This window comes from Pseudoalteromonas sp. PAR1, from assembly GCF_947311895.1.
GTDB lineage: Bacteria > Pseudomonadota > Gammaproteobacteria > Enterobacterales > Alteromonadaceae > Pseudoalteromonas > Pseudoalteromonas lipolytica_C.
Map to the genome: position 1 here is coordinate 115,344 of NZ_CAMZMY010000004.1, position 57,671 is coordinate 173,014.

General features: G+C 40.8%; 55 protein-coding genes, 8 tRNA genes and 1 pseudogene (2 of these 64 cut by a window edge). 17 read left to right on the forward strand and 47 right to left on the reverse strand.

The features are described from left to right. From recC to QL229_RS04500, 5 genes are all read right to left on the reverse strand, one after another. Window positions 1–1,755, reverse strand: partial view of an exodeoxyribonuclease V subunit gamma gene (gene recC / locus QL229_RS04480; protein WP_281546504.1) — the 5' portion only. The gene continues 1,590 nt to the left of window position 1, outside the view; the window shows 1,755 of its 3,345 coding nt (coding positions 1–1,755); the start codon lies at window positions 1,753–1,755; its stop codon lies beyond the left edge, outside the window. Window positions 1,756–1,906: 151 nt separating this feature from the next. Further along, window positions 1,907–2,923, reverse strand: a complete 1,017-nt coding sequence (locus tag QL229_RS04485) for an alkaline phosphatase D family protein (RefSeq protein ID WP_249930194.1) — start codon at window positions 2,921–2,923, stop codon at window positions 1,907–1,909. Between the two features lie 41 nt (window positions 2,924–2,964). Further along, a complete protein-coding gene (locus QL229_RS04490; protein ID WP_138557144.1) occupies window positions 2,965–4,092 on the reverse strand; it encodes an alkaline phosphatase family protein in 1,128 nt (375 codons plus the stop codon). Window positions 4,093–4,149: 57 nt separating this feature from the next. Next, complete coding sequence (locus QL229_RS04495) at window positions 4,150–6,507, reverse strand: TonB-dependent receptor (RefSeq protein WP_281546505.1); 2,358 nt, start codon at window positions 6,505–6,507, stop codon at window positions 4,150–4,152. A gap of 212 nt (window positions 6,508–6,719) precedes the next feature. Next, window positions 6,720–7,763 (reverse strand): alkene reductase, encoded by a 1,044-nt coding sequence (locus QL229_RS04500; protein WP_138557142.1) that lies wholly within the window; start codon window positions 7,761–7,763, stop codon window positions 6,720–6,722. Between the two features lie 284 nt (window positions 7,764–8,047). On the opposite strand from QL229_RS04500, the gene QL229_RS04505 reads away from it, so the two are divergent. Together QL229_RS04505 and QL229_RS04510 are read left to right on the forward strand one after the other, a co-directional pair. Further along, on the forward strand, window positions 8,048–8,629 hold the full coding sequence (locus QL229_RS04505) for a TetR/AcrR family transcriptional regulator (protein ID WP_138557141.1): 582 nt from the start codon (window positions 8,048–8,050) through the stop codon (window positions 8,627–8,629). An 85-nt stretch (window positions 8,630–8,714) separates the two neighbouring features. Continuing rightward, window positions 8,715–9,113, forward strand: coding sequence for a DUF2750 domain-containing protein (locus QL229_RS04510; protein ID WP_138557140.1), 399 nt, complete (start codon window positions 8,715–8,717; stop codon window positions 9,111–9,113). A 27-nt stretch (window positions 9,114–9,140) separates the two neighbouring features. Here QL229_RS04510 and QL229_RS04515 read toward each other — a convergent pair whose 3' ends face one another. After that, window positions 9,141–10,025: an AraC family transcriptional regulator gene (locus QL229_RS04515; protein WP_138557139.1), complete on the reverse strand. Its 885-nt coding sequence runs from the start codon at window positions 10,023–10,025 to the stop codon at window positions 9,141–9,143. A gap of 229 nt (window positions 10,026–10,254) precedes the next feature. Between QL229_RS04515 and QL229_RS04520 the strand changes: the two genes are divergently transcribed. Continuing rightward, a complete protein-coding gene (locus tag QL229_RS04520; RefSeq protein WP_138557138.1) occupies window positions 10,255–10,779 on the forward strand; it encodes a hypothetical protein in 525 nt (174 codons plus the stop codon). A gap of 163 nt (window positions 10,780–10,942) precedes the next feature. On the opposite strand, the gene QL229_RS04525 is transcribed toward QL229_RS04520, so the two are convergent. The 24 genes from QL229_RS04525 to QL229_RS04640 form a co-directional block, all read right to left on the reverse strand. After that, complete coding sequence (locus QL229_RS04525) at window positions 10,943–11,515, reverse strand: uracil phosphoribosyltransferase (protein ID WP_138557137.1); 573 nt, start codon at window positions 11,513–11,515, stop codon at window positions 10,943–10,945. A gap of 1 nt (window position 11,516) precedes the next feature. After that, window positions 11,517–12,782, reverse strand: a complete 1,266-nt coding sequence (locus tag QL229_RS04530; RefSeq protein WP_138557136.1) for an AAA family ATPase — start codon at window positions 12,780–12,782, stop codon at window positions 11,517–11,519. Further along, complete coding sequence (locus tag QL229_RS04535; protein WP_138557135.1) at window positions 12,745–13,692, reverse strand: radical SAM protein; 948 nt, start codon at window positions 13,690–13,692, stop codon at window positions 12,745–12,747. The genes QL229_RS04530 and QL229_RS04535 overlap by 38 nt, the downstream gene beginning before the upstream one ends. Then, the gene (locus QL229_RS04540; RefSeq protein WP_138557134.1) at window positions 13,689–14,915 is read right to left on the reverse strand and encodes an ankyrin repeat domain-containing protein; all 1,227 of its coding nucleotides are present in this window, start codon (window positions 14,913–14,915) and stop codon (window positions 13,689–13,691) included. The genes QL229_RS04535 and QL229_RS04540 overlap by 4 nt, the downstream gene beginning before the upstream one ends. Window positions 14,916–15,672: 757 nt before the next feature. Continuing rightward, window positions 15,673–15,760: transfer RNA gene (locus tag QL229_RS04545), tRNA-Ser, on the reverse strand. A 148-nt stretch (window positions 15,761–15,908) separates the two neighbouring features. Next, window positions 15,909–16,949 (reverse strand): quinolinate synthase NadA, encoded by a 1,041-nt coding sequence (gene nadA / locus QL229_RS04550; RefSeq protein WP_135925056.1) that lies wholly within the window; start codon window positions 16,947–16,949, stop codon window positions 15,909–15,911. A 129-nt stretch (window positions 16,950–17,078) separates the two neighbouring features. Next, window positions 17,079–17,154: transfer RNA gene (locus QL229_RS04555), tRNA-Lys, on the reverse strand. 54 nt (window positions 17,155–17,208) lie between these two features. After that, window positions 17,209–17,284, reverse strand: a tRNA-Lys gene (locus tag QL229_RS04560). 54 nt (window positions 17,285–17,338) lie between these two features. Beyond that, window positions 17,339–17,414 (reverse strand) — tRNA-Lys (locus QL229_RS04565). Window positions 17,415–17,468: 54 nt separating this feature from the next. Next, window positions 17,469–17,544 (reverse strand) — tRNA-Lys (locus tag QL229_RS04570). Between the two features lie 54 nt (window positions 17,545–17,598). Further along, window positions 17,599–17,674 (reverse strand) — tRNA-Lys (locus QL229_RS04575). Window positions 17,675–17,728: 54 nt separating this feature from the next. Beyond that, window positions 17,729–17,804, reverse strand: a tRNA-Lys gene (locus QL229_RS04580). Window positions 17,805–17,972: 168 nt separating this feature from the next. Beyond that, window positions 17,973–18,731 carry a tol-pal system protein YbgF gene (ybgF, locus tag QL229_RS04585; protein WP_281546506.1) on the reverse strand — a complete coding sequence of 253 codons (759 nt, stop codon included), beginning with the start codon at window positions 18,729–18,731 and terminating at the stop codon, window positions 17,973–17,975. 12 nt (window positions 18,732–18,743) lie between these two features. Next, complete coding sequence (gene pal, locus QL229_RS04590; RefSeq protein WP_135925061.1) at window positions 18,744–19,286, reverse strand: peptidoglycan-associated lipoprotein Pal; 543 nt, start codon at window positions 19,284–19,286, stop codon at window positions 18,744–18,746. Window positions 19,287–19,320: 34 nt separating this feature from the next. Next, entirely contained in the window at window positions 19,321–20,679 is a 1,359-nt protein-coding gene (gene tolB / locus QL229_RS04595) for a Tol-Pal system beta propeller repeat protein TolB (RefSeq protein WP_135925063.1), read from the reverse strand. Window positions 20,680–20,688: 9 nt separating this feature from the next. Then, window positions 20,689–21,627, reverse strand: a complete 939-nt coding sequence (gene tolA / locus QL229_RS04600; protein WP_135925066.1) for a cell envelope integrity protein TolA — start codon at window positions 21,625–21,627, stop codon at window positions 20,689–20,691. Window position 21,628: 1 nt separating this feature from the next. Further along, the gene (gene tolR, locus QL229_RS04605) at window positions 21,629–22,054 is read right to left on the reverse strand and encodes a protein TolR (protein WP_135925068.1); all 426 of its coding nucleotides are present in this window, start codon (window positions 22,052–22,054) and stop codon (window positions 21,629–21,631) included. Then, entirely contained in the window at window positions 22,041–22,745 is a 705-nt protein-coding gene (gene tolQ, locus QL229_RS04610; protein WP_135925071.1) for a protein TolQ, read from the reverse strand. The genes tolR and tolQ overlap by 14 nt, the downstream gene beginning before the upstream one ends. A gap of 739 nt (window positions 22,746–23,484) precedes the next feature. Further along, complete coding sequence (locus tag QL229_RS04615; protein WP_281546507.1) at window positions 23,485–23,661, reverse strand: hypothetical protein; 177 nt, start codon at window positions 23,659–23,661, stop codon at window positions 23,485–23,487. Window positions 23,662–23,742: 81 nt separating this feature from the next. After that, entirely contained in the window at window positions 23,743–24,747 is a 1,005-nt protein-coding gene (gene ruvB / locus QL229_RS04620) for a Holliday junction branch migration DNA helicase RuvB (RefSeq protein WP_135925074.1), read from the reverse strand. 7 nt (window positions 24,748–24,754) lie between these two features. Next, window positions 24,755–25,375 (reverse strand): Holliday junction branch migration protein RuvA, encoded by a 621-nt coding sequence (ruvA, locus tag QL229_RS04625; RefSeq protein ID WP_135925076.1) that lies wholly within the window; start codon window positions 25,373–25,375, stop codon window positions 24,755–24,757. A gap of 1 nt (window position 25,376) precedes the next feature. Further along, a complete protein-coding gene (ruvC, locus tag QL229_RS04630) occupies window positions 25,377–25,901 on the reverse strand; it encodes a crossover junction endodeoxyribonuclease RuvC (protein WP_054561285.1) in 525 nt (174 codons plus the stop codon). Between the two features lie 129 nt (window positions 25,902–26,030). Then, complete coding sequence (locus QL229_RS04635; RefSeq protein WP_281546508.1) at window positions 26,031–28,532, reverse strand: FtsX-like permease family protein; 2,502 nt, start codon at window positions 28,530–28,532, stop codon at window positions 26,031–26,033. Continuing rightward, window positions 28,522–29,241 (reverse strand): ABC transporter ATP-binding protein, encoded by a 720-nt coding sequence (locus QL229_RS04640; protein ID WP_135925082.1) that lies wholly within the window; start codon window positions 29,239–29,241, stop codon window positions 28,522–28,524. The genes QL229_RS04635 and QL229_RS04640 overlap by 11 nt, the downstream gene beginning before the upstream one ends. Here QL229_RS04640 and QL229_RS04645 point away from each other — a divergent pair, their 5' ends adjacent. The 3 genes from QL229_RS04645 (at window position 29,242) to QL229_RS04655 (ending at window position 30,828) form a co-directional block, all read left to right on the forward strand. Then, entirely contained in the window at window positions 29,242–29,859 is a 618-nt protein-coding gene (locus QL229_RS04645) for an arylesterase (protein WP_135925084.1), read from the forward strand. It abuts the gene before it with no gap. A gap of 104 nt (window positions 29,860–29,963) precedes the next feature. After that, a tRNA-Pro gene (locus QL229_RS04650) sits at window positions 29,964–30,040 on the forward strand. 188 nt (window positions 30,041–30,228) lie between these two features. Then, the gene (locus QL229_RS04655; protein ID WP_138558926.1) at window positions 30,229–30,828 is read left to right on the forward strand and encodes a hypothetical protein; all 600 of its coding nucleotides are present in this window, start codon (window positions 30,229–30,231) and stop codon (window positions 30,826–30,828) included. A 104-nt stretch (window positions 30,829–30,932) separates the two neighbouring features. Here QL229_RS04655 and QL229_RS04660 read toward each other — a convergent pair whose 3' ends face one another. The 11 genes and pseudogenes from QL229_RS04660 to lrp all read right to left on the reverse strand — a co-directional run bounded on the left by QL229_RS04660 (window position 30,933) and on the right by lrp (window position 43,377). Then, a complete protein-coding gene (locus QL229_RS04660) occupies window positions 30,933–31,661 on the reverse strand; it encodes a retron Ec48 family effector membrane protein (protein ID WP_063704689.1) in 729 nt (242 codons plus the stop codon). Beyond that, complete coding sequence (locus QL229_RS04665; RefSeq protein ID WP_138557376.1) at window positions 31,661–32,866, reverse strand: reverse transcriptase family protein; 1,206 nt, start codon at window positions 32,864–32,866, stop codon at window positions 31,661–31,663. The genes QL229_RS04660 and QL229_RS04665 overlap by 1 nt, the downstream gene beginning before the upstream one ends. 529 nt (window positions 32,867–33,395) lie before the next feature. Continuing rightward, on the reverse strand, window positions 33,396–34,718 hold the full coding sequence (locus QL229_RS04670; RefSeq protein ID WP_138557375.1) for an AarF/ABC1/UbiB kinase family protein: 1,323 nt from the start codon (window positions 34,716–34,718) through the stop codon (window positions 33,396–33,398). Window positions 34,719–34,888: 170 nt separating this feature from the next. Next, entirely contained in the window at window positions 34,889–35,356 is a 468-nt protein-coding gene (locus QL229_RS04675; RefSeq protein WP_249930205.1) for a hypothetical protein, read from the reverse strand. After that, a pseudogene (locus tag QL229_RS04680) lies at window positions 35,333–36,433 on the reverse strand (sulfatase-like hydrolase/transferase); the annotation flags it as partial. The pseudogene QL229_RS04680 and the gene QL229_RS04675, both read right to left, overlap by 24 nt. 173 nt (window positions 36,434–36,606) lie before the next feature. Then, window positions 36,607–37,911: a serine--tRNA ligase gene (serS, locus tag QL229_RS04685; RefSeq protein ID WP_135925091.1), complete on the reverse strand. Its 1,305-nt coding sequence runs from the start codon at window positions 37,909–37,911 to the stop codon at window positions 36,607–36,609. A 9-nt stretch (window positions 37,912–37,920) separates the two neighbouring features. Then, window positions 37,921–38,307, reverse strand: coding sequence for a fluoride efflux transporter CrcB (gene crcB, locus QL229_RS04690; protein ID WP_082389253.1), 387 nt, complete (start codon window positions 38,305–38,307; stop codon window positions 37,921–37,923). Then, a complete protein-coding gene (locus tag QL229_RS04695) occupies window positions 38,300–39,637 on the reverse strand; it encodes a replication-associated recombination protein A (RefSeq protein WP_138557373.1) in 1,338 nt (445 codons plus the stop codon). Before QL229_RS04695 ends, crcB begins: the two co-directional genes overlap by 8 nt. A gap of 3 nt (window positions 39,638–39,640) precedes the next feature. After that, window positions 39,641–40,267, reverse strand: a complete 627-nt coding sequence (gene lolA / locus QL229_RS04700) for an outer membrane lipoprotein chaperone LolA (RefSeq protein WP_138557372.1) — start codon at window positions 40,265–40,267, stop codon at window positions 39,641–39,643. Next, entirely contained in the window at window positions 40,267–42,756 is a 2,490-nt protein-coding gene (locus QL229_RS04705; RefSeq protein ID WP_135925098.1) for a DNA translocase FtsK 4TM domain-containing protein, read from the reverse strand. The genes lolA and QL229_RS04705 overlap by 1 nt, the downstream gene beginning before the upstream one ends. Window positions 42,757–42,897: 141 nt before the next feature. Further along, entirely contained in the window at window positions 42,898–43,377 is a 480-nt protein-coding gene (gene lrp / locus QL229_RS04710; RefSeq protein WP_063704651.1) for a leucine-responsive transcriptional regulator Lrp, read from the reverse strand. 142 nt (window positions 43,378–43,519) lie between these two features. On the opposite strand from lrp, the gene ald reads away from it, so the two are divergent. Next, complete coding sequence (ald, locus tag QL229_RS04715) at window positions 43,520–44,641, forward strand: alanine dehydrogenase (RefSeq protein WP_135925100.1); 1,122 nt, start codon at window positions 43,520–43,522, stop codon at window positions 44,639–44,641. Between the two features lie 95 nt (window positions 44,642–44,736). Here ald and rluB read toward each other — a convergent pair whose 3' ends face one another. The 4 genes from rluB to QL229_RS04735 all read right to left on the reverse strand — a co-directional run bounded on the left by rluB (window position 44,737) and on the right by QL229_RS04735 (window position 47,489). Further along, complete coding sequence (gene rluB / locus QL229_RS04720) at window positions 44,737–45,609, reverse strand: 23S rRNA pseudouridine(2605) synthase RluB (protein WP_135925103.1); 873 nt, start codon at window positions 45,607–45,609, stop codon at window positions 44,737–44,739. Next, window positions 45,606–46,196, reverse strand: a complete 591-nt coding sequence (scpB, locus tag QL229_RS04725) for an SMC-Scp complex subunit ScpB (RefSeq protein WP_135925105.1) — start codon at window positions 46,194–46,196, stop codon at window positions 45,606–45,608. Before scpB ends, rluB begins: the two co-directional genes overlap by 4 nt. 130 nt (window positions 46,197–46,326) lie before the next feature. Continuing rightward, window positions 46,327–46,848, reverse strand: coding sequence for an EF-hand domain-containing protein (locus QL229_RS04730; protein ID WP_135925107.1), 522 nt, complete (start codon window positions 46,846–46,848; stop codon window positions 46,327–46,329). A gap of 206 nt (window positions 46,849–47,054) precedes the next feature. Next, the gene (locus QL229_RS04735; RefSeq protein WP_135925109.1) at window positions 47,055–47,489 is read right to left on the reverse strand and encodes an exonuclease III; all 435 of its coding nucleotides are present in this window, start codon (window positions 47,487–47,489) and stop codon (window positions 47,055–47,057) included. Window positions 47,490–47,735: 246 nt separating this feature from the next. Between QL229_RS04735 and xthA the strand changes: the two genes are divergently transcribed. Genes xthA through QL229_RS04750 form a run of 3 tightly spaced genes read left to right on the forward strand, consistent with a single transcriptional unit; the run spans window position 47,736 to window position 49,986 of the window. Continuing rightward, the gene (gene xthA / locus QL229_RS04740) at window positions 47,736–48,545 is read left to right on the forward strand and encodes an exodeoxyribonuclease III (protein ID WP_054552965.1); all 810 of its coding nucleotides are present in this window, start codon (window positions 47,736–47,738) and stop codon (window positions 48,543–48,545) included. Beyond that, window positions 48,542–49,192, forward strand: coding sequence for an energy-coupling factor ABC transporter permease (locus QL229_RS04745; RefSeq protein WP_135925113.1), 651 nt, complete (start codon window positions 48,542–48,544; stop codon window positions 49,190–49,192). The genes xthA and QL229_RS04745 overlap by 4 nt, the downstream gene beginning before the upstream one ends. Further along, window positions 49,189–49,986 (forward strand): putative RNA methyltransferase, encoded by a 798-nt coding sequence (locus QL229_RS04750; RefSeq protein ID WP_138557371.1) that lies wholly within the window; start codon window positions 49,189–49,191, stop codon window positions 49,984–49,986. Before QL229_RS04745 ends, QL229_RS04750 begins: the two co-directional genes overlap by 4 nt. Here the strand turns inward: QL229_RS04750 and yfbV are convergent. Then, window positions 49,983–50,429, reverse strand: a complete 447-nt coding sequence (gene yfbV / locus QL229_RS04755; protein ID WP_138557370.1) for a terminus macrodomain insulation protein YfbV — start codon at window positions 50,427–50,429, stop codon at window positions 49,983–49,985. The genes QL229_RS04750 and yfbV overlap by 4 nt on opposite strands. Before the next feature lie 289 nt (window positions 50,430–50,718). On the opposite strand from yfbV, the gene QL229_RS04760 reads away from it, so the two are divergent. The 7 genes from QL229_RS04760 to QL229_RS04790 all read left to right on the forward strand — a co-directional run bounded on the left by QL229_RS04760 (window position 50,719) and on the right by QL229_RS04790 (window position 57,376). Next, window positions 50,719–51,933, forward strand: coding sequence for an acetate kinase (locus QL229_RS04760; protein ID WP_138557369.1), 1,215 nt, complete (start codon window positions 50,719–50,721; stop codon window positions 51,931–51,933). A gap of 4 nt (window positions 51,934–51,937) precedes the next feature. Further along, the gene (gene pta, locus QL229_RS04765; protein ID WP_135925130.1) at window positions 51,938–54,094 is read left to right on the forward strand and encodes a phosphate acetyltransferase; all 2,157 of its coding nucleotides are present in this window, start codon (window positions 51,938–51,940) and stop codon (window positions 54,092–54,094) included. 210 nt (window positions 54,095–54,304) lie between these two features. Continuing rightward, window positions 54,305–54,697 (forward strand): ACT domain-containing protein, encoded by a 393-nt coding sequence (locus QL229_RS04770; protein WP_135925133.1) that lies wholly within the window; start codon window positions 54,305–54,307, stop codon window positions 54,695–54,697. 57 nt (window positions 54,698–54,754) lie between these two features. Further along, window positions 54,755–55,198 (forward strand): PTS glucose transporter subunit IIA, encoded by a 444-nt coding sequence (locus QL229_RS04775; protein ID WP_235382508.1) that lies wholly within the window; start codon window positions 54,755–54,757, stop codon window positions 55,196–55,198. Window positions 55,199–55,203: 5 nt separating this feature from the next. Further along, window positions 55,204–55,548 (forward strand): ArsC family reductase, encoded by a 345-nt coding sequence (locus QL229_RS04780; RefSeq protein WP_135925138.1) that lies wholly within the window; start codon window positions 55,204–55,206, stop codon window positions 55,546–55,548. After that, on the forward strand, window positions 55,548–56,678 hold the full coding sequence (gene dapE / locus QL229_RS04785; protein WP_138557367.1) for a succinyl-diaminopimelate desuccinylase: 1,131 nt from the start codon (window positions 55,548–55,550) through the stop codon (window positions 56,676–56,678). Before QL229_RS04780 ends, dapE begins: the two co-directional genes overlap by 1 nt. Further along, complete coding sequence (locus QL229_RS04790; protein WP_138557366.1) at window positions 56,675–57,376, forward strand: M15 family metallopeptidase; 702 nt, start codon at window positions 56,675–56,677, stop codon at window positions 57,374–57,376. The genes dapE and QL229_RS04790 overlap by 4 nt, the downstream gene beginning before the upstream one ends. Here QL229_RS04790 and QL229_RS04795 read toward each other — a convergent pair. After that, on the reverse strand, window positions 57,357–57,671 hold the final stretch of the coding sequence (locus QL229_RS04795) for a DMT family transporter (RefSeq protein WP_249930204.1). It continues 543 nt past the right edge of the window; the window shows 315 of its 858 coding nt (coding positions 544–858); its start codon lies beyond the right edge, outside the window — the gene reads right to left on this strand; its stop codon occupies window positions 57,357–57,359. The genes QL229_RS04790 and QL229_RS04795 overlap by 20 nt on opposite strands.

Sequence of the window (57,671 nt, forward strand, 5' to 3'; positions counted from 1 at the left end):
TTCTTTTAGAATTGCTGCTTTTTCGTTAAGCGGTGCATCAGCTTGCAGCTTGGCTTTATAACGGGCCAGTACATCAATAAATTCAATGAGTTTATTTAAGGTATTCAGTGCCATACCTTCAACTTCATCGGCACTGTAAATCCCCGAAAACGGCAGTTGTTCATCCCGTTGTGCAACACCTAATAACAAACGGTTTAAGCCATGTTGCCAGGTATTTAAATCTATTGCGGGTAAGCCAAAACTGTCTTTGTGAGCGGCATCTAAGCCCCATTTAACGCCAACGCGTTCAAGCCAAAAACCTATTTGCTCATACTCATGAGCTTCGAGGTTAAATTTTTCGGCAATTTGCGTGACTTGCAGTAAATCAAGGATGTCAGACACACCAAAGCGTGAATAAGGTAAATCGGCTAAACTAGCAAACGAGCTAAGCACGGGCTTTTCTTGCTCTATGGCTAAATCGGCTAACGCATAAGGAATAAAGCGTCGTCCTTCGGCACCACCAAACACCGCCTCAATGTACGGGCTGTATGTGCCAACATCTGGCATCATTACAATAATATCTTTGGGTGTTAGCGCTTTATTTTCATTGAATAGATTGAGCAAGTAATCATGTAGTCTTTCTACTTCACGAAGTGGCGTGTGGCAATCACTCAGCACAATACTGGTGTCATCTGCCTGAATTGGCAGTTTGCCCTCATCATTAATAAACCATTCTTTATCAGGCGTAAGTGATTCGCCCTTAAAGGCTAATTGGTAAATTTCAGACTGAATTTGCGATAGCAAGCTTTGATCAAAATCGTTATCGAATCCGTCAAGCCACTGCGCATCCAGTTGTAGTAACTGCTCAAAATAGTCTCGGCCTAATTTACCCCACGACGAGAGTAGCGGATTACCAATAAAAAAGTACTCGTGATCAGGGTTTTTAGCGCTGTCTTCAAGTGCTTGTAACTGAGGGCGTTTGGCATATTTAGCAGCAATTTTGGCTGCTGTTTTTTCATCCAGTGTGTCGCCCCAGTAATGCTCACTGGGGTTGAAGAAAAACAAAAATACCTGCGTTTTTTTCGCAATGGCCTGAAACACTTCAAGCTGGCTGCTCGCAATTGCAGAAATACCAAATAAACTAATACGCTCAGGTAATAGGCTTGCGTCCATTTTTTCAAGGGCTGCAAGGAGTTTGTCTTGCATGTTGGCGCGGTGATATTGGCTTTGCCCAAGTTCTTTACTGTGCGCCACCAGCTTGCGCCAAAGATCTGGCTGCCATGGCGCAATGCCCACATCAACATCATCAAGCTCATCAATGCCCTGCTCCCAAGTGGTAATCCAATTGGGGCGATACATTAAGTATTGGTCATAAACGTCGGCAATTTTCTCGCACAAGGCAAAGGTTTTTTGCCCCTCACTGTCACCATCTAAATAGGTTTTCAGTGGTAAATACAGCGGCTCATCAATGCAGTTTGGTAAAATCGCAAACAGCTTCCAAGCAAGGTTAGCTTTGTTATACGGTGATTCACTGGGTACATCTGGCAATAATTGTTGGTAAAGCTGCCATATAAAACTCGAAGGCAGCGGAAAGTCGACCTGAGCTGCAATCCCTAAGTGTTCACTTAAACCTATTTTTAGCCACTGCGACATACCCGGTGACTGCACAAGCACAATTTCTTTTTTAAAGGGGCTCGTTAATGGATTAACTTTAAGAAGAGCGTGAAACCGCGCTTGCAGTGCTTCCATGCGATTTGATTGAATTATATTCAGCACTTTACACTGTCCTTGCTTGAAACTAACTAATTGACACAGTGTAAGATATTTTAATTAGATGGGATAGAGAGAAATACCCGCAAACAAGGCTTAATTCCATGTTTGCCATGAGCTGCGGGTACGTATTACGGGTATGCGCTACAGGCAATATTTACTGGTATGGACTTATCGTCGATAACGCAAACTCGGTGTGCATTATCTCATCTCCCTTAATACCTTTAAGCGCAATACGAATGGTAGGATCTGCTTTTTGCCAATCGATTGTTAAATCGCCGTAGTTAACCTCATGAGTGTAATCACCCACACGGTGTTTATTAGGGCTAACATCTTTCCACTTTTCTGTTAGTCCAGAGCTGGTCATCTCATAAAGTGGGTAATCTAGGTTTTGTTGATACTTAGACAACTCCCCCCAGTGGGTATCGCCACTGACAATAATTACACCGTTTACTTTATGCTTTTTAATAAGCGTAAATAAACGCTCACGATCAGCAGGATAATTAGCCCATGACTCCCAGCCTGTAAAATCAGCCAATAGCTGTAAGCTTGAGGCAATGATTTTTATCTTTTCGTCTGACTTAAGCTCTTGCTCGAGCCATTGCCATTGTCTTTCACCAAGCATAGAGGCGTTTTTATCGGTTGTTGGGCTATAAGGCCCTTGTTTTGCAGGTTTTCGTTCAAGCTGATAGGTCATCGCCGATACGTGATTCAACGGTGCGCGATTAAAACGCAGATCAGGCATGATCACCTTTACTGTTTGTTCACCTTCACCGTAAGTGTACGAAGTGTAAATACCATCTTCACGAGTCCTGCGAGCAGAATCCGCAGGCTCTTGCCAAAAATCGAGCATGATTTTTCGTGACTGCTGTTTTTTGGGGTATTCGCTACCAGCGTCATTTTCGCCATAATCATGGTCATCCCACATGGCTATTATCGGGGTATTTGCACGTAATGTTTTAAAGCCCGGCTTTTGCCCTAAACGTTGATATTTATCGGCAAGTACCGACATATCTTCGGTATCTCCATAAATGTTATCGCCAAGGAACATAAATAAATCGGCTTGCTCTTTGTTGATGGCATCAAAAATGGGAATAGCTTTGTCTTGATGACCACATGAGCCAAACAAAATTTTACTCGGTGCGGCAATCGCACTCGCACAACTAACCAGCATTAATCCAGATAAGGCGCTTCTAAAAAAACTAAGCGTTAAACTCATTTTAAAATCTCCTTAATCGGCGCCGCCATTTTCGGATTAACTTGCTGACTGTTTACACCTAAAATGCTCAGCACAGTTGCCGCTACTTGCGCTTGTTTAAGCTCATTGCTTGGCTTTATTAAGCCCTTTGCTTTTATATCTGGGCCGATGGCTGCTAGCCAAATGTGTTCAGAGCCAACAATACCATTTGGAAAGTGCTTAATAGCTTGCTCTGAACGTGCCAGAGCACGCTTCGAACTATGATGCTGCCAATCATCAGCATGGCTGCCACGGCCATGATCAGTGGTAATGATCAATGTGGTATTGTCTTTATAGCCCGGTGTTTGTTGAATTGTTTGCCAAAGGTCACGAATAAACGCATCACTTTGTTTAGCCGATTTTAAGTAGGCATCATATTTACCGTTATGAGCAAAGTCATCGGTTTCACCCAAGCTAATAACAAGCAAACGCGGCTGTTTATTTAATAAATATTGTTTGGCAAATCGGTAGGTAAAGCTGTCGAGGCGAACATTGTGCCAAGGACTTGGGATCTCGCTTTGCATTTGGTTTAGCAGAGTCACTTCGGCTGACTTCACTGCATCAAAAGCTTCAAAGCCAGCATTAACATAAACCCCACTGCGCTCACGATTTACAATATAGGGAAACACATCCCAGCTACCAAAAAGTGCGGTTTTATCTTTAAACTCTGGCTGAGTATTTAAACTCTCTAAAATGGTTTTATTGGGGTTCGGCACTTTATCGTTACTATCGATATTTTCATCTACCATACCGGTTAAAATTTCACTGTAACCTGGGTATGAGAAATACCACGGGTTGCTTACCGACATCAATGAGCCTTGCGTTCTATCGCCAATCAAAACGCCTTGCTTTGCCAATGTTTCACTAAAAAATGGCATTAACGCTTGAGTTCGCTGTGCTTGGTCATCTCGCCAAAAAAGCGCCTTTAGTTCATCTGTATCTGCAACAAAATCAGTGTTATCGATTAGGTTTTTATCTGCACCAGAGAACACTTCTTGCCAGCGAAGGCCATCAAGAGTAACGAGCACAACATTGTCAGCAGCTTTACTGTTTGAGCTTAATAGTGATGCCGCTACCACCGCCGTGGCTAAAATTAATTTTTTCATATTTCACCTGCAAAAAAGCCCATCAACGATGGGCTATTTAAAACGTTAGCTTATTACTTAAAACTGCGCTGTAAGTGTTAAAGCTGCGGTACGTGGTGCACCAATAAAGTAGGTAGAGCCATTACCTGTGCCACCTGCGAGATATGATTTATCAAACAGGTTATTCACCACAAATGCAAGGTCGATTGATTTAAACACACCTGAATCAAGACTGGTGTTATAACCAATGTTTAAATCAACCAAGGTGTAACCATCAACCTCGTTACGCGAACGGGTTTGTTCATCAGTCCATGCACCTAAACGCTCACCTGTGTATTTAGCCGATAAACCAAAGCGGAAATCACCACTGTAGTAGTCTGCCGATACCACAAATAAATCTTGTGCTGAGTCAATCACTTCATCACCCGCTTTAAAGCTGGCTGATGCATCCTCAAGTAGCTCACCCTCGCTGTTGTAAGCACTTGGATCGTTCGATTGATACTCAGAGTTATTGTACGTATACGATGTGTAAAGGTTCCATTTGTCAGTCAGCATATAGCTTGCAGAAAGCTCCACACCCGTTGACTCTATACCACCAACGTTGATGTAAGAACCGTTCGTGCCAATCGTGTAGTCAATACCATCGGTATCACTGCCCGGAGCAATAAAGGTAATACGGTTATCAAATTCGATGCTGTAAGCGGTTGCCGTTAAACGTAAACGGTCATCACTGTAACGCACACCTAGGTCGATGTTTTCAGCTGTTTCAGGTTCAATTTCGGTCAATGTTGATGAATCGCGTTCAAGTACGCCGTCTTTAATTGCCGCAAAGTTTTCGCTGTAGCTGGTAAATAACTCTGTGCTTGCAGATAGCTGATACAACACACCGCCGCTGAATAGTACGTCTGAATCACTGTCGATTTTATCTGAATATTCATCTTCAAAATGGTTATAACGCTGCAGTTCAACAAGATACTGTTTAGCACCTAAATTAAGTGTGAAATCGCCTAAACTGATTGAGTCTTGCACGTACCATTTGAATGTATCTGTTTCAAACGTGTTCTTGTACTGTGTCCAATAAGGTGATTGGTCAAAATGATGATAGACACGGGCATCAATAACTTTATGCCAGTCACGTGATTCATCACGGTCTGTTTGTTCAAACCAAAAGCCGGCTTCAATATCATGATTGCCAAGCGTTACTTGGTACTCACCGGTCATACCTAAGCGGTCTTTTTTGTAGTGAGTATGACGATACGACATAACCGGAATGGCATCATCTGGGTAACAGGCTGGGTTTAAGCCGGGGCCAGATGACCATGGCCACTCTAAACTTGCCGTACAACCTGCAGCTGGTGCAAGTGGATTACCGTCGCTATCTGTAAAGCCATAGCTGCCTGCGTTTTCACCACCAATTGTTGTTGGGTTACCATCGCCATCAACCGGTGACGTTAAATAAGGCGGGATCCAATCACCACGACCCGAGTTTTTATGGTAGTAAGGCGACAAGCTTAAGTTTGAAGTGGCACCTAATGCGTAATCAAACTTTACATACGCAAGGGTATTTTCACGCAGTGTACCCCAGCCCTCAGCAAACATTTGATCAAAATGCGGCACGCCAGTCCAATTCCAAGTTAAACGATCCCAATCAGGGTTTTGTTCAAACTCACTAATGCTGATGCTGTTATAGTTAATTTCGTGAACATCATCATACGAAACACGACCCGTTACGGTTAAATCGCTAAAATCTGACACAAACTTAGCTTCGATGTGCTGGTTGTCTTTACCACCATTGCTGCCATCGCCAATCCAGCGGCTAGTGTCTGTTTGCGAATAGCTAATATAGGCTTGCGTGTTATCAAACACTGTGCCGGTTTCATGTTTAACAAAGTAACGGCTAGCATTGTGATCGCCCGTTGTATAAGCAAACGTGGTGCTTTGCTCAGTACTCGGTTGTACACTCACAAAATTAAATGTACCGCCTAGCGCTTCGAGTGATGCAGAGGCAATATCAGACGTACCTTGCCCTACTTCAACCGTTGCTAAGTTTTCGCTGTCAAGATAACGGTTTGCTTTTGCGCCGCCACCATAGTTAGAACCGCCATTAGGAATACCATCAATCGTCATACCTAATTGCTGTTGATTACCATCGATACTAAAGCCACGCATAGTAATGGTGGTTGACCAATCGTCACCACCAAATGCATCACCTTCGTTGATGCTAATACCCGGTAAGTTATCAATCACGGCTAACACACTTGATACTGAACTTTGTTGCTCAAGCATGGCAGGTTCAATGACGTTATTTGCATAACTGGTTGGCTTTGCAACAACGGTAATTTCTTCAATTTCGTTATTGGTGTTTGCATTTGCCGATGTTGCTAAAAGCGTTGCGATTACAAGGCTTAGTTTTGTTTTTTTAGTTACTGTGCTCATTGTTTTTCCAAGGTTACGTATATAAAAGCGGGCACAGTATGCAGAGCGTGTATTACATTTAGGGTCAAAATTTTTGACACAACAGTTAAACAATTAATGCATTTTCATGGCAGATTTAAGACTTAACTGTTTAATATATAAGAAAGTATTAGAAAAAACGCCCAGTTAAATTAACTGGGCGCTTGTTGGTTGGACAATATTATTAGATTTGCTTAAATCAACTCAGCCAGCATTTCTTCGCTATATGGTGTTAACGCTTCACCATTTTTAACTTTACTGATGTAATCTGGGTTCGCAATGAATGGGCGACCAATCGCAATTAAATCAAATTGGTTGTTATCGATAGCTTGATTTGCTGTTTCAAAGCTATAGCTACCTACCCCTACCAAGGTACCTTTATAAGCACCACGCATATATTCAGACGCCGACTTATTACCTAAACTTGCAAAGCGCATGCTGTCATCAAAGATACCAACATGTAGGTACGCAAGGTTACGTGTTTCAAGTGCTGGTAATAGATAATCAAATACTGCTTTATCACCGTCGCTTTCAGTCATATTAAAATACGCACCTGGCGATAAGCGTAATGCTGTTTTATCTGCACCAATGGCTGCCACTACAGCATCAACAACTTCAAGAGCAAAACGTGACATGTTTTCTGGTGTTTGACCGTATTGGTCTTCACGTTGATTGGCAGCAAAGTGTAAGAATTGATCAATCAAGTAACCATTCGCACCATGAATTTCAACGCCGTCAAAACCCGCTTCAATTGCATTTTCAGCCGCTTTTGCGTAGTCAGCAATTAAACCTTGGATGTCTTCGATGGTTGCAGCTTTTGGTGTCACGTAAGTTAACTCGCGCATTCTTGGTACCGAACCCTCTACACCAATTGCTGATGGTGCCAGTACATCACCACCAAAAAAGTGAGGATGAGCAACACGACCTACGTGCCAAAGCTGAGCAAACATTTTGCCGCCTTTCGCGTGCACAGCATCGGTCACTTTCTTCCAACCTTGAATTTGTTCACTGGTAAATAGACCCGGTGTATTTGGGTAACCTTGAGCATCTGGGCGAATAATCGTTGCTTCGCTAATAATTAAACCGGCATCGGCACGGCGCGCATAATAATCAACCATCGCTTGGGTTGGAACGAGGTTATCGTCGCTCATACAGCGTGTAAGTGGGGCCATTAGTACACGGTTTTGCAGCTCAATACTGTCGTTTAGTTTAAATGGAGAAAGTAAATCGGTTGTCATAGTTTTATCCTTATCTTGAACATACATTCAAGATAAGGGCGAAACATACACACTTCAAGGTTTATTTTGAATATTCGTTCAAGATTACGTAAACTTCGTTTATACCAATTCGCTTAATTAAGTGGTCTATTTTGAGGCAAGAAAACCTCGTTGATAACAAGGCAAAAATTTCGTTATTTAGTTGTTCTAAATCAGAAATTTTTAACGCGGGTAGCGACAGGTTTAATCCCTCAAAATGACTAAGTATTATTGCGGATTGGTATTATATACCGTGAGGAGCTTTAATGAGAACTGCTGAATTTGATACTGAATTTGTACTACGCCAAGCCATGCATGCCTTTATGCAATATGGCTATGCGAAGACCAGTATGCAAAAATTAAAAGAAGTGACTCATCTTCATCCGGGCTCTATTTACGCGGCTTATGGCAACAAAAAAGGCTTATTTTTAGCCGCTACTGAGCAGTATCAAAAAGACAGAAACCAACAATTTACTGCCCTTTTTAATGACCAACAATCAATTTTATCGACCCTCAAGCATTACTTAACTGTGATTGTTGATGAATGTATTGAAGGTGAAGTTGCCAAGGTATGTTTGCTTACAAAAAGTATTTCTGAGGTTGAAGGCAACGACCCACAAATTTGCAGTGTGCTGCGTGGTAACCTTAATGCCTACGAGAATGCACTCGCCGAACAAATTCAAAAAGCCCTTGATAACAACGAATTTAAAAGTAGCAAGCCAGCTCAACAGTTGGCGCGCTTTTTAGTAATGGGTATATACGGTATTCGTACCTATGCACTAACAAATCAAGATCCAAAATCTCTGCAACAACTTGCTGACGATCTATTCGCTGCATTAGTAAATTAATTTAGCTATTAACTTTACTTGTCATATTTATTTATCACCTTATGATTAAGGTGTAGCTGTGTATAACTAAAAGAGTGAGCCTGTCATGAATAATGCAACTGCTAAACGTGTTGAAACTGAGTTTGATGCTGTACTCGCCTTAGGCGCAAAGAAACGACTCGCTTATATGTTTGAAACGGTTCAAGAGTTTAAACAAGTGTGGATCCTCAATGATGAACATGGCTGTGTCATGCTCTCTAACGAAGACGACGACTGTGTTCCTGTATGGCCTAGCCGCGAGTTTGCACAAAGCTGGGCAACCGGTGAATGGCAAGATTGCGAGCCCAAAGCGATTCCAGTAAAAGATTGGTTAAGCCGCTGGACGCCCGGCCTTGAACAAGATGACTTACTGATTGCTGTATTCCCAACTGACGAGGATGATGGCACGATTTTATTCCCCGATGAGTTTGACTCGCAACTAAGAGTGCCGAAAAAACGATTTTAAATACAAGGGAGCCATGCGCTCCCTTTTTTATGCTATTTGTTGTAAGCGCAGTGCTGAAATATCTTTTATCGGTGGCTTACCAAAAAAGCGAGTGTACTCGCGGCTAAACTGGGATGGACTCTCGTAACCCACTTTTAAAGCAGCAGAGCCTACATCTATTCGCTCATTTAGCATTAATTGCCTTGCCGCCTGCAATCGTAAGTTTTTTACGTATTGCAATGGGCTCATTTTTACTACATCACGAAAATGCAGCCTGAATGTTGACGGGCTCATGTGTGCATCACGAGCCAAATCATCGATTGAAAATTGACTGGTAAAGTTTTCTTTTAACCAACATAAGGTTTTGGCGATTTTTTGATGGGCAGAGCCAGACATCACAATCTGTCTTAAATAAGGGCTATGCGGACTATTTAATAAACGCAATATGATTTCTTTTTTAATTAGTGGCGCAAGATTAGCTTTTAAATGTGGCTCATTGTCGAGTTGAATAAGCCTAAGTAAAGCATCAAGTAAGCCGTTATCAGTATCAACCACCGACATAGCTTGATGTTTAGGGAACTTATCTTGCCCTGCAAACTCCATTTCAGCAACAATATGGCTTATTTCATGAGCATCTAAGCGTAGATATAAGCCGTAAAATGGCTGCTCTTTACTAGCACGAGTAATATTTGAGGCAACAGGCACATCGACTGAGGTCACGAGTGATTGGCCGTCAGTGTAATCATAACTATGCTCACCTAGTACCACTCGCTTTGCGCCTTGCAAGCTAATGCCCAGTCCTAATTCATACACGCAGGCCATCGGCAATGAAACTTCGCTTCGTCTGAACACCAATAACTCTGGAATAGCTGTTTCAAAACTACCATCTGCAACCGCTATCGCTTTCACTGCTTCTAATAATGCCTGACGCATTTAGATTACCTCTAATAAATACTCCATTAAGTGTATCACCGTAATTTGAAGTTAGGACCATTTAAGGTAACAGTTCGTTGCTTTAGGCAAAAATTACATCATTTATGGCAAGCAGAAACCGCCATCATCGACCATAATGTATTTTCAATTTTTCGATTACATACTCTATGTAATCAGCCACTGCTACAAAACTTCAATATATTCAATACCTAAAATCAAAAGAGAAATTATGAACCCAAATAACACGGATCTATTTGTGTTTGTCGCGATCGCTGCTTTGGTAACCGTTCATGACAAGCCTTTGTTAAAACGAGCATGTCAGCACGCATTGAATGATGGCATATCAATGCAAGAGTTGTGTGATATTTTACCGCATATTAGTGTGTATTCTGGGATGCCAAAAGCATTGTTGGCGCTAGATATTTTAAACTCGCTTGATGATATTCAAGGTTCAAATTCGCTGCTTATCAAACGCACAGAACAGCAACTAAAAACCGCACTGACATTGGGTCAGCTGCCTTTTGACAAAGAGCAGCAAAACAACGCCGTGTTTGAGCTTGCCTCTTTAGGTGCATTATTTGCGTTAGACGATGCCAGCAGCTTAGTTAGTGAGCAACTTAAGCGCTGTGTAATACTTGGCTGTAGCCGTGAACAACTTGAATTATTAGTAATAGAACTTGCCAGAAAGGTCAGTAGCCACATAGCCATGCGCGCTAAATGTTATCTCGAAAAGCACTTTGCTAAGGTGGGTTAATTTTTTTTGGTTGCTTGCAAAAAATGAACACAGCTAATGCTGTGTCATTTTTTGACTCTTTGGAAAAATCGTCTCGTACGGTTAACTACAAAGTCTCAAAAACCGAAAGCTAGTAGAAACTTCAACTATCGACAAGAATATCAAATATGGCATGTAATAGTCGTTATAACGTTCCGAATAACCTATCTCCAGTATCAGGCCCGATATTCCCCTGTATTTTAGATACCTTTGCGCCAGTGTATTTATTATCTGACAACCTTACAGTAAATATTTTCAAGCCAGGTAATAACTCGACTGAGCTAGAGGGCATCACCGTTGTAAAGACCATACTTTTTTTCCTTTCAACTTCAGGCAATTGGTTAGTAACACTGAGAATACTTTTACCTGAGTTTATAACCGCATCAACGATCAGAACTTGTTTTCCTTTGATTGACGTTAAAATATCATCAGTAACAAGATCATTATTTAGGAAATGAATATCCACCAATTTGCCCATTTTCTCTAACATATCACTGATACCTAGAGCAAAGTTTAAGCCTGCTCTCATCATGACAAGAACAGAAAAGTGTTTTTGATTCAAATAATCAGTTTTTACTAAATTTTCTGCTGAAGCTTGTCCAAGATTAAAATGAGCCTCTCTTAATTTATAGCCAGTAGTTTTTGAGCGACTTTTACAATGCTCAATTAACGCTTTATTTTCTGGAGAAAATTTAGTTTCTAGTACAGTTACACTCATTCTAACTAACTCCAGAAATTTGTTTTACGGGGTAATGCCAGTCTTTCGCAAACAACTGGGCAATACTAGATTGATTATTTTGTTTCAAGTATTCCATTACAGCCTTATTTATTTTTCTGTGAGCTACTATAAGTCCAATATCAGAGCTTTCGAGCATTGGGACATCAATGATAGAGTCTCCAATCGAAGTGACTTTGATATTATGATTTCTTATTTCTTCAACAAAAAATTTCTTAAAAAGAGGTGTGACAAAATAAGGCGATTGAATATTAGATGTATTTCCATAGAGAATTTTTATCGAACCAAGCTCTTCGATTTTAGGTTGCCAAATTTCAGTTAATCCTGAAGTTAAAGCAATAACAAATGAATATCTCTGGTTTTCAACAACCCGCTCTATGTCAGCGCTAATTTTGATTTTTTCCTTTGCAAATAAAGACGCCTCCGCTCTCTGCTGCTTATTAAATTGAGTATACAATTTGTTAGCTTTAAAGAATTGATAACTTGAATAACGATCACCCACAAATATTTGTTTCAATATTTTTGCATCTATCTCTAGATAACTACAATAGTCATAAGTCGTATCATTAGTAGCAAAAGTATTATCGCAATCAATGGCTAAAACCTCAGATATATCTGTGATTTCAACTTCTGATAATAGCTTTCTTACTAGGTCTTTGGCTATGCTTTGATAGTCATAATTCTGTCTAAAGCATTTAACCCAAGATAACACGAACTCAACACAACTTTGAGTATCTTCATCCAATATAACCAACTCTTTGTTTAAGCTTGAACACATAGTTTGCATAGCGCTTATTTCAAAAGCCTTCCATGCTTCTATGTCTTGAGTTTGGATGTCTGTATTTTTTTTATCACCGACACTTTGTCTTGAGTTTTCAATAATTAACTCTGAATCCGTATCCAAATAAAAGAAGTGGTCATAACAATTTTTATCTGACTCAGTAAAAACAATCTCAAAACCACCTTGCTTAACATCACTAGGAAAAGCAAAGTGACCATCAACGAAAACTACTTCGTATTCAGCATCGAAATCGCTGATCAAATTAATAAACTCTTCACGCAAGTGATGCTTTTTATCATCGGACAGCTCTTTAAACTTACTTCCATATATCTCATCAGCAAGTTCATTTAATTTTGTCGAACCCGGAATATGAATTGCACTTACATCATTCTCATTAAGATAAGAAATGATATGACTGATTTGGTAATCTTTACCGGATCTCGACGTGCCATATATTGCTATTTTCATCAGCTTTTAATCCTACATACTTATCAAAGTAACACTCGCCATCTTTCAAAGGTTTCATTTTTCTCATCAATGCCTCTAACTCAGATAACTCCATATCAAATGGCCCATAATTGTAATCTTCATTACCATAAAATCTGCCACATGGATAAATCCCTCTTTTAGTGATAAAAATATTCGTTCGACCTACTCCACAAAGACTCCCATACATAGTGCAGTCATATTTTTTCTTCTTATTTTCATCCAGTTGCCTAACTTCAAACTGGCTTCCTTTAAAAAATTCAAGTAAGTCTTTATATTCTGGTTCAGTAACCACTAAACTTTGATCGTGAGAATCAAAAAGGCGAGAGAAAGTCACATCTTTAAAGTTTTCATCAGTTAAAAACTCAAAAAGTTTCACCTGATTTTTGAGCGTCTCTTGATGGACGGTGCAATTAATGGGCGGTTTCTCTTTAAATTTTTCTTCATATTTTTTTACTCCTTTATAGACCTCATCGAACTTTTCTCGACCAACATTATGCAGTTCTTCATAACCGTCTACCGAAAAGCAAAGCTTGATCAAGCTCTGATTTCTATAGAAAAAATCAAGAATGTCTTTATTCAAAATTGTGCCATTCGTTATCGTATAAAACTGTAAGTTCTCAATTCCCTGTTGTAGTACATATTGAATAAGGTCTTTTATCTTACGGTACTGTAAAAGTGGTTCTCCTGATCCAACGATGCCTATTTTAAAAGTATCAATGCCACTTATTTTTGCATAACGATGAATAGCATCAATAATACTTTTCAACTCACCAGTATTAAACTCTTGAGGTAAACCACTTAACTTTCCATTATCTTCGTTGTGGAAGTGGCAATATGCACACTTTAAATTGCACCTTTCACCTAATGAAATGCATGCTCTATCAATCATTTTCTATCCTTAAAAAGTAATGTAACTGTTTGATGATTTATCTTCTTTGGATTAAGGTAATCTGCGGCTTGTTTATTTTTCCTACAACGAATAGTTAAATCAGTTAAGGGAACTAGCTTACTGATAATTTTCTCGTAATTTTTAATACATGCTTTAAATAAGGCGGTATAGCCATTGCTATCTTGTTGATTAACGCAAGCACCATTATCTAAGAAAAAATCAACGCCTAAATTAAACCCGCTCCATGCTGAGATCATCAAAGGTGTATTGCCCGCATTTTTTGCGCCACTCCCTAGGTCAATATCAGCACCATGTTCAGCTAAGAGTTTTATCATGGATAGATTTTTTAACTGGGTAGCATGATGAACAGGAGAAAAATTGTATTTATACTTATCCTGCTTATCAACATCGATATTAGGTAATGATAAAATGTATTTCAGAATCTCCTGGTTTCGACTTCTTACTGCTGTAATCAATGGAGTAAAACCATCATCTGGATTATGAAAATTAACATCGACACCTTCTAAGTCGTAAGTTTTTATGTCTTCTAACTTGCAGCTTTTAATGAGAGAAACAAACTCTATCGTTTTTACTGGATCAAATTCGGTATCAATATTTGCAAACTGCTGGGCATAAGTCTGAGGGGTTATTGACGATAAGTTTTTCACTCCCTTACACAAAAATTGAAAATATATATCATCCGATAGTAAATATACTTCATTGTTGGGCTTAGCTCTTGCTCGCCTTATCGCCACATCTGCAATTTTTTCATCATTATTACCATCGTTCTTGTGGTTTTTAGAAATTGTTAGGCGATCTTTAATGTTATTAACCGAACTCATAACCAACCAGGCTTTCTGCTTTACTGCTGGTTTACCACGATCTTTCAAGTTATTTAGTTCTGAGATAACGATATCAGGCACGATTACTTCATCAAACGTTGTCAACAAATCCGATAAAAAATTTGGCCGTTTAATAAGAGCAGAAGTATCAACCACAACCAATTTCTGTGAATCTGTAGCGATTCCTAGTATTTCATCCGTGGACCTTTCGAACGTCTGTGCCAATTTTATTAATTGACTTGACGATGGTTCATTTTTACCATTTTCCCAATTTGATATTACGGGGCGTGCGACATTTATTTTATTGGCCAAATCCTTCTGGGACATTTTTCTTCCCTCTCTAAGTGATTTTATGTTCTTCCCTATTTGATCTGTAATCATTAGTTACAACTCCATTTAATTTTCAGTAGGTTGGCAGAAAGCCTGTATCGAATCATAGCCAACCAACAATAATCACTCAATGAAATAAACCGAGATGTATAAATCTATTACACAATGTATAAAATCATGACAATAATAAGCCACTGGTAATTCGTAATGGACAAATTAACTAGAGACTTTTGGGGCTAGTAGCTTGAAAAAGCTTTTGCTTGAATAAAAAAGCAAACCAATATGTTAAAGTAAGAATTCTATCCCTAGTATTTCCCCACTCGCCGAAACTTCATCAGTTAATCACCATCTACTGGAAAGTGAAACTAAACATTCGATTAAATATTTGTGTGACTCTTTAAATCTTGGATTCCCAAAACATCCAGTTATGTTCTGGATGGTGCATCTTAGTAGGTAAGATTGAAACGCGAAAAGCTCTACAAATTATTGTGAAAGCTTTCGTGTAGTGTTATCGCTTAAACTAAATTTTTAATAAAAAGTAAAAGGAAGTCTGCAATGAAAATTGGTTATGCCCGAGTTCACAGCAACGACCAAGATCTGCAAATCGTGGTGCAGTTTTTCAGTACAAGTTAGAAGGTGCTGCTAAAAAACAGTTATAAATCTGGGTGAGCTAAAACTAATAATGTTATTTCCTTGCAGAATGCCTTGGCCTTTTCTACTTAGAACATACACCTCATCCAATGATATGGTAAGCAATTGATTTTATAATTAACAAGTGATTTTAAAGCGTAAATGCTTTGAGCTAGGATGGCGGTGACGGAGAGATTCGAACTCTCGATACGTTGCCGTATACACACTTTCCAGGCGTGCTCCTTCAGCCACTCGGACACGTCACCTAAGGCGCTTAGAGTTTAGCGCGGCGTTATAGTATGAAAACAACCCTACAGACGCAAGGGCTTTTTAAAATAGTGTAGTTAAGTGATTAGTAATCAAACAAAAAAGGCAAGGTAAACACCTTGCCTTTTATATATAGACGGTTAGTTGTTAACGCTGAAGCGTTGCTGAGAACTCTAACATACGATTAAGCGACTTTAATGCGCCTTCGCGTAAGTCCATATCAACAAACACTTCTTTACCTTCTGGGTCTGTCAGTGCTTCTTCAATCGCTTTTAAGCCATTCATTGCCATCCACGGGCAATGCGCACAGCTTTTACATGTTGCGCCTTCACCTGCTGTTGGTGCTTCAAAGAATTCTTTCTCTGGGCATAACTGCTGCATTTTGTAGAAAATGCCACGGTCAGTCGCGACGATGAACTTTTTGTTGTCCATGGTTTGCGCTGCTTTGATAAGTTGGCTTGTTGAACCAACTGCATCTGCTAAGGCTACAATCTCCGCAGGTGACTCTGGGTGAACCAATACAGCCGCATCTGGGTGTAAGGCTTTCATATCCTTAAGTGCTTTGGTTTTAAACTCGTCATGAACGATACAGGCGCCATTCCACATGATCATGTCAGCACCTGTGTTCTTTTGAATATAAGAACCTAAGTGTTTGTCAGGACCCCAAATGATTTTTTCGCCTTGCTCATCTAAGTGCTCTACGATCTCTAGGGCACATGAAGAAGTCACTATCCAATCAGCACGCGCCTTAACTGCAGTTGATGTATTTGCATACACTACTACTTTGCGATCTGGATGCTGATCACAAAACGCAGAGAACTCTTCGATTGGGCAACCTACGTCTAATGAACAGGTTGCAGCAAGTGTTGGCATAACAACTGTTTTATTTGGCGTAAGGATTTTTGCTGTTTCGCCCATGAAGCGAACACCCGCAACCACAATTACATCTGCGTCGTGCTTAGCGCCAAAACGCGCCATTTCTAGCGAGTCAGCAACACAACCACCTGTTTCTTCAGCAAGCGCTTGAATTTCAGGATCAGTGTAATAATGGGCAACAAGAACGGCGTTCTTATCTTTCAATAATTGTTTGATACGTGCCTTGTACTCGGCTTGCTCGTCTTTAGATAACGGAGCTGGCTTTGGAGGGAAGATATAATCTTCAGGCATAATTTGTTCAGCTAGACTCATTTCTCGACCACTTAGTCCACAGTGCATTCATGGCGCGAATTATACGAGAATCTTAAGCTAAAGAACAGTATTGCTGTGCGCTGTTAAGATAAATAAAGGATAACTTAGATAGAAAAGGTAAGTAAGAGATGGTGGGTCATGATGGACTTGAACCATCGACCAATGGATTAAAAGTCCACTGCTCTACCAACTGAGCTAATGACCCGCTCTGAATATTTAGATGCGTAAATCCGCCGATGTGAGATACCATTTTTAGAAATGGTGGGTCATGATGGACTTGAACCATCGACCAATGGATTAAAAGTCCACTGCTCTACCAACTGAGCTAATGACCCGCTCTGGATATTTAGATACGTAAATCCGCCGATGTAAAATACCATTTTTAGAAATGGTGGGTCATGATGGACTTGAACCATCGACCAATGGATTAAAAGTCCACTGCTCTACCAACTGAGCTAATGACCCGCTCTGAATATTTAGATGCGTAAATCCGCCGATGTGAGATACCATTTTTAGAAATGGTGGGTCATGATGGACTTGAACCATCGACCAATGGATTAAAAGTCCACTGCTCTACCAACTGAGCTAATGACCCGCTCTGAATATTTAGATGCGTAAATCCGCCGATGTGAGATACCATTTTTAGAAATGGTGGGTCATGATGGACTTGAACCATCGACCAATGGATTAAAAGTCCACTGCTCTACCAACTGAGCTAATGACCCGCTCTGAATATTTAGATACGTAAATCCGCCGATGTAAGATACCATTTTTAGAAATGGTGGGTCATGATGGACTTGAACCATCGACCAATGGATTAAAAGTCCACTGCTCTACCAACTGAGCTAATGACCCGCTCTTTTTTCCGCAATTCGGCTGTTGTTACCAATCGCCTGCTGCGGGCGCTTATAATACTTATTTAAATGCTGAGTGCAACAGAAAATATCTCTTTTTTTAAGTTTTTATGTCTAGATGCCTAATTTTAGACCGCTTAAGTCAAAAAGCAGTCTAATCAGGTCAAATCTACATTTGCGACAGACGTTCTGTGGCTAATTTTGCAGCAGTCGTACTTGGGTACTGATTAATTAAATCATTAAAGGTTTTAAGTGCTTGCTCGCTTAAACCTTGATCAGCTAATAAGTTTCCTAACTTTAGCATCGCATCTGGGCGCTTGTTAGAATTAGGATACTCATTGACTACTTTTTTAAAGTGTTCAGTCGCACCCGCTTGATCATTTTGTATTGTTAACAACTGACCTAACCAATAATGTACATTAGATGCATATACTGAATTAGGATAAGTCGTTAAGAATGTTTGAAACTCAGGAATCGCTTGCTCATAACGTTTATCTTTCATGATTAACGCTACAGCGCGCTCATAAGCCTCGTTTTCTGATAAGTCTGAACTAATCGCTTGCGTAGCCCCTACATCGGTATAGCTGTTTGTAGGTTGAGCTGGCGTAGCAGGTTGGCTATATGCTTGGCTTACACGATTCTCGATTTCTTGGTACAACTCGCGTTGGCGCTGAAGTACTTTTTCAAGCTTATAGCTTTGCTCTTCCGTAATACCACGAACTTGGCTTACTTCGTCTTGTAATATATTAAGCTGCTGCTGAAGCTCAGCTTGTAATAAATTACGTGACTTCATCATGTTTTCTAACGCGACTAAACGCTTCTCAATGCTCGATTGTGAGCTTGCAGCTTCTGAAACAGGAGCGGGAGCAGCCCATAACTGGGTGCTCCCGCTTAAGATCATTGCTGCCAAAATAATTTTCGGCTTCATAATGACTCTTTATTAGTAAACTAATACTGCGCGACGGTTTTTCGCGAACGCTTCTTCAGTGCGAGACTTAACCATTGGCTTTTCTTCACCATAGCTCACTACTGACATTTGGCTAGCAGAAACACCTAAGCTTTGTAAATATTTTTCTACTGCTTGACCACGGTGCTCACCTAACGCGATGTTGTACTCAGGTGTACCGCGCTCATCTGCGTGACCTTCGATTAGTACTTTAACTGATGGGTTTTGTACTAAGAATTCAGCGTGTGCTTGTAAAAGCTCAGCATATTTGCTTTGAATTTTTGCATTATCAAAACCGAAGTAAATGATTTGCTCTTGACGTAACGCTTCGTATTTTTGACGAAGTGCTTCTTCAGCTTGCTGCTCTGGAGTAAGTGTTGCAACTTCAACTGTATCATTGTTGTTTGATTGCTCAACCATACCTTGGTTAGATTGGTTTGCAGCACCTTCATCAAGATCAGAAGAAGAGCTACATGCTGCTAATGTCATCACTGGCACAGCAATTAGCAGGCCTTTTAAAGTTTTATTAAGTTGCATTTAATTGATTCCTATATTGAGTAAACCAGTAAAATTACTGTAAATAAGGCGACCAAGCCGGTGCCTTAACTTGTCCGTCTAGTACAGGCAAACGTGCTTTAAAGCGACCATCCATAGAAACTAACGCTAATACCTGTTTATTATTATGAAGCGTGCTATAGATAATCATCGAACCGTTTGGCGCGATACTTGGCGATTCATCTAGGCGTGTTCTCGTTAACACTTGGAACGCACCAGTAGCTAGCTCTTTTTTAGCAAGATGGTATCGACCGTTTGTTCGATTCACCATCACTAATTCTTTTCCGTCAGGTGAAATAGAACCTGCTAAATTCATATCACCATCAAACGTCATTCTTTTAGCTCTGCCTGTTTTTAAATTTAACTTATAAATCTGGGCATTACCACCCCTTTCAGACGTAAACACAATATCTTCACCATTTGGGAACCAAGAAGGCTCTGTATCGATACTGCGGTGATTTGTTAGGCGTGTTTCTTTACGCGTAGCAAGGTCTAAAAGGTATACTTCGGTTGCACCATTGCGGTCTTTCGAAAGTACTAAAAGTAGCTTTTTACCATCTGGTGAAAACTGTGGTGCACCATTGATACCTTGATGGCTTGTGATTAACTCGCGCTTACCAGTGTAAAGATCTTGGATGTAAATTTGGCTTTGACGATTCTCAAAAGTTACATACGCAAGCTTAGTCCCATCTGGTGACCACGCTGGTGACATAAGAGGTTCTTTAGAGCGAAGTAGAACTTGTTCATTATAACCGTCGTAATCTGCAACAACGAGCTGATAAGGTTTTGGCTCATCATCACGCACGATAACGTAAGCAATTTTTGTTAAAAATGCGCCTTTTTCGCCAGTTAGCGCTTCGTAAACCACATCACTAATGCGATGTGCATAACGGCGAAAACCGGTTTCAGAAATCACACTTTCACGGGCGTCTAAAATATGATCTTGGCTTTGCATTAATTTGCCATTAGCCATCATTTTTGTTTGTCCGCCAGTGATTTGCCCACGAATAACATCAATAAGTTCATATTTTACAAGGTAGCGACCGCCTGGCTGTTGCTCTACTTGACCAACAAGCACAGCCTCAACGCCTTGGTTAACCCATGCGCCATAGTCAACATCAGCATCTTTGCCCGGTAACTGCGGCATGTTTGCTACATCGATTGGCTTAAACTTACCACTGCGCATTAAATCAGCTGCAATCACTTTATTTAATTCTTCAGGGATAGGACCAACACCTTGATATTTAAAAGGCACAACCGCAATTGGGCGAGCGCCATCGATACCATCGGTAATTACAATTTCTAAGGCAGCACTGGCAATGCCATGAAAGCCCAGTAATACAATAAAAAACGCAGTTTTTATCTGGTTAAACATATCATTCCTTTAAAATTTAGGTGCTATGGTTAAGTTTATATTTTTTAGTTGCTCAAATACGTCACGATCAGGTGATACTGGTAATGTATCTGCCATACGCACTGCACGCATTGCAGCTTCACACACTAAGGTATCACCACCAAGCGATTTTACTTGAGTCACAAGGCCATTAAAACCAAGACGTATATTAAGGCGACACTCTTTGCCTTTCATCTTCTCATCTTTTAAGAAGTTTTGCTGAATGCGTGCCATTATTAACGCTTTGTATTTTTCAACTTCGCCTAGAACTTGTTGTTGACGTACCTTGTTACGTGCAGCTTGCTCTGCTGCTAACTGTTCTTGCAGCATTTGTTCTTGTAAAGCTTGTTGACGCTTACGTTCAGCTTCTTCAGCTTTACGTTTACGCTCAGCTTCTGCTTCAGCTGCTTTACGCTTACGCTCTTCTTCCGCTTTCTTTAACGCTTCTTCTTCAGCTTTACGTTTATCAGCGGCTGCTTTTGCTGCAGCTTCAGCCTCTTGCTTTTGCTTTTCAGCTTGTTTGGCTTTTGCACGTTCTTTCTCTTGAATTTCACGTGCTTTTTTCGCTTGTGCTTCAGCTTCTGCTTTTTCTTTTTCCTTAGCACGGCGCTGTTGCTCTAGCTTTTTAAGACGACGGTCTTCAGCTTCTCTTTGCTTACGCGCTTCATTAGCTCGACGCTCTAGCTCTTGAATACGTTTCGCTTCGGCTTGTTTTTTTGCTTCTTCTTGCTTTTTAAGCTCTGCAATTTTCTGCTCAACCTGTTGTTGATCAACGGTAACAGCAGACACAGCTTTTTCTGGTGCAGGTAACGCTGGATTAAGGTTTACTTCCATGACTTTAGGAGCTGGCATATGAAAGTTTGCACTCGCTACTAAAAAACCAACGATAGCAAGGTGCAAAATAACCGATTTTATTATTGATGCACGCATACTACTCCTCGAATGATTCAGTCATTAAACCAACAGACGGAACACCCGCGTTTTTCAAAAAGTCCATTAATAGTAATACTTCTTGATAAGAAACACGGCCAGAGCCTTTAATCATAACCGGAGTATCTGGATTTTTCTGCAGCTGTAGCTTTATAACCGCCGCCACATCAAGGGCCTCCATCGGCGCTTCAGGGTCAGTACCAATACTGACATAATATTTACCTTCGGCATCAATTGAAGCAATGATCGGTGGTGTATCTTTGGTATCAACAAGATCAGACTCTTCCATTTTCGGTAAGTCGACTTTTACACCATGGGTGATAAGTGGTGCTGTTGCCATAAATATGATTAGCAGTACTAACATTACATCAATGTAAGGTACTACGTTTATCTCCCCTACAGGGCGACGTTTCTTACGCTGATACATTCGCTTTAGCCTCTATTTGTGTAGCTGCTTGGCGGTGTAAAATATTAGCAAACTCTTCCATGAAGTTAATGTAATTACCTTCAAGCTTTTCTACTTTGTTTGCAAAACGGTTGTACGCGATAACAGCTGGGATTGCCGCAAATAAGCCCATCGCTGTAGCGATGAGTGCTTCTGCAATACCCGGTGCAACCATTTGTAACGTAGCTTGCTTAACTTCGCCTAACGCGATAAACGCATTCATGATACCCCACACCGTACCAAATAGGCCGATATATGGGCTAATTGAACCTACTGTTGCTAAAAATGAAAGACTTGATTCTAGTTTTTCTACTTCGCGAGACAAAGCAACGCGCATAGAACGATGCGTTCCTTCCATCACAATACTTGCGCTTTGAATTGAATTTTTCTTATGGCGAGCAAATTCTTTAAAACCTGCGACGAAAAGTGCCTCAACACCAGAAGCGCCTCCAGGACGGGCTGACACTTCATTATATAGTTTACTTAAATCAACGCCTGACCAAAACTTTTGCTCAAAACGCTTTGCGCCATTAAGTGCATCAGAAATCGCTTTTTTACGTTGAAAAATAATTGCCCATGACATTACCGACATACCGACTAATGCCAACATTACTAGCTGGACAAGTACACTGGCTTCTAGAATAAGATCTAAAAAATTAAGCCCTGATCCCACGTTAAACTCCTAAAATAGATTTCTATATAATTTGTTATATTTTTTACATGCGCACTGTTTGACCATAAATGAGGCCAAAAGTTGTGCCTAGTGTATATAGTCAGTTATAAACTGACAACGCTCTTGCTGTGAATTAGCGGCAATTAACGGTAAAAAGCAAATTGCTTAGCTATTTTTTAGTCATATTAAGTTTCACTCGTCTTTTTGTGCATATTTTTACCTTAATAAAAAGTCATTGCAAAAATCCTAAAAAGCTAATAAAACCTCAAAAAATAGCGCTTTTATTCAAAAAACACGCATAAACACCCAAAAGCAGTTTTGCAAATCTACTACAGAATACTTAAACTAATCCTGAATGAAGTTCATAAAATTTTTAAAACCCACTTTATTCATGAGCTTAGATATAAAAACACCAAAAAGTGAACAAAAAGCACACAACTTAAATTTTCACTCACATTAGTTTTTTTTATCTGAAAATAAAATTTTTCTAGTTTGAAGAAAAATCCTTCATTGCGTATTATTTACCTATACCGAGCTAGCAACCTCATGAAAGAGTCTTTCATTAAGCTCAGTTTTTTGCATTATGATGTTTCGTATTGCTCCAGGTTAATTTGCACAGGATAAAACCTCGTTCAAATTGGCCATAGTTTCCAAGATTACTTCCTTCAACTTGTTGTTTGCCCGCATCCTTATGCGGGCTTTTTTTTGCCTGAGCAAACGTCAACGAGAATACCTACAGCTAACTTAACAGCATGTGAATTACAGATGTTAAAATGATACTAAGCGGTAAGCGGTAAGCGGTAAGCGGTAAGCGGTAAGCGGTAAGCGGTAAGCGGTAAGCGGTAAGCGGTAAGCGGTAAGCGGTAAGCGGTAAGCGGTAAGCGGTAAATCCTATCTTGCTAATAAATAAAACCAAGTTACCTAAATTAAAAAAGCAGCCCTTTTGAGCTGCTCGAAACTTATAAATAAAAAGCTTGTAACTAAGCTTTAGGTTTGATTATTTATCGGGTGTTAAACCAAAGTGAAGGTAGGCAATATCCGAGACAAGTCGTCCGCGTGGCGTGCGTTGAATAAAACCTTGCTGTATTAAAAAAGGCTCTATTACATCTTCTATGGTTTCTTTTTCTTCGCCTATGGCAGCAGCGAGGTTATCAAGACCAACTGGGCCACCCATAAATTTTTCGATAATAGCAAGCAAGTATTTACGGTCCATATAATCAAAGCCACTTTTATCAACATCAATCATATCGAGTGCTTGCTCAGCCACCGAAGCATTTACTTTACCGTCTGAGCGTACTTGGGTGTAATCACGCACACGGCGCAACAAACGATTTGCAATTCGAGGTGTACCACGCGAGCGCTTGGCTATTTCGGCCGCGCCTTCATCACACATGGTTAAATTTAAAAAGCTGGCAGAACGAGCAACAATTTTTGATAAGTCTTCAACAGAATAAAACTCTAAGCGCTGTACAATACCAAAGCGGTCTCTAAGTGGTGAGGTGAGTGAGCCAGCACGAGTTGTTGCACCAATTAAAGTAAATGGCGGCAAATCAAGCTTGATAGAGCGTGCTGCGGGGCCCTCACCTATCATTATATCCAGCTGATAATCTTCCATTGCGGGATATAAAATCTCTTCAACTTGCGGGCTCAAGCGATGTATTTCGTCAATAAACAGTACGTCGCCTTCTTCAAGGTTTGTTAAAAGTGCAGCAAGGTCCCCTGCCTTTTCGAGTACAGGGCCAGACGTCGTTTTAATATTTACGTTAAGCTCGTTAGCAACAATGTTAGCAAGAGTCGTTTTACCAAGACCCGGTGGACCGAATATTAATAAGTGATCGAGTGCTTCACCACGGTGCCGTGCGGCCTCAATAAAAATTTCCATTTGTTGCTTAACATGCGGCTGGCCTGTGTAATCGTTAAGAAGCTTTGGCCGTATAGCACGGTCAACACTGTCTTCGTTACTTTGCTCAGATGCATCAATTAAGCGATCTGCTTCAATCATGGTTTACTCACAACATTGATTTTAGAGCTTCTTTAATTAGAACCTCGGTCGTCATATCTGGTTTATTAACTGCTTTAACCGCTTTTTGTGCTTGCGGTAATTTGTAACCTAACGCTTCAAGTGCTGAAACAGCATCATCGGCAGCGTTATTTGCCACAAGTGTATTATTACTTGCAGGCTCAATAACCGCATTATCGCTAAATGGCGTAAATAAGTCATTACCCCAATTTTTAAGTCTGTCTTTCATTTCAAGCACTAAACGCTCAGCGGTTTTTTTACCAACTCCCGGTAGTTTAACCAAAGTGGTCGCATCTTCATTATTTACACACGTTACAAATTGCTGCGCCGACATTCCCGATAAAATGGCAAGGCCAAGTTTAGGGCCAACACCATTGGCTTTTAAAAGCTCTCTAAATAAAGCGCGTTCGGTTTTATTGTTAAAACCAAATAATAGCTGGGCATCTTCACGTACTACAAAGTGGGTATAAATAATCGCTTGCTCACCCACTGCCGGTAAATCATAAAAACAGGTCATTGGCATTTGTACTTCGTAGCCTACACCACTTACTTCAATAAGAATTTCTGGTGGCTGTTTTTCAACTAGTAAGCCATTTAATCGACCAATCATATTACTTCCTTAATCGTCCTCTTACGGTTTTGCTAGCGCTACCCGCAAGTTTTATTAAATTTTGTTCTGAGTGAGCATGACAAATAGCAATAGCCAAGGCATCAGCAGCGTCGGCTTGCGGAGTGCCCGGTAATTTTAATATATTTTTAACCATATGCTGTACTTGCGACTTATCGGCACCACCATTACCTACAACTGCTTGCTTAATTTGTCGTGCCGAATACTCATAAACTGGCAGCTCAGCCATTGAAGCACCAACAATTGCTGCACCTCGGGCTTGGCCTAGTTTAAGTGCCGAGTCTGGATTATGTGCCATAAACACTTTTTCGATAGCAAAGCTATCTGGAGAGAATTGTTCTACCAACTGGCTAATACCTTGGTAAATCATTTTTAAGCGCACCGGAAAATCGTGATCGGCTAATTTAATGCAACCACTTCCTAAATAGGTAAACTTTGCACCTTGATGGGCAATCACACCATACCCTGTTAATCGTGAACCAGGATCAATTCCTAAAATAATCGCCAACTAACTGACCCGTCTATTATCATTATTATCTGCAGTTAATAATGCCAGAGCACTGTATAAATTACCAGTAACCAATTGCAATTCATAAAAAATGCCCGCAATTGCGAGCATTTTTCACACAGCTTTCTCTTATGCCAACGAGCGCAATAAGCCTTGAGTATTTTTGCGCATTGTTCTGGCTATCATTAAATAACCCAAACATGCCACAAATAAGCCCCCTACCGCAGGGCCAATTAACCAAATATGCGGATGCAGTTTACCTGCTAATTCAAACATCTGCCTTTGTACTATTAATAATGCAACATCACTAACAATGGCTGCGACTAAGCCTGCTGTGACCCCTAATAGTAAAAACTCATATAAGGTGGCATTTTTAATTAAGCGCCCTTTCGCGCCTAAGGTTCGCAAAATAACTATCTCTTGCATACGCTCGCCTAAACTTGCTTGTACTTGTGAAATAAGCACTAGAGCACCACAGGCAACAACAATTGCCAACACAAACCCTATCGCTAACGATACTTGCTCTATGGTTGAGCGGATTTGCTTTATAAAGCTTTCAACATCAATCACATTAACCGTTGGGTACTGGCGCATTAGCTCATTAAACTCGCGCTTTTTATCTGCCTTCACATTTACCGATGAAATATAAGTAGCAGGGAAACTCGCCAATACATCAGGACTTAGAATAATAAAGAAGTTCGGCTTTAATGTTGTCCAATTAACCTTGCGCACACTGGTGATTTTGGCATCAAACGATTGTGCACCAATCAAAAAGGTTAATGTGTCGCCTAATTTAACATCGAGGCGTTCAAGCATAGACTCTTCAACTGAAGCTTCAGCGACAGAATCTTTTGTGAACCATGTGCCGTCAATAAGCTCATTTTGACTTGGTAAATCTTCACGCCAAGTTAGGTTTAGTTCACGACCAATACCGGAACGAGCTTCTTCATCTTTCTTTTCATTGTCTTCTTGTGAGACTTCACGAGCTACCAACTCGCCATTAACGGCGTTTACGCGGCCACGGACAACCGGGTAAAAGTCAGAGGTTGGCATATTTCGCTCTGCTAAAAAGCTCGTAATTGGCTCTAGTTCTTGCTCTGTTATATTCACTAAAAATGAATTGGGCGCATCAACCGGTAATTGCGATTGCCAGTCAGAGATCATGTCATTTTTAAGTACAATTAAAAACAGCAACAGTTTGATAGCCAAAGCAAAACTAATCAATTGCACAGCATTCACATTGGCGCGCTTTTGGATAGACGCAATCGCCAAAGACCAGCTATTACCAGGGCTTAAACCGAGCTTTCGACCGCCACCAAATATAACCTTTGATAAACCAAACAACACAGCAATTAAAAACGCTGTAGAGAGAAACAAAATAGCGCTTATTTTAATATTATTACTAAATAACCACATCAGTAAAAACACGGTAAGTGCCGACATAGCAAGGTGTATTTTACTGACCAATAAACGATCGCCTAAGTTACGACGCAGTACGCGCAGCGGCGGAATATCAAATAAATCGAGTAATGGTTTAATCGAGAACATAATTGCACAAATTAAACCTGTGCTAATTGCAATAATCCACGGTTTAGCCGATGCACTAGGAAGTACTGAGCCCATGCTTTGTGCTAGATAATCTGTTGCAATGGCTTGCAATCCATAACCAATCAGCAAGCCAACGATCACCGACATTGAACAAACAAGGCTCAAATGAAGTAGATATATTTTACGGATCATAGCGCGGCTACCGCCGAGTGTTTTCATCATTGCAACAGGGTCGTATTGGCGTTCACAATAGCGCTTTGCCGATACCGCAATAGCCACAGCTGCTAATATAATGCCAAGTAAGCCTGCTAATAATAAGTAGCTTTCGGCGCGGTTTAAGCTATTAGAAATAGGCGATTGGCGGTCTTTAACGCCATACCAACGCTGGTTTTCTTTCATTTGAGGTTTTAACCAGCTATAAAAATTTTCGATATCGCTTTCGTCCCCAGCATAGAGCTGGCGGTAAAACACTCGACTACCCGGCTGAATAACCTGAGTTTTTGCAATATCGTCTTCGTTAATTAAAATACGTTGGCTACTAGAAAACACATTAAACGGTGCATCTGGCTCTTCAGCTACAACATGACTGGCAACAAAAGTGGCGGCTCCTAACTCTACTTTATCGCCAACTTTAATATTAAGCGCATAGAACACCGACTCACTGAGCCAAACTTCACCGCGAGTTGGAATGTCTTCAGTTACCTGAGGCTCAGCAGTTAAGCTAGATTTTATCTTTAGCTCGCCTTTTAATGGATAAGTGTTTGATACCGCTTTAACCGAACCCAACTGCATTTCGTCACCAGCAAATAGCATGGTGTCGAAATAGGTTATTTTTGCGGTGCGAATGTTATCTTGGGCGGCTTTATCTAAAAACTCAGCAGGTAAAGCATGGTTACTTGCTAAGACACGATCTGCAGCAATAAAGGCACTGCTTTTTTGCTCAATACTTTGACCGATACGGTCAGTAACCATAGATAAAGTTAAAACAGTCAGTACAGCTAAAGCTATGGCTGCACTGATCACTGTTAACTCACCGCGCTTAAACTCACGTGAAAACAGTTTTAGTGCTAATTTAGCCCACATTCGCTTGCACTCCTTCGCTTTCTTTTACTGTTACTAATTGCCCTGCTTCAATATGTAATATTTGCTGGCATTTTTGCGCAAGCTGCTCATCATGAGTTACCAAAATAAGTGTCGTACCGTGTTCTTGATTAAGTTCAAATAATAACGACTCAATGAGCTTACCGTTTTTACTATCAAGGTTGGCTGAAGGTTCATCGGCAAATAAAATTTTAGGTGTACCAATAAATGCACGAGCAATCGCTACACGTTGCTGCTCACCGCCCGACAATTGCGACGGGTAATGGCCAACACGATGACTTAGCCCTACTTTTTCAAGTAGCTCAAGTGCTTGTTGTTTAGCATTTTTGCTTCCAGCAAGTTCTGCCGGTAGCATCACGTTTTCTAGAGCTGTTAAACTTTGCACGAGCATGAAAGATTGAAATACAAAACCTACTTTCTCAGCGCGAAGTGCAGCACGTGCTTCCTCATCTAATTCGTGTAATGCAGCACCATCTAAATGAATACTGCCATTGGTTGATTGGTCAAGGCCGGCTAATAAACTTAATAAAGTAGACTTACCCGAACCAGATGTGCCCACTACCGCAACCGAATCTCCTGACTTGACATTAAAGCTGATGTCACTGAGGATGGTGAGGTCGCCCTCAACTGTGGTGACCGTTTTAGAAAGTCCTTTAACTTGAATAATGTTTAATTGAGAAAGCGCTGACATATGATGCATCCAATCCTACGTTTTATATTCGTTTTACTGTTAGTAATCAAACCACTTACGGCAGCAGCTGACAACACAATTTTAATTTTAGGTGACAGTTTAAGCGCCGCTTATGGCCTTAAACAAGAGCAAGGCTGGGTTAAATTGTTACAAGATAAGTACGATGAAAAAGACCAATCAGTATACCTAGTAAACGCCAGTATTAGCGGTGAAACCACAGGCGGTGCATTAAGACGACTCGATGCATTACTAACCGAGTTCGAACCTACGCACGTGCTTATAGAGCTTGGCGGAAATGACGGTTTACGCGGTTTTCCAATCAAGCGCTTACAAGCTAACCTACGTGATTTAATAGCAAAAAGCCAACAAACTGGGGCGAAAACCGCCGTAATGGAGGTACAAATTCCGCCAAATTACGGCCCGCGTTATACCAAGCTTTTTACCGACAGCTTTAAAACTATTGCCAATGAAACAAACTCAGAATTAATGCCATTTTTTATGATCGATATTGCTGGCCGACCAGAGCTTATGCAAAACGATAACTTACACCCTAACGCCGATGCTCAACCATTAATACGCGACTTTATGTACAAAACGATCAACGATTGGCTAGATTAACCGCCAGCCTAATCACTTTATAATTAGAGCTGGACAATAAACAGCCAAACAAACCGCAGGTGTATTGATTTTTATAAAAAAAGCCGTACTATGGCTTGCAACGTCGGCATATAGCGCAGCTTGGTAGCGCACTGTCATGGGGTGTCAGGGGTCGCAGGTTCAAATCCTGCTATGCCGACCATCTTTTCTACACTCTATTCAATAAGTTACTTGAATTTACTTTCCTGTAAGTTTACTTTTAAAGTACGTTCTCTTCTACCTTGATGAAATTAAAGATCAAAGGTATTTTTCGAGTTAAAGAATTAACATTAAAGAGACATGTAACCTGTCATCGATAAGTGGAGCAATTAGCCTAAAAGGCTAATTTGAATGGAATCAATGAAACAAAATCTACATTGGCGTTATTATCTCTCGCTAGAATCAGATGTATATGCAATGTCACGTTACATTCACTTCTCCAGTGATAACTTTAAAACATATTCCATTGAGCTAGCGAAGCTCTATCTAGCTATTTGTGCAGAGGTAGAAGTCGTTCTCAAAGAAATATGTAGTATTTGCCCCTCTAAAAAATCTAAAGAAGCAAACATAGCGATTTATCGTGATTATGTAGTTGAAAATCAAAAAGGGCTGATAGCTGAAAAAGTACAGTCTTTCGAATTCGAATTGCAATTTATCCCATGGGAAGATTTTAACGTAGGCAAGTCTCCTTCATGGTGGATTGACTATAACTGCTTAAAACATGAACGCAGAGAGCATTTTAATAAAGCGAATTTAGGTAACGTGTTACAAGCACTAGCAGGTCTGTATATAGCAAATTTATACTTAGGAAAGGTTTTATCAAGCAGAGAACAGGATATTCATTTTATATTAGATATTGGAGAAGTTTACGCTACTTACCCTAAAGGTAAAAAGCTTTTCCAGCCAATTGGAATTCAATCTAGTGTTGAAAATCACCATTACACATTTTGAATGTGTAATGGAGAAATGTTGAGCTTAAAAGATTATGGCTTAGCTATGAAACGGCCTTGGAAACCACTTCACAAGAGATAGGGTAGGCCTGAGATTACTACTCATTATCTGTAGTGAATATCAACTTTATGCATCAGAAAACGCGCTCTCTGAACCTCTCGCTCATTTGTAAATGTTGTGGTTATCACGTCTAGCAATTTAAAGAAATCACTCTCAACGGAAAAAAAGTCTCCTTTGGGTAAATTAGCAACATCAATACCAAATTTTTTAGCGAGCTTTATTATTTTCTTTTTATGATTAAAAAAAGAAACTTCTGAGTTCGGCATCTTTTTAATCCCACCCTTATACCCATTTGAATAGCTAATTACATAGTCTCTCAGTTCTTTAACTCTTCTTTTGTACTCATCAAAGTTAGACATTTTACCTTCAGATGAATTTGGGTAAATCAACTGATATAAAATATTGAAATCAACGCTTGATTGAGAGAGGTAATCTAGTCGATCAATTTCAGATTTTATGAATGATACGAAAAACTCTAAATTGCGAAGGTGGTTGTTAAAAGCCCTATCCTTTGATTGCTCAATAAAAGCTACATAACCATAAGCTACGCCAAAAATAGCCGTAAGCCCCGCTAAAAATTTATTTATTACAATCACCAACTCGATAAAATATTGGTGCCTATCATATATGTATTTTAGGCAACGATCTTGAATGCAAAAATCAAGTGAAAACGTTCCTGCTCCATTCATTTGCACCAACAGCAGGACTAAGAAAATGAAGTTTATGAAAGCATAAATACATGCCAGCTTTGTTATTTTGCTCTTCACTAGCATTAATATTCCTTGATCTTAAATTCTGGCTCATAACGTAATAATTTATCAAGCTTATCTTGTGCAAACTTTTTATAGTCAGAGCCACCCTCTCCTTTTATAAAAAATAAAAGATGCTTTAAATAATGATATCTTTTATAAAAGTTGTATTGAGATTTTTTTCTGCTGTAGTCAATCACTATTTTATCAAATCGCTTTTCCGCAGAAATTTTGTCTGATTGCGATGGTTTGGGTCTTAAACCATCACTTCTAAGTATTTTTATAAGCTTTGCATGCTTGTCATTTTTAACACGACTAAGCTTATTAACTCTTCCTAAAATCCTTTGGTAATCGTTCCTGTATGATTTCGATTTTTGATCTTCTTGTTTTTCAGCTCTATGTTTCAGTTGATGAACAGCCGCCCTAATATTCTTTACTTCATCTTTAGAATATATAGGGTTTGGGAATGACACTACTAAGCCATGGACTTTAAGAGGCTCACTAGAAAGACGGTATACTCTAGTTTTATCAATGTTTTGTGGTAAGCCTTTTTCATTTAGCATTTCTTCTATCAGCTTAGATGTCCCGTTAAAGTCAAAATTGTGACTAGTAGAAGAAACAGTAATATCATCAACTAACCGCGTATAAGTTAGATTCAAACGCTTCAACTTTCTCACTAAGTATAATTCAACATCCCACAAAATAAGTGAAGCTATATAACTAGAGGTTAATGCTCCTTGCACAACTCTGTCACCATAACAGCATATATTGGTTATAATCTCAGAAACTTCATCAGAATACCGGAAGAGATTTTTAAACATATTCTTCACATGAAATTCTTGTATATTGTCAAAGAAATTAGAAATATCGACTTTCAAAATACTCTTTGCCCCACAGTGTTTATGAGCGCATTCAACATAATCCCGATTACCATTTTCAATGCTTTTAGGGATAGAACCATAAATGTAGGAGGGCCATCTTATACACTGTTTATTAATTCTATTATTAATGCGTCGCTGCAAAAACCTTACTTTTCGATGAGGGTTAAATATTTTCCTAATTGTTCCATCAGATTTCAAAATGGGGTTCTTAGGAGGCCTATATCTCTTATCTAGTGGCATGTTTAAGACATCATCGATATCAGATATGTCAATATTTAACACTTTTGCTAAATGAGCTTTCGAATTTATTGGACCGGCTTTAAACAGAGGAATATCTGGAGTGGTCATTTGACTAATAATTCCCTTTACAATTTTTGGAACAACCGACCCAGCACAAAAGTGCTAACAGGCTTCCGCCACACTATGAGACTCAAACCGCCTCTGAAAAAGAAAAACCAGTACAAGTCTCATAGCCTGGGTCGGTATCCTAAAGTGCCGAAGGCACGCAGCGGATTCGCCCCAGAGGGGGTTGCGAAGCAACTCTACTCTGGTCAGGGTGAATCACGCGACTGCGTCGGGGGTCCAGCACTAGGCCTAAAGGCCACCTTATATATCAAGGCAAAAGGGTTTTCTTTTTATCAATCAGAACAAGTTTGCGGACGAAACGTCCGTGAAGTTTTAACAATAACTCTAAATTCATCTTATGTAAATATTACTACAATTTATAATTAGAAACTCTAGGACTATTTAAACCATATTAAACCTAAGAATTCAGTGTCGTTTATTTTAGTAATTTCTCAAGGAATGTTATTTAGTACTGACTCCGGTAATTTTGCTCTGATTGACCCCATTTTTCTTCACACAAACTCCCTTTCAATTATTTATCACTCTGTACTTCAAACTCCTTAAAAATACTGTTCACATTCACTTTTGCGCCTAGCTTTGCAGCGATTAAAAACAGGCCTGCTAGTTTTCTGTGTACGAACAGAGCACCTACGGGTGGTGCGTGCCAATGCTCTGAGGCGGTGCTCATTTTAAGGCCGAGCTCTTTAATTCGTTTTGGTAAGTCGCTATTTGCAAAGTCATACTCACCTTGGTGACGCAGTGGCTCGCAGGCGAGTAGAAATATATCAACGACATTATCTATATATTCTTGCGCAAGCCCTTGTTGAAAATAGCCAATTTGCTGTGCTGCTGTTGCAACACCTGCTCTGTCGTTACTATTCGCGGCAGATAATAACTGTAAGTAGCCATCACTAATATGCTGAGGTAGTTCGCGGGTGGCGCCAAAGTCTAAAAGTACTAAGCGTTGATTGTCGATTTGATATTGATAATTAGCAAAGTTTGGATCTGTTTGAACTAATTTAAAGCTAAATAGCTCCTGTAAAAACAAGCTTAGTAACTGCTGAGCAGCTTTATTACGTATCGTTTGCTCTGCACTTGCAAGTGCTTCTAGCTCTTGTCCCTCAACAAAGTTCATGACTAAAACTTGAGAAGAACTAAGCGAATCTACTACATTAGGAATAAGATAATTGTCGTCACCTTTTAAACACTCGCTGTAGCGCTTTAAATAATTAGCTTCTAATTCGTAGTCAGCTTCGTTTATAAGTTGTTGTTTGGCTTCGTCTATTAGAGGTTGTAGCTCTACCTCTTTGGGTAATAAGCCACTGAGCTTGAGAAGGTAAGCTAAGTTATCAACATCACTGGCAATGCCTTTTGCAATACCTGGGTATTGCACTTTAACTGCTAACTTTTCGCCCGATTCTCGGTAAGCAATATGCACTTGCCCTATTGATGCCGCAGCAAATGGCCTAAGTTCAAAGTGTGATAATTGTTCTAGCCATGCATCGCCCCAGTGCTCTCGCATCACTTTAACTAGTTGCTTTTGCGGCATAGGTGTCGCTTCTGCACGCAGCCTTGCTAAAATTGCAGATAGCTCAGGAGTGAGTAATTCACCGCTATCCATAGATAACAGCTGGCCCAATTTCATTGCAGCCCCACGCAGATTTGCAAGCTGTTCGGCAAAGCGCTGAATATTTTTAGGCTGTAACAATAACTCTTGTCGTGATGTTTGCTTGCCAGCCGCCCATGCTTTTGTGCCTTCAAACAACATATTACCCGCCACTTTACCAGCTAAAGAGCCAAGCCGAACAGCTCGTGAAAACCGTGATGTTGGCACAGACTTTTGTTTATTACTCATAATGTTTCACACTATTAACTTAATGCTTTGAATACGTTGATTGCTCGGTTTTAGATCCACTTTAGCTTTTACAATCTTTTGCCCATTAACATAAAACTAAAAAAGCCGCATGGTTTCCCGATGCGGCTATTTATTTAGATTAACAACTTAATAAATCGTTTTATTGAGTGTTACTGCTTACCAGACATCAACTGTTCCATCAGTTGGCTAAAGTCAAAGCTCGCTGCTTTTTGCAGTGGTGGATATTCAGTCAATGACTTAATGTGTTCACCAAGTAGATGTTGCACAGGCTCATTTAGCCATTGCTTAGCTTGCACAATGTCTGAACGGTCTGTTAAGCCATCAAAGCTTTCAAACGGGTCCATACGTAAGTTATAGATGATCGGGAACTTTTGCTTCTCATACTGAGCATAATAGTTTTCGCTCGTTTCGAAATGAAGTTTCCACTGCTTATAACGCACAGCCTTGATGCTTGATTCGTAATAATAAAGGAAACTATCACGCGCACTTTCGTCTGTTTTACCTAACCAATAATCTAAGTTATTTACGCCATCAATCGGTTGCTTATGCTCTTTAAGGGCTTTTTTCGCGATATTAGGTTCACCCGCTGCTGCTGCAAGGGTTGTGTAAATATCCATGTGCGATTGAATACCCGTTAGTATCGTATTTGCAGGGACTTTACCTGGCCAACGAACAATCATAGGAACGCGTACGCCGCCTTCGTAAGTTGTCATCTTTTCACCACGGAAAGGTGTTGTACCGCCGTGTAATCGAGCGCTGTGCTCAGGACCATTATCTGTTGAGTAAATAACGATAGTGTTATCAAGTACACCCATATCATCTAGCGCAGCCATTAACTCACCCACTTGCTGGTCATGTTCAATTAGGCCACTGCCGTATAAATCATGCTCTGTGGTGTACTCTTCAGCTAAATAACGACTTTCGTCACTTAAACGCGTATACATGTGCATACGACTTGGGTTAAACCAAACAAAGAAAGGTTTATCAGCTTTTTTTGCACGCTTGATAAAATCTAGGCTCGCAGCCATAAACTCTTTATCTACGTTTTTCATACGTTCGCGAGAAAGCTGGCCGGTATCTTCAATTTTTTGTTTACCTACTTTACCAAAACGTGGATCAACCGTTTTATCATCTACATTAGTTGCGTAAGTATGTAAAACACCTCGCGTACCATACTTTTTGAAAAATTCAGGGTCTTTCGGTTAATCACGTTGCTCGAATTCTTCTTGCGTATTTAAGTGATATAAGTTTCCAAAAAATTCATCAAAACCATGAACGGTTGGTAAGTGCTCGTTGCGATCACCTAAGTGGTTTTTACCAAATTGACCTGTAGCGTAACCTTGCTCTTTAAGAACCTCAGCAAGGGTATAAGAGCCCGCTTTTAAACCAAGCTCTGCGCCTGGTCTGCCAACAGTTGTCATGCCACTACGGATTGGATACTGGCCGGTAATAAGTGCAGCGCGACCAGCAGTACATGATGGTTGTGCATAGTGATCGGTAAACATTGCACCTTCATGGGCAAGTTTATCAATATTTGGGGTTTTATAACCCATTGTACCTAGGCCATATGCACTGACGTTTTGCCAGCCTACATCATCGGGGAATATTATGAGGATATTGGGCTTATCTTTAGCAAAAGCGACAGAGCTTGCTAAATACAAAGCAGCAGATGCTACGGCGAGTAGTTTTTTCATAACAGCAGTCCTTCGTGTATTGTAATAAAATACTATGTGATTTAGTTTTAAAACTGATAGTACCTATTTTTAGTTTACTAAACATACTGCTTACCGCAATTAATTATTATCAAAAAATAAAAAAAACCGCATGGTTTCCCAATGCGGTTTCATAAAATGACTAAAAATTAAGCCTATTTAATTACTTCTAAGCCACCCATGTATGGACGTAATACTTTTGGCACGATGACCGAGCCGTCAGCTTGTTGGTAGTTTTCTAAGATTGCTACAAGGGTACGACCAACCGCTAAACCTGAACCGTTTAGTGTGTGAAGTAGCTCTGGTTTTTTCTCGCCTTGACGACGGAAACGCGCTTGCATACGACGTGCTTGGAAATCAACCATGTTTGAACATGATGAGATTTCACGATAGGTGTTTTGTGCAGGTAACCAAACTTCTAAATCGTAAGTTTTTGCTGCACCAAAGCCCATATCACCTGTACATAAAATCACTTTACGGTATGGCAGCTCTAATGCTTGTAAGATTTGCTCAGCGTGGCCTGTTAGCTCTTCTAGTGCTTGCATTGAATCTTCAGGTTTTACTAGTTGTACTAATTCAACTTTGTCGAACTGGTGCTGACGAATAAGACCACGGGTATCACGGCCATAGCTACCCGCTTCACTACGGAAACATGGTGTATGTGCTGTTAAACGAATTGGTAAGTCGCTTTCGTCGTAAATTTCGTCACGAGCACTGTTAGTAAGCGGCACTTCCGCTGTAGGAATTAAGCTGAAACCCGGTTGTTGCTGACCGTCGTCATCTACTAAACCTAATGTGTGGAATAAGTCACCAGCAAACTTAGGTAATTGACTTGTGCCGTATAAGCTTGCGCTATTTACTAGGTAAGGCACATACATTTCTGTATAGCCATTTTGTTCTGTGTGCGTATCAAGCATAAACTGCGTAAGAGCACGATGCATACGTGCAACTTGACCGCGCATAACGGTAAAACGTGCACCACTGATTTTAACGCCCATTTCAAAGTCTAGGCCGTTAACATCTTGACCAACATCAACGTGATCTTTTACTTCAAAGTCGTATGACTTAGGCGTACCCCATGTTGAAATCTCAACGTTTTGATCTTCGTCTTCACCAACAGGTACTGATTCATCAGGTAAGTTTGGAATAGCAAGTGCAATTTGCTTAAGCTCTTCTAACACTGCATCTTGCTCTGCTTTAACGCTGTCTAGTTGGTCGCCAAGATTACTAACTGAATCAAGCAGCTGTTGTGCTTTTTCGTGCTCGCCTTTCGCTTTTGCTTGGCCGATAGCTTTGGAACTTGCATTACGCTCGCTTTGAAGTTCTTGCGTTTTTACTTGTAATGTTTTGCGTTTTTCTTCAAGAGCAGTCACTGCTGCAATATCAAGCTCGAAACCACGCGTTGCTAAACGTGCAGCCGCTTGTTCAATATCTTGACGTAAATATTTAGAATCTAACATGTTCGATTTTTAACCTTTTTGCATTACCAGCTGAAGGCCCAGCCAAGCCATAAATATACACACCACCACGTTTAAGGTGATATTGAGGGCCATTTTAAAAAAGTGACCTTGTTGCAATAGCAACAACGAATCCATTGAGAATGTTGAAAAGGTGGTCAATGCACCTAAAAAGCCAATACCAATTAAGGTTTTAGCGGGGCTAACAGCGATTATTTCTTTTTCAATCAAGCCGTATAAAATGCCCATTAACAATGAACCAAGAATATTAACTGTCAACGTGCCAAAAGGGAATCCCCTACCCAGCAGTTTTAGCATGGTTTCGCTAAGAAAATAGCGTAAACACGCCCCTGAAGCGCCCCCCATTGCAATCATCATGTAAAGTTTCAAGCTATTCATAGCGTTTAATATCACTTTGCTCGTTGCGCTGGCTTAAATAGTCCAGCTTTTGTTTTATTTTTTGTTCAAGCCCACGGTCAGTTGGGAAGTAATACTGGCGATCATTAATTGCCTCAGGGAAATACTTTTCGCCAGCCGCGAATGCACCTTCTTCATTGTGAGCATACCGATATTCAGCGCCATAACCTAAATCTTTCATTAAACTTGTTGGTGCATTGCGTAAATGCTCTGGCACAGGATAACTCGGCTCATTTTTAGCATCTTGTAGCGCTTGGTTAAACGCCATATACACAGCGTTACTTTTCGGTGCACTTGCTAAGTAAATAGTGGCTTGTGCAATAGCGCGCTCACCTTCACTTGGGCCAACACGTTGAAAAATATCCCACGCATTGAGTGCAACTTCCATTGCTCGCGGGTCTGCATTGCCAATATCTTCTGTGGCAATCGCTAATAAACGCCTAGCCACATAAAGTGGGTCGCCGCCACCGGCTAAAATACGGCAGTACCAATATAGAGCGCCATCAGGTGAACTACCTCGTACTGACTTATGGAACGCTGAAATCAAGTCGTAAAACTCATCGCCACCTTTGTCATACTTGGCTAAGTGAGTTGGCAGTACTTGGCTTAAAACATGTTGATCAACAAGGTATTTGCCCTGTTGCTCCGAGGTTAAATCAACCGCTTGTTCTAACAAGTTAAGTACTTTTCGCGCATCGCCATCACTTGCTTGGCAAAGCGCCTGTTTGGCGTTATCGGCAATTTCAATGTGTTTTTGGCTAAGCTCTACGTCTTCACGCAAGGCGCGCTCAATCACGGTAAATAAATCGGTTTGCTCAAGTGCTTTTAGAACATACACACGGGCACGAGACAATATCGCGTTATTAAGTGCAAATGATGGGTTTTCGGTGGTTGCACCAACAAAAATAAAGGTGCCATCTTCGATATGTGGTAAGAATGCATCTTGCTGAGATTTATTAAAGCGGTGCACTTCGTCTACAAATAATAAAGTGCGTTGTCCTCGCCCAGCAAGGTTTGCTTTCGCTTCGCTTACTGCCTCACGAATATCCTTCACGCCTGCTGTAACAGCCGACATTTGAATAAGGCTGGCATCGGCATGGTTAGCAATAATTTGCGCTAAGGTAGTTTTACCAACGCCAGGCGGCCCCCACAAAATAAGGCTGTGGCATCGTCCTGCAAGAATCGCTTGGTAAAGAGGTTTGTCGGGGCTCAATAGGTGCTGCTGACCTATGTAGTCATTGAGTGTTTCTGGTCGCATGCGCGCCGCGAGTGGGCGCACATCAGGGCCAAAATTAAATCCGAGGTTACTCAAGCCTTAATCACCTTGGCTTTGGTCGTCAACTTCCACGCCCTCAGGAATGGTAAATTCAAATGTTTGAGCTGCAAGCGCTTCGTTTACTTTGGCATCTTTAAAGGTAAATAAAGATTGCTGACCTGAGGTGTCTAATACAGTTAGTGATGCAAGACCTTGCTCTTTAGCATTAAAGCTAATATCTAACTTTTCAACTTGGCTCTCAACGCCTTTGTTTGGCGTGACACTAAAGCCTGCCTCTGTTGCCACAACTTGGTATTTTGCCCACTGCTCAGGATCTTTTGAGGTCAACAATACAAACGGTGTTGAATCAATTAGGCTGTGGGTATTCATAATAGTTACTTGTTCAGCAAAGCTGTCGAAGTAATAAGTTTTGTCGCCATTTGATACAAACAAGGTGTCATCTGGGCTTTGTTGTTGCCAGCGGATCATCATAGGTTGCTGAAGGGCAATGTTCCCCTCACCTTGCATGATAGCTTCACCTTGAGAATCGGTCACTTGTTGCGAAAACTGTGCTTTAAAACTTTTAATCGCAGCCAGTTGTTGTTGCAACGCTTCGCTGTCGTCTGCAAAACTTTGACCGCTTAATAAACAACCCATAATTAGGGCTAGGTATTTAATTTTTTTCATTAATTTGCTCCACCATTTGGCACTAAGACTTCGCGAGCACCGTTATGACCCGGTGCGCTAACAATGCCTGATGTTTCCATTTGTTCAACTAAGCGTGCTGCGCGGTTATAACCTACGCGAAGCTTACGCTGTACACTCGATACCGACACTTTGCCGGTTTCAATTACAAATGATACTGCTTCATCGTAAAGCGGATCTGACTCTTCATCACCGTCTTCACTGGTTTCTCCAGGTAGTAAAATTTCTTCTGTGGCATCACCACTTAAAATTTCATCTATATAATTTGGTTTACCACGTTTTTTCCAATCATCTACAACCGCGTGAACTTCGTGGTCGTCGACAAACGCGCCATGTACACGCACTGGCACACTGGTACCCGGCGGTAGGTAAAGCATGTCACCCATACCAAGTAAGTTTTCGGCACCTTGCTGATCTAAAATGGTACGCGAGTCAATTTTACTTGAAACTTGGAACGCCATACGCGTTGGAATATTCGCTTTAATTAAACCTGTAATAACGTCAACCGATGGGCGCTGTGTTGCTAGCACTAAATGAATACCTGCAGCACGAGCTTTTTGTGCAATACGAGCAATCAGCTCTTCCACTTTTTTACCCACGATCATCATCATGTCGGCAAATTCGTCTATAACCACCACAATACTTGGCAATTTACCAAGCTCTTCAGGGCCATCGGCCATGCCATCTGTGTCTTTAAAAAGTGGGTCTAAAATAGGGTGACCCGCTTCTTTCGCATCAAGCACTTTTTGGTTGTAACCTTTTAAGTTACGCACCCCAAGCGCCGACATTAGCTTATAACGACGTTCCATTTCACCTACACACCAACGCAATGCATTGGCTGCTTCTTTCATGTCGGTAACAACTTCACACAATAAATGTGGGATGCCTTCGTACACCGAAAGTTCAAGCATTTTCGGGTCGATCATGATCATACGAACATCATCAGGGCCCGATTTGTACAGTAAGCTTAATATCATTACATTAACGCCCACTGACTTACCTGAACCTGTGGTACCTGCAACGAGTAAATGTGGCATTTTGCCAAGGTCAGCACACACCGGTTCGCCAGCAATGTCTTTACCTAACACCATAGTCAGTGGTGATGGGTTTGATTCAAATTTAGGTGCGTTAATAACTTCACTTAAACGCACTATTTCACGGTGTTTGTTAGGTAGCTCTAAACCAACATAAGTTTTACCTGGAATAACCTCTACAACACGAACACTCACAGCAGACAGTGAACGCGCTAAATCTTTAGCTAGGCCGGTGATTTTGGCTACTTTGATACCCGGCGCTAAATCAAGCTCAAAGCGAGTTACAACCGGACCTGGATAAACACCCACAACCGCAGCTTGAATATTAAAATCAAGTAGTTTGGTTTCAACTAAACGTGAGATACCATCGAGCTCTTCTTGTGATAATGGATTTTTCGCTTTATCTGGGCGATCGAGTAAATCTAGCGATGGTAATGGGTTAGCAGGCGGTTGCTCATCTAGTAAGGCTTCAAACTTTTCTTTTGCCGTTGGCGGTGGCTGGTACGCAGGTTTTGCCTTTGGCATTGGGCGCGCAGGCGATACAACCGTTGTTACAGGTTTTTCTGGCTCAACGACTGGGCTTTGATCAAGCGCATTAAGTGCCGATACAGTATCGAATGATTCGTCATCAAGCGCACTAAAGCCAATTTCTTGGTCAAGAATATCGTCAAGCTCATCAAAACCTTCAAATTCATCATCACTACTGCTTGGCTGTTTTTTCTGTGTTTGTGATGGCTTTGTTGCTGGCTCGTCTATGTCATTGAAACCTATAGCTGGGTTGCTATCTTGCTGTTCAAAGTTAGCGTCTGGCTCGGCTGACGTTGGTTTAACCGCTTCTCTTTCGCGATTTAACCATGCAGAAAACTGCGCGCGTAAGAAGTAGAATATTTTCATCACCCACTTACCAACAAAGTCAACAAACTGAACCCAAGAAACTCCTGTTAGTAGCGTTAGGCCGGCAAAAAAGAAACACAACAATAAAATAGAGGTGCCAGTGAAATTAAAAGTAGGCATCATGGCTGTGGCAATCACATCACCTACTACCCCGCCCGATGAAAAATTATATATGTCATCAAAATTGATGCTACTAATTGCCGTGGCTGAGGTAATGAATAACGCAAAGCCAATGACTCTTAGAGCAAGCGTGGTGTAGTCAAGCTGTAAAATACGATGAGGTTGTTTAAACAGTAAATAGCCAAACAGCTGAATGGCTACTGGCACAAGATAAGCTAGCCAGCCAAAACTAAGCAAAAGGATATCCGCAATCCATGCACCTGCGGTGCCGGTAATATTCTTAACATTAACAAATTCACCGGTTTGCGACCAAGAAGGATCGGCTGGATCAAAACTGATTAATGCACATAAAATAAATACTGCTGCAAAGGTACTAATAATTAGCCCCGTTTCTAACAGTCTTTGAACACCATTTAGGCGCATAGCTCCCTATTCCTTATTATTCTTTACTCATCGATTAGCAGTGAAATACCTTAGCAGGAAATGCCGTTTGATGCACTTTATCTTAACCTTGATGGACTGATAATGAACAAGTTTTTGTTACTCAATGTGTATTTTAACAGTTTAGGCAATATATGGGCGAATAATGACCCCTTGCTCACCTTTTACTTCTTCCATTACCACATAGGTTCGGCTTTCACTGACATTAGGTAGTTTTAGTAGAATATCCCCTAAAACATTTCGATATTCCGACATGTCGTTTACCCGCGTTTTTAATAGAAAGTCGAAATTACCTGATACTAAATGGCATTCAATAATTTCATCGTGCTTTTTAACTGCAGCGTTAAATTCTTCAAATACATCGGGTGATGTTTTAGTGATAGTCACTTCTACATAAACCGACAAACCTTGCCCGAGTTTTGCAGGATCTACCACGGCTTTATAACCGAGTATGTACCCTTCCCTTTCGAGCTTTTTTACCCGCTCTAAACAGGGTGTTGCACTTAGGCCTACACGCCTTGCCAGCTCTACGTTAGAGATCCGACCATCGAGCTGTAATTCCATTAAAATTTTACGGTCAATTCGGTCGAGTAATTGGTGCATAAGACAAACCAGAGTTTTAAACTGTTAAAATTAATTTTTTAGATTATATCACTAGAATCCAACTTAAAAAAGGTGAGACACACTGGCATGTCATGAATATAATAGTCAAAAATTTTATCCCGTTCTATTAAGGCGAAAAACTATGATTATTGGTGTACCTAAAGAAATTAAAAACCATGAATACCGTGTAGGTATGGTTCCTGCGAGTGTTCGTGAACTAGTAAACCATGGCCACCAAGTGTTTGTTGAAACTGATGCAGGTATGGGCATTGGCTTCACTAACGAAGATTATGTTGCAGCTGGTGCTGAAATTTTACCAACCGCTGCTGACGTTTTTGCTAAAGCTGAAATGATCGTTAAAGTAAAAGAGCCTCAAGCTGTTGAGCGTGCAATGTTACGCGAAGACCAAATTCTATTTACTTACCTTCACTTAGCACCGGATCTTCCACAAACTGAAGACCTAGTTAAAAGCGGCGCAATCTGTATCGCTTACGAAACTGTAACTGACGCTCGTGGCGGTTTACCTCTTCTTGCTCCTATGAGTGAAGTTGCTGGTCGTATGTCTATCCAAGCTGGTGCACAAGCGCTTGAAAAATCAAACCACGGCCGTGGTATGTTACTGGGCGGTGTACCTGGTGTTGAGCCAGCTAAAGTTGTTGTTATCGGTGGCGGCATGGTTGGTCGTAGCGCAGCGCAAATGGCAGTTGGCCTAGGTGCTGATGTTGTTGTTCTTGACCGTAACATCGACGTATTACGTGCATTAGACGCACAGTTCGGTAACAAAGTTAAAGCTATTTACTCTACTGCTGATGCGTTAGAAAAACACGTACTAGAAGCTGACCTTGTGATCGGTGGCGTACTAATCCCAGGTGCAGCAGCGCCTAAACTAGTTACAGCTGAGCACATCAAAGCAATGAAGCCTGGCTCTGCTATCGTTGACGTTGCAATCGACCAAGGTGGTTGTATCGCTACTTCTAAAGCAACAACTCACGCAGATCCTACTTACATCGTTGATGACGTTGTTCACTACTGTGTTGCTAACATGCCAGGTGCTGTACCACGTACTTCTACGTTTGCACTTAACAACGCAACATTACCGTATATCATCAACCTTGCTAACAAAGGTTATAAGAAGGCGCTTCTTGATGATGCACATTTCTTAAAAGGCTTAAACGTGATCAAAGGCCAAGTTACTTATAAAGAAGTAGCAGAAGCTTTCAACATGGAATATGTTGACCCACGTACAGCGGTTGAAAATGCTTAATTAGCATTGTGAAACAAAAAAAGCAGCGATATCGCTGCTTTTTTTATGCCTGTTTGCAAATAAATTAGTTTATCTGCAAACAATTATATTTCTGATTAACGACGCTTAGTTTGTTTAGCGCGTTGATTGTGCTTTTTAACCGCCTTACGGATTTGGTTAATTTTAGCACGCTTGTCTTTACGTTTTTCAGGAATAGCCGACAACTTAGTTTGTGTTTCGCGACCTAACTGTACAGTTTTACGTAAATAGTTAACGGTATCTAAATCAAGCTCAGCCCAACCACCTTGTGGTAAACGCTTATCAAGCTCTAACTTACCGTAACGAATACGAATAAGACGAGAAACTTCTACATCTTGCGATTGCCATAAACGACGTACTTCGCGGTTACGACCTTCAGTTAAAGTCACATTGAACCAACGGTTGATACCTTCACCACCCATAGGCTTGATGTTCAAGAATTTTGCAGGGCCATCTTCAAGCTCAACACCTTTTGTTAAAGTGCGTAGCGTTTCGTTAGTCACTTCACCAAACACACGAGCTGAGTACTCACGCTCTACTTCGTAGCTTGGGTGCATTAAACGGTTAGCAAGTTCACCATCGTTAGTAAAAAGCATTAAACCTGCAGTGTTGATATCTAATCGACCTACCGCAATCCAACGTTCGCCATCAACGCGTGGTAAACGGTCAAATACGGTACGACGACCTTCTGGGTCTTTACGTGTACATAACTCACCTTCGGGTTTGTTGTACATAAGCACACGACAAATACGCTCAGCTTTGTCTTCAATTTTCACAACGTGACCATCAACACGGATTACATCGCTTGCCTCTACACGGTCACCTAAACGGGCAACTTTACCGTTAACACTTACGCGGTTGGCATCAATGTATTTTTCCATTTCACGACGTGAACCCACACCAGCACGGGCTAATACTTTTTGTAACTTTTCAGTTTCTAAATTACTCATTCAGATAGTTCTCTCACAGAAGGATCGCTCAATAACTGGTTGATTTTACTTTCCTGAAGCTCAGGCAGTGGTGGTAACTCATCTAAACCAGCTAATGAAAAATAGTCTAAGAAAGCAGCAGTGGTGGCGTACAAGGCAGGACGCCCCGGCACTTCTTTGTGGCCAACAACTCTTATCCACTCTCTTTCTAATAATGTTTTAATTATCCCTGAGCCAACTGTAACCCCCCGTACTTGTTCAATCTCACCACGGGTTATGGGTTGTCTATAGGCAATCAAGGATAAAGTTTCTAGTAGTGCTCGTGAGTATTTAGGTGCGCGCTCTTGCCATAAGTTTGCAAGCCAAGGTGCTAAACTTGCACATGCTTGAAACCGATAACCGCTGCCAACGGCAACAAGCTTAATGCCTCGAGTTTGATAATGCGTTTGAATTTGATCAATTGCATTATTTATGCGTGGCATAGATACGCTTAAATCAGCTAATACTGTCTCTTTTAAATGACGCTTAGACACGGGCTTTCCGGCAACAAAAATCGCGGCTTCTATGATTTCGACTAATTGTTCATCACTGATACGTTTTGCGGCCATTGCTACTAAAGGTCATTTTTACTCACTAACGCTCTATTATGACAGAAGTCGACCAAGGTTGGAAAAATTATTATAAAAAAGCCAGCGTAAAACACTGGCTTTTGGGGTATTTAATAGCTGCTTTATAAAATTAGCTCTTGTTAAGCATCTCTAACGCGTCGTCTTCGGCAACTTCACTGCCATATTTATTAATGTAACTAATAAACTCATTGCGGCTTACACGTTTATCTTTGTTACTATCCATATAGCCAAAGTGATTTGCAATGTCGTCGTCATCCGCTTCTTCAATAGAAATATAGCCATTTTTATCGTTATCTAACGATTTAAAGTCATTTTCGATTGGGTCAAATTTAGCGATTTCAGCTTTAAATGCTGATTCAGATACCTCACTATCAGTTGCCACCTTGCCTGTATTTAACTGCATGTAAGCATTAAATTCAGTACGGCTGATTTGCTCATCCATATTGGTATCGATATTTGAAAAGTGCTCCCAAATAGCATCGTCGTCAGCTTCTACTTTAGAGATATAACCGTCGTTGTCATTATCTAGGCTGCCAAAATCGCTGTCGATTTTTGCTAAAGAGTTACTCGCAGAACAGGCTGATAGGCTTAATGCTGCTAAAATTGTTGATGCTAAAGTTAACTTTTTCATAAGACATTTCCTTGTAGTCGATTAGATTCACTTCGACTGTTACAAGTTGAATGCCAAAATGCCTTATTAGCTAAAATCAAGCACTTACAACCTAGTTAAGTTAAGGTTAAGCCTATGATTTAGCAAGCTTTTCATTAATTACTGTAATTTTTTCATAAAAAAAGCGCTCTAAAAAGCGCTTTTTCAATCTAACTGTAATGTTGCTATTAGATAGCTGCGTTTTGGTAACGCTTGACGAAATCTGTTACTGCTTCGCCATTACATTTTAAAGTATTTAAGTTACCAATTTTTTCACGCACAGGTGTTAAACCTTTTTTAAGTGCAGTGATACAAAGTTGAGTCTCTTTTTGCTCATTTTTAGCAAACACTTCAACAGCTGCCTTTGTTGCAGCTTCTTGTGATTGTGCTTTTTTAGCAATTTCACGGATGTCAGTACCGTTACATAAAATGCTCTTTGAAAAACGTGACATTGAAATGCCATGCTTTGCAGCTTCTTTACGTGCAGCGGTAAACCCTTCGTTCGCACTTAAGCTACATAACTTTGATTCAATACGGTTATCAGCTGAAAAGTAGTGCGGGTTGCTTGCTAATGAGCCAAATGAGATACATGCAAGAGAAAGCATCACTAATTGTTTTTTCATGGTTTACCTTTAAATAGTACATAATATGAACGGGTGATTTGCGCGCATTATATAACCAAAAATAAGTAGATCAACTGAATTATTTATTTAATTTAATTATTAATACTGAGTTAACAATGTTTTTAAAATAAGCAGCAATTGATCAACATTTATTCAATTTGATTTTCGTAATTTGCTCATGAATAAGCCCTATTTTGATGGTAGAATTGCGCTAAACGAATAAACAAAAATTCAGATAGGTAATCCATGAAGGTAATCTCATTTAACATTAACGGCCTGCGCGCCCGTTTACACCAGTTGCAAGCGGTGATTGATAAACATCAACCAGACATCATTGGCTTACAAGAAATCAAAGTGCATGATGAAGCCTTCCCGCTTGAGGATGTACAAAAAATGGGTTATCACGTTTATTTCCATGGTCAAAAAGCGCATTACGGCGTGGCAATGCTATGTAAGCAAGAACCTAAATCGGTTGTAAAAGGTTTTGCAACCGATACAGATGAATCACAACGTCGTATGATCAGCGTAACAGTGACTCAAGAAAATGGTCGCGATCTTACTGTAATGAATGGCTATTTCCCACAAGGCGATAATATTGCCCATGAAACCAAGTTCCCATATAAGCGTCAATTCTATAAAGATCTAATGACCCACTTAGAAGATAATCACACACCAGAGCAAGATGTTATTGTGATGGGCGACATTAATATTTCACCAACCGATCTCGACATTGGTATTGGAGAGCCTAACCGTAAGCGCTGGTTAAAAACGGGTAAATGTTCTTTTCAACCAGAAGAGCGTGAATGGCTAAGCACGTTATTAAACTGGGGCTTTAAAGATACCTTCCGTGAACTATACCCAGAAAAAACCGAACAATATTCGTGGTTTGATTACCGCTCAAAAGGTTTTGATGACAATCGCGGTTTACGTATTGATGTGATCTTAGCAACCCCAGCGCTTGCTGAGCGTTGTGTTGAGTCAGGTATCGATTACGAATTACGTGGTATCGAAAAACCATCTGATCATGCGCCAATTTGGTCAACATTTAACGCATGATAGAGACGATGCAATGGCAGCTCCCTTTGTGGAGCTGTGTGGCTTTAGTACTTTGGCTAAGCTTTGATAAGCAAAGCGCATCCCAATTATTGGCAACACCAATAAGACAAGTGGGTGTGCTCGCGTGTGCTTTAGTACTTGCAATATTATGGCGCATTAAAGCGGGAATATTGCCGGGCCTCGAATTGCATATCTTAGGGGTCACCGCAGTGACCCTGATTTTAGGTTGGCGACTGGCTATTTTTGCAAGCAGCCTTGCAAGTCTACTGCTGGTGTTAGTCGCTCAGTTACCACTGCCCTTATTACCGGTGCATTTACTGTTTACGGCATTTATACCTATCACGCTGAGTTACTTGTGTTTTGTACTTTGCTATAGCTATTTACCAAGACACTTTTTTATTTATATCTTTTTATGCGCATTTTTAACCGCGGCTGTTATCGCTTGTATCAAAATACTTACCAGTGGTGTGTTTTATTACTTATTGGGTGATTACAGTTTTATTGAGATTTCAGAAAACTATCTCATTCTATGTGCCATAATTTGGTTTCCTGAAGCAATGCTCAATGGCATGGCTATTACCTTGTTGATCACCTATCGCCCGCACTGGGTTAAAACCTTTTATGATAAGGACTATTTAGACTCATGAGTCTTCACTATCACTGCCCGCTTTGCAAACTTGAACTTACGCTAACCGATAAAACTTACCGCTGTGACAACAACCATAGTTTTGATATCGCCAAAGAGGGTTATGTCAATTTACTACCCGTGCAAAATAAAAAGTCGAAACAACCGGGTGATAACCTTGAAATGGTGCAAGCACGCCGAGCTTTTTTAAGTGCGGGGCACTACCTTTTTTTACAGCAAGCTTTAGCTGAGTTAGTGGCATCACTTAAACCAAATACAGTAATTGATTTAGGATGTGGCGAAGGCTTTTATACCCAAGCAATAGCAGCGCAATCGAGTGCCGAAGTATATGGTGTTGATATTTCGAAGCCGGCGGTAAAATACGCGGCTAAGCGTTATGAAAATGCAAATTTTAGTGTTGCCTCGATTAGCCAAGCCCCTTTTGCTGACGCATCTGCCGATGTGCTTGTCAGTGTGTTTGCCCCCTTATTTGCACAAGAACTTGCTCGACTTGCCAAATCGCAAGGCAGTCTAATTGTCGCAAGCCCAGGACCTTGGCATCTTAAAGAATTAAAAGCGTTTATTTATACGGATGTAAAACCACATACAGAGATAGAGCCACCAGCAGGGTTTAGTAAAGAGTCAATAAACTTACTAGAGCAACAGGTGCTATTGCCTGTTGATGAGATTAAACATTTAATTATGATGACACCGTTTGCTTGGAAGTTTCGCCCAGAGCATTGGCAGCAGATAGAGCAACAAGGCCCACAAAAAGTAACGTTATCATTTTATGTGAGCCAGTTTATTCGTGATTAAAAGTGTTCTTTTGTGAACGCTTTATCCATCTTTTCGAACATATCTTTTAAAAGTTGAGCTAAATCTGTGTAGCATGGTTTTTCAGTTGTGAGTTGTGACTGATAGCCATGCGCCTTCATTTTACTATGCAGCTCGGTATACCAACTTAACATGGCTGGTTCTAAGCGGGTTTGAGCGCGACGACCTAACCACAGTAAGCCTTGAAAAGGTAACGACAGAAAAAATAAAGCGATAGTGATAGCTTGAGGGAAGTAATCACTACCTAAATAGTTTACTTGCATGAACACTGTGAACATAGCCAGAATAGGCATGACTGTGATCGCCAAGTCAGTGGCTTTGATCACTCTGAATTCAGCAAACATTGGAGCTAGCTCTTGTCGCATTGGCCACTTTTTCGCGTACTGACGACCTGTTTGCACTTGTGACATGACACCTTTTTGCATCATCACTCCTCGGGTTTTCATACTGTTTCACAACTGAGTGTAACACACTCCCGGATACAATCCCTGCAAAACCTGTCCTCGTTTTTATAACAATTTATGTCATTGACACTAACGTTAATAGTCTAAATGAGATAAAATGTTATCGGCTTAAGTCAACGAGACTTTAGTATAATTACAGCCCACCTTTGTTAAGTGTAGCAACAAAATACTTATTTACTATACTGGCAAAGAATTCTAATTATCAAGCCTTAATATACACTGACTGATATCGTACTTTTAGGACCTAGCTATGCCAACGCCCCTTTACCCACCACACCATGTTTTAGTACTGAACTGTGGTAGTTCAAGTTTAAAATTTGCCATTTTAAATGCCACCACTTCTGACGAAGTTATTTCAGGTTTAGCTGAGCGCCTTGGCTCAGACACGCCTTCAATCAAATATAAATATAATGGTGAAAAGAAGCTGATTGAACTTGCTAAAGGTCAAGCCCACGATGCGGCGATTGCTGAATTAGTTAAGTTAGTCAATAACTTAGGTCTTGCAGATAATTTAATCGCTGTAGGTCATCGTGTGGTGCACGGTGGCGAGCATTTCACCGAATCTGTACTTATCGACGATGATGTACTTGCAGCTATTGAAAAAACAGCGGCACTTGCACCACTTCATAACCCAGCAAACTTATTGGGTATTCGCACTGCAAAGCAAGCGTTCTCAGCGCTGCCACAAATTGCCGTGTTTGATACTGCGTTTCACCAAACCATGCCTAATATTGCTTACTTATACGCTTTGCCTTACTCACTATATAAAGAGCATGGCGTAAGACGCTATGGTTTTCATGGTACCAGTCATTATTACGTTGCTGGTGAAGCAGCAAAATTATTAGGCAAAGAGCGCGAGCAAACTAATGTGATCAGTGCACATTTAGGTAATGGTTGTTCAGTGTGTGCGATTAAAGATGGTAAGAGTGTAGATACCAGTATGGGTCTTACGCCGCTTGAAGGCTTAGTGATGGGTACTCGCAGTGGTAGCATCGATCCGGGTTTATTCACCTTCTTAACCCAGCAACTTAATTACACGGCTCAAGAAATTGATGATTTACTCAATAAGCAAAGTGGCTTGCTAGGTATTAGTGAATTATCAAATGACTGCCGCACTATCGAAGAAGCCGCCGTTGAAGGCCACCCGCAAGCAAACCTTGCACTCGATATCTTCTGTTACCGCTTAGCTAAACAAATAGCTGCTTTTTTAGTTCCTCTACAACGTTTAGATGCACTTATTTTTACCGGCGGTATCGGTGAAAACTCAGATATTATTCGTGACAAAGTCATCACTCAATTAGGCTTTTTAGGCCTTGAGTGTGATGAAGATGCAAACTTAGCGGCACGTTTTGGTAAAGAAGGTCTAATTTCAAAAGGCCAAGCGCATGCGAAAGCGTTTGTGATCCCAACCAACGAAGAATGGGTTATTGCAAACGATGCAGCCCGTATTGCACAGGAGGCTTAAGTAAATGGCACATAGAATTATGTTGATCCCTATTTCAACGGGGGTTGGTTTAACGTCTGTTTCTGTTGGTTTAGTCCGCGCGCTTGAGCAAAAAGCGCTAAAGGTAAACTTTTTTAAGCCAATCGCTCAGCCTCGTTCTGGCGATACAGGCCCAGAAAAGTCAACGCAAATTGTCACCCATGGTTCGCCAATTAATCCACCTACACCATTTGAGCTTAGCTATGCAGAGCAAATGATTGGTGATGGTAAAGGCGACGACTTACTAGAAGAAATCGTAGAGCGCTTTGAAAGCACCATTAAAGAAGACGAAATTGCTATTATCGAAGGTATGGTGCCAACACGTCGTCAGCCGTATGCTGGCCGTGTAAACCGCGAAATCGCACAAACACTGGGTGCTGATATTGTTTTTGTATTAACACCAAGCAACGATAGCAATGACCAAATTGAAGACCGTTTAGAAATCGCCTCTGGCAACTATGGCGGTGTTAACCACCCTCGCGTGCTAGGTTGTATTTTCAACAAAGTAAATGCTCCTTTAGATGACGAAGGTCGCGCACGTGCAGACCTTGTTGAGGCCCATGAGCCTGAACAACTTGAAAACGAATTAAACCGTTTAGCATCACTGCCGATTTTCAGAAAGCACCCATTTAAGTTATTAGGTTCAATTCCGTGGGATTTCGACCTAGTAGCGCCGCGTGTGCGCGATTTATGTGAATACTTAAAAGCCGAAGTCATTAACGAAGGCGACATGGCTCACCGTCGTTTACGTCGTGTCACTTTCTGTGCGCGAACGGTTTCAAACATTTTAAGCCACTTTACCCCGGGTGCATTACTGGTAACACCAGGCGATCGCTCTGATGTATTAGTTGCGGCTTGTTTATCAGCCATGAATGGCACCAAGCTTGGGGCGATTTTATTAACCGGTGGCTTTAAGCCTGAAGATCGCATTATGAAATTGTGCGAGCAAGCCATGGACACAGGCCTGCCAATTCTTGCAACAGAGGAAGATACTTGGCGCACGTCACTCTTGCTGCACAACTTCAATATGGAAGTACCATGTGATGATGACCAACGTATCGATAAGGTGAAAGATCATAACGCCAGCCATATCGACTCTGATTGGTTAGACAGCCTTGCGAAAAGTGTTGGCCGTACTCGTAAAATGTCACCGCCTGCGTTTCGTTTCTTACTGACAGACAAAGCTCGTCAAGCGAATAAAACCGTAGTTTTACCTGAAGGTAATGAGCCGCGTACGATTAAAGCTGCGGCAATTTGTGGCCAACGTGGTATTGCTAAAACAATCCTGCTTGGTGACAAAGAAGAGATTTTACGTATTGCAGAGCAACAAGGTGTAGAGCTCAACGATAACGTTACAATTATTGAACCGAGTGATGTAATTAACGATTACGTTGCGCCGATGGTCGAAATTCGTAAAAACAAAGGCTTAACTGAAGTTATTGCCCAAGAGCAACTACTCGACAATGTGGTACTTGGTACCATGATGCTTGAGCAAGGTAAAGTTGATGGCTTAGTTTCGGGCGCTGTTAACACCACTGCAAACACCATTCGCCCACCGTTACAGTTAATTAAAACTGCACCGGGCTCGTCGTTAGTCTCATCGGTATTCTTTATGCTGTTACCTGATCAAGTACTGGTTTATGGTGACTGTGCAATTAACCCAGACCCAACCGCAGAGCAGTTAGCCGATATTGCAATTCAATCAGCAGACTCAGCCGCCGCGTTTGGTATTGAGCCTCGTGTTGCAATGATCAGCTACAGTACGGGTACTTCGGGTTCAGGTGCTGACGTAGAAAAAGTGCGTGAAGCCACTAAGCTTGCCCAGCAAAAGCGCCCTGATTTAGTGATTGATGGCCCACTTCAGTACGACGCTGCAATTATGGAAAACGTTGCGATTAAGAAAGCTCCTGGCAGCCCTGTAGCAGGTAAAGCGACGGTGTTCGTATTCCCAGATTTAAATACCGGTAATACAACCTATAAAGCCGTGCAACGTAGTGCTGACTTAATTAGTATTGGCCCAATGCTGCAAGGTATGCGTAAGCCAGTAAATGACTTGAGCCGTGGTGCATTAGTAGACGATATTGTTTACACCATTGCCCTTACGGCGATTCAAGCTAAGCAAGTTGAAAGCTTAGAAAATTAACCCTTCAAAAATTAGGCTAATTTATAAATTCTTTATAAATTAGCCTATTACCTTCTTTATACTGAGCTATTCCCATATTTATCCACAGAATCTGTGGACAATATTTAAAGGCTAAACTGAGCAAATCCCCAGCAATCAAAATTATTGCGCTTTATCTTAACTTTGTTTACCTATACTATAAATTCAAAGGCTTCAAAGATAGGATCACAGATGTCAAAACAAACGTTACAACTTCATAGTGAAGAACTTACCATTCATAGTTTAGATGTTGATGCAACGATTGATCCTGCCCTACTCCAACAAGCTATTTTCTTTATTGCTAAAACCGCCGATGAGCTATCAATTGTATGCCCAAGTACCTTTGCAATAGACAGTTTAGATCAAGAAACTGATTGGCTAGCACTTGAAGTGATTGGCCCTCTTGGCTTTTCTTTAACGGGTATTATGGCGAACATTTCTGGTGTGCTTGCTAAAGCGTCAATTTCGATTTTTGCTTTATCAACGTACGATACCGATTATGTCTTGGTGAAAAAGCAAAGCATGGCAAAAGCCATTACAGCACTTAGAAAAGACGGTTACCATGTGATAGGTGACGTTAAATAAGCCATGAGTATCGACGTTCAATATTTGCCTGAGCGCAGCCTAAGAAAAGCGCGTTGTATGGCAATCAAAAGCCCTTTTACAGGTCGTGTTAAAAGTATGGCTGAACACCCAGAGCCTTTTTTTAGGTATGCCACCGTTGGTCCTGGGATTTGTGTAGAACTAACGAGCCACAATATTATTGCCCCTTTCGATGGCACACTATTACAAGTTAAAAATGCAGGAAAAGAATATATTTTACAGGCCAAAAATGGTTTGAAAATATTATTAAATTTATCGTTTTCATCTATAGAAGAGCATATTAGCCACACCAACATTGCTAAGCTAAATGGCAGTAAAATTAGCCAAGGTGAGCGATTAGCCTATTTTGACCTACGCGAGCTAAGCAGCCCTATGCTAGGCACAGTTTGCGTGCTCAACAGCCATAATCTTGGCCCCCTTTATTATTCACTATCTCAGGTCATTGCTGGGGTAGATACTTTACTCACTGTAACTAAAAAGTAGAATTTATGACTATCATGTATGGTATCAGCAATTGCGATACAATTAAAAAAGCGAAAAAATATTTATCTGATAATAATCAAGAGTTTACTTTCCATGATTACCGTAAAGACGGCATCAGTGCAGAGCTAGTTAATGAATTTGCAGCGCATATTGATTGGCAAGATTTAGTTAATAAACGCGGCACAACTTATCGCCAGTTATCTGATGAACAAAAACAAAATCTCGATAAAGAATCAGCATTAGCATTATTAGTTGAGCAACCTGCGATGATCAAGCGCCCGCTACTTGTGCATAATGGCCAATACCACTTAGGTTTTAAAGCAGCTCAATACGATGAGATTTTTGCCTAATGACTCACCCTGTTATTGAACTTGCTCAAGCGCTTATCCAGCGTGAATCAGTGACCCCTGAAGATGCTGGTTGCCAAGCGTTAATGAACGAGCGCCTTGAAAAACTTGGCTTTAATATTGAATCACTGTTTTTCACTGATACCTTAAATACCTGGGCTCGTAAGGGAGATGCGTCACCGCATTTTTGTTTTGCTGGTCACACAGATGTTGTACCAACAGGTCCTGAAAAAAATTGGCAGCACCCGCCTTTTTCGGCACTGGTAAAAGACGGCATGCTACACGGACGCGGTGCAGCCGATATGAAAGGCTCCTTAGCAGCTATGGTTGTTGCCACTGAGCGCTTTATTGCAAAACACCCAGATCATAAAGGGTCTATTTCATTTTTAATTACATCAGATGAAGAAGGCCCGTTTATCAACGGTACAACCCGTGTTATCGATACCCTTGAAGCCCGTGGTGAGAAGATTGATTTATGCTTAGTTGGCGAACCATCGTCGCGAGATAAACTGGGTGATGTAGTAAAAAATGGTCGTCGCGGCTCATTAACAGGCTTTTTAACCGTTAAAGGTGTACAAGGTCACGTTGCTTATCCACATTTAGCACAAAACCCGATTCACTTAGCTGCACCGGCGTTAACTGAACTTAGCCAAACCGAGTGGGATCAGGGTAACGAGTTTTTCCCTGCAACAAGCTTTCAAGTTTCAAATATAAATGGTGGCACCGGAGCTGGCAATGTGATCCCAGGCGAGCTCGACATTCAATTCAACTTTCGCTTTAGTACCGAAGTAACCTATCAACAGCTACAACAAAGAGTTGTTGATATTGTTGAAAAACATAACCTTGATTATGAACTAAGTTGGATTGTTAATGGACTACCGTTTTTAACCGATCACGGTCCGTTAGTTGATGCTACAGTACACGCTATTAAGCAGGTGACCGGACGCGACACAGCGCTTGAAACCACCGGTGGTACATCTGATGGCCGTTTTATTGCGCAAACAGGTGCCAAAGTCATTGAGCTAGGCCCTCGTAATGAAACCATTCATAAAGTAAACGAATGTGTTAGCACAGATGATTTAATTCAGCTTGCAGATATTTATGAAATCATTTTAGAGCAACTGCTTACATGAACCAAACCGAGCTTAAACAATGCGCCACAGGGTTAAGTAGCTCACATTTAGTTGGGCTACAAAACCACCGCTTGCATGGTGATATTGTCGATGACTTTTTAGCCCTTCAACAAGGCGCGAAAGAAGCAGGTATTGATTTGGCGATAGCCTCAAGCTTTCGCGATTTTCAGCGTCAAAGTGCTATTTGGAATGCTAAATTTCAGGGTCTTCGCCCAGTTTATACTCTTGAGCAAAAAACGGTAGACTTACAACGTTTAACTGATACTGAAAAGTGTCACGCGATTATGCTTTACTCTGCACTACCGGGGGCAAGCAGGCATCACTTTGGTACCGACCTCGACATCTACGATACCCGCCCTATTGACGATGATTATCAACTGCAATTAACACCTGATGAGTATTCGACCACAGGACCATTTACTAAGCTTGCTGTATGGCTTGATAATAACCTTGAAAAGTATGGTTTTTATCGCCCCTATCAAGAATATAAAGGCGGGGTTGCTCCTGAGCCTTGGCATATTAGCCATATCAGAGCTTCAGCAAAGATGATGCAGTATTTGTCAGTTGAAACATTACAGCAATGTATTGAACAAAGTGAGCTTAGCGGCAAACAAGCGATTTTAGCTGAACTTAATACGCTTTATGAACGCTACGTATTAAATATCAATGCCCCTAAATCTAAAGACTGCGCTTTTTAGCCATTAAAAACACCAAAACAGCGCCAAGAATTAAGGCGCTGGCTATTATTAAACGCGTTGTCAGTTGCTCATCTAAAAATAGCACCCCCGCTATTGTAGCAAGCACTGGGACTGTTAGTTGTACCACACCCGCTTGGCTACTTTTTAGTTTTGGTAGTGCAACATACCAAATACTGTAACCGACTCCTGATGCAAGTGCTCCTGAGGCTATAGCTAAGCAAATCCCGATAGCTGAGACTGCTTGCCAATCAAAAGCAACTACAAGGACTAAAATCGGCACAAGTATTAAACTTCT

Excerpts from the sequence above, each read along its gene's own strand:
- QL229_RS04485 (WP_249930194.1), bottom strand. The coding sequence starts at position 2,923 with ATGCTGGTTAGTTGTGCGAGTGCGATTGCCGCACCGAGTAAAATTTTG.
- QL229_RS04490 (WP_138557144.1), bottom strand. The coding sequence starts at position 4,092 with ATGAAAAAATTAATTTTAGCCACGGCGGTGGTAGCGGCATCACTATTA.
- QL229_RS04495 (WP_281546505.1), bottom strand. The coding sequence starts at position 6,507 with ATGAGCACAGTAACTAAAAAAACAAAACTAAGCCTTGTAATCGCAACG.
- QL229_RS04500 (WP_138557142.1), bottom strand. The coding sequence starts at position 7,763 with ATGACAACCGATTTACTTTCTCCATTTAAACTAAACGACAGTATTGAG.
- QL229_RS04505 (WP_138557141.1), top strand. The coding sequence starts at position 8,048 with ATGAGAACTGCTGAATTTGATACTGAATTTGTACTACGCCAAGCCATG.
- QL229_RS04510 (WP_138557140.1), top strand. The coding sequence starts at position 8,715 with ATGAATAATGCAACTGCTAAACGTGTTGAAACTGAGTTTGATGCTGTA.
- QL229_RS04515 (WP_138557139.1), bottom strand. The coding sequence starts at position 10,025 with ATGCGTCAGGCATTATTAGAAGCAGTGAAAGCGATAGCGGTTGCAGAT.
- QL229_RS04520 (WP_138557138.1), top strand. The coding sequence starts at position 10,255 with ATGAACCCAAATAACACGGATCTATTTGTGTTTGTCGCGATCGCTGCT.
- QL229_RS04525 (WP_138557137.1), bottom strand. The coding sequence starts at position 11,515 with ATGAGTGTAACTGTACTAGAAACTAAATTTTCTCCAGAAAATAAAGCG.
- QL229_RS04530 (WP_138557136.1), bottom strand. The coding sequence starts at position 12,782 with ATGAAAATAGCAATATATGGCACGTCGAGATCCGGTAAAGATTACCAA.
- QL229_RS04535 (WP_138557135.1), bottom strand. The coding sequence starts at position 13,692 with ATGATTGATAGAGCATGCATTTCATTAGGTGAAAGGTGCAATTTAAAG.
- QL229_RS04540 (WP_138557134.1), bottom strand. The coding sequence starts at position 14,915 with ATGATTACAGATCAAATAGGGAAGAACATAAAATCACTTAGAGAGGGA.
- nadA (WP_135925056.1), bottom strand. The coding sequence starts at position 16,949 with ATGAGTCTAGCTGAACAAATTATGCCTGAAGATTATATCTTCCCTCCA.
- ybgF (WP_281546506.1), bottom strand. The coding sequence starts at position 18,731 with ATGAAGCCGAAAATTATTTTGGCAGCAATGATCTTAAGCGGGAGCACC.
- pal (WP_135925061.1), bottom strand. The coding sequence starts at position 19,286 with ATGCAACTTAATAAAACTTTAAAAGGCCTGCTAATTGCTGTGCCAGTG.
- tolB (WP_135925063.1), bottom strand. The coding sequence starts at position 20,679 with ATGTTTAACCAGATAAAAACTGCGTTTTTTATTGTATTACTGGGCTTT.
- tolA (WP_135925066.1), bottom strand. The coding sequence starts at position 21,627 with ATGCGTGCATCAATAATAAAATCGGTTATTTTGCACCTTGCTATCGTT.
- tolR (WP_135925068.1), bottom strand. The coding sequence starts at position 22,054 with ATGTATCAGCGTAAGAAACGTCGCCCTGTAGGGGAGATAAACGTAGTA.
- ruvB (WP_135925074.1), bottom strand. The coding sequence starts at position 24,747 with ATGATTGAAGCAGATCGCTTAATTGATGCATCTGAGCAAAGTAACGAA.
- ruvA (WP_135925076.1), bottom strand. The coding sequence starts at position 25,375 with ATGATTGGTCGATTAAATGGCTTACTAGTTGAAAAACAGCCACCAGAA.
- QL229_RS04635 (WP_281546508.1), bottom strand. The coding sequence starts at position 28,532 with ATGTGGGCTAAATTAGCACTAAAACTGTTTTCACGTGAGTTTAAGCGC.
- QL229_RS04640 (WP_135925082.1), bottom strand. The coding sequence starts at position 29,241 with ATGTCAGCGCTTTCTCAATTAAACATTATTCAAGTTAAAGGACTTTCT.
- QL229_RS04645 (WP_135925084.1), top strand. The coding sequence starts at position 29,242 with ATGATGCATCCAATCCTACGTTTTATATTCGTTTTACTGTTAGTAATC.
- QL229_RS04655 (WP_138558926.1), top strand. The coding sequence starts at position 30,229 with ATGGAATCAATGAAACAAAATCTACATTGGCGTTATTATCTCTCGCTA.
- QL229_RS04660 (WP_063704689.1), bottom strand. The coding sequence starts at position 31,661 with ATGCTAGTGAAGAGCAAAATAACAAAGCTGGCATGTATTTATGCTTTC.
- QL229_RS04665 (WP_138557376.1), bottom strand. The coding sequence starts at position 32,866 with ATGACCACTCCAGATATTCCTCTGTTTAAAGCCGGTCCAATAAATTCG.
- QL229_RS04670 (WP_138557375.1), bottom strand. The coding sequence starts at position 34,718 with ATGAGTAATAAACAAAAGTCTGTGCCAACATCACGGTTTTCACGAGCT.
- QL229_RS04675 (WP_249930205.1), bottom strand. The coding sequence starts at position 35,356 with ATGGATATTTACACAACCCTTGCAGCAGCAGCGGGTGAACCTAATATC.
- serS (WP_135925091.1), bottom strand. The coding sequence starts at position 37,911 with ATGTTAGATTCTAAATATTTACGTCAAGATATTGAACAAGCGGCTGCA.
- crcB (WP_082389253.1), bottom strand. The coding sequence starts at position 38,307 with ATGAATAGCTTGAAACTTTACATGATGATTGCAATGGGGGGCGCTTCA.
- lolA (WP_138557372.1), bottom strand. The coding sequence starts at position 40,267 with ATGAAAAAAATTAAATACCTAGCCCTAATTATGGGTTGTTTATTAAGC.
- QL229_RS04705 (WP_135925098.1), bottom strand. The coding sequence starts at position 42,756 with ATGCGCCTAAATGGTGTTCAAAGACTGTTAGAAACGGGGCTAATTATT.
- lrp (WP_063704651.1), bottom strand. The coding sequence starts at position 43,377 with ATGCACCAATTACTCGACCGAATTGACCGTAAAATTTTAATGGAATTA.
- ald (WP_135925100.1), top strand. The coding sequence starts at position 43,520 with ATGATTATTGGTGTACCTAAAGAAATTAAAAACCATGAATACCGTGTA.
- rluB (WP_135925103.1), bottom strand. The coding sequence starts at position 45,609 with ATGAGTAATTTAGAAACTGAAAAGTTACAAAAAGTATTAGCCCGTGCT.
- scpB (WP_135925105.1), bottom strand. The coding sequence starts at position 46,196 with ATGGCCGCAAAACGTATCAGTGATGAACAATTAGTCGAAATCATAGAA.
- QL229_RS04730 (WP_135925107.1), bottom strand. The coding sequence starts at position 46,848 with ATGAAAAAGTTAACTTTAGCATCAACAATTTTAGCAGCATTAAGCCTA.
- QL229_RS04735 (WP_135925109.1), bottom strand. The coding sequence starts at position 47,489 with ATGAAAAAACAATTAGTGATGCTTTCTCTTGCATGTATCTCATTTGGC.
- xthA (WP_054552965.1), top strand. The coding sequence starts at position 47,736 with ATGAAGGTAATCTCATTTAACATTAACGGCCTGCGCGCCCGTTTACAC.
- QL229_RS04745 (WP_135925113.1), top strand. The coding sequence starts at position 48,542 with ATGATAGAGACGATGCAATGGCAGCTCCCTTTGTGGAGCTGTGTGGCT.
- QL229_RS04750 (WP_138557371.1), top strand. The coding sequence starts at position 49,189 with ATGAGTCTTCACTATCACTGCCCGCTTTGCAAACTTGAACTTACGCTA.
- yfbV (WP_138557370.1), bottom strand. The coding sequence starts at position 50,429 with ATGCAAAAAGGTGTCATGTCACAAGTGCAAACAGGTCGTCAGTACGCG.
- QL229_RS04760 (WP_138557369.1), top strand. The coding sequence starts at position 50,719 with ATGCCAACGCCCCTTTACCCACCACACCATGTTTTAGTACTGAACTGT.
- pta (WP_135925130.1), top strand. The coding sequence starts at position 51,938 with ATGGCACATAGAATTATGTTGATCCCTATTTCAACGGGGGTTGGTTTA.
- QL229_RS04770 (WP_135925133.1), top strand. The coding sequence starts at position 54,305 with ATGTCAAAACAAACGTTACAACTTCATAGTGAAGAACTTACCATTCAT.
- QL229_RS04775 (WP_235382508.1), top strand. The coding sequence starts at position 54,755 with ATGGCAATCAAAAGCCCTTTTACAGGTCGTGTTAAAAGTATGGCTGAA.
- QL229_RS04780 (WP_135925138.1), top strand. The coding sequence starts at position 55,204 with ATGACTATCATGTATGGTATCAGCAATTGCGATACAATTAAAAAAGCG.
- dapE (WP_138557367.1), top strand. The coding sequence starts at position 55,548 with ATGACTCACCCTGTTATTGAACTTGCTCAAGCGCTTATCCAGCGTGAA.
- QL229_RS04790 (WP_138557366.1), top strand. The coding sequence starts at position 56,675 with ATGAACCAAACCGAGCTTAAACAATGCGCCACAGGGTTAAGTAGCTCA.